This is a genomic window from Nostoc sp. FACHB-152 (assembly GCF_014697475.1).
GTDB lineage: Bacteria > Cyanobacteriota > Cyanobacteriia > Cyanobacteriales > Nostocaceae > Nostoc_B.
Genome location: NZ_JACJRV010000012.1, coordinates 1 through 57426 on the forward strand (window position 1 = coordinate 1; position 57426 = coordinate 57426).

General features: G+C 40.1%; 54 protein-coding genes, 15 tRNA genes and 1 pseudogene. 36 read left to right on the top strand and 34 right to left on the bottom strand.

Annotation, left to right across the window (positions count from 1 at the left end; all coding sequences use genetic code 11):
- Positions 1-475: 475 nt before the first annotated feature.
- The 7 genes from H6G76_RS12365 to H6G76_RS12395 form a co-directional block, all read right to left on the bottom strand.
- Positions 476-547 (bottom strand) — tRNA-Asp (locus H6G76_RS12365).
- Between the two features lie 5 nt (positions 548-552).
- Positions 553-1716 carry an SDR family NAD(P)-dependent oxidoreductase gene (locus H6G76_RS12370; protein WP_190700463.1) on the bottom strand — a complete coding sequence of 388 codons (1164 nt, stop codon included), beginning with the start codon at positions 1714-1716 and terminating at the stop codon, positions 553-555.
- Between the two features lie 321 nt (positions 1717-2037).
- Positions 2038-2412: a hypothetical protein gene (locus tag H6G76_RS12375; RefSeq protein WP_190700466.1), complete on the bottom strand. Its 375-nt coding sequence runs from the start codon at positions 2410-2412 to the stop codon at positions 2038-2040.
- Between the two features lie 377 nt (positions 2413-2789).
- Positions 2790-3266 (bottom strand): hypothetical protein, encoded by a 477-nt coding sequence (locus H6G76_RS12380; protein WP_190700468.1) that lies wholly within the window; start codon positions 3264-3266, stop codon positions 2790-2792.
- Positions 3267-3669: 403 nt separating this feature from the next.
- A complete protein-coding gene (locus H6G76_RS12385; protein WP_190700471.1) occupies positions 3670-4062 on the bottom strand; it encodes a GFA family protein in 393 nt (130 codons plus the stop codon).
- A gap of 19 nt (positions 4063-4081) precedes the next feature.
- Entirely contained in the window at positions 4082-4435 is a 354-nt protein-coding gene (locus H6G76_RS12390) for a hypothetical protein (RefSeq protein ID WP_190700473.1), read from the bottom strand.
- A complete protein-coding gene (locus H6G76_RS12395) occupies positions 4436-5920 on the bottom strand; it encodes a CIA30 family protein (RefSeq protein ID WP_190700475.1) in 1485 nt (494 codons plus the stop codon).
- Between the two features lie 161 nt (positions 5921-6081).
- On the opposite strand from H6G76_RS12395, the gene H6G76_RS12400 reads away from it, so the two are divergent.
- On the top strand, positions 6082-6582 hold the full coding sequence (locus tag H6G76_RS12400; RefSeq protein ID WP_190700477.1) for a HugZ family protein: 501 nt from the start codon (positions 6082-6084) through the stop codon (positions 6580-6582).
- A gap of 102 nt (positions 6583-6684) precedes the next feature.
- The gene (locus tag H6G76_RS12405) at positions 6685-7572 is read left to right on the top strand and encodes an alpha/beta fold hydrolase (protein ID WP_190700479.1); all 888 of its coding nucleotides are present in this window, start codon (positions 6685-6687) and stop codon (positions 7570-7572) included.
- Positions 7573-7844: 272 nt separating this feature from the next.
- Here H6G76_RS12405 and H6G76_RS12410 read toward each other — a convergent pair whose 3' ends face one another.
- The 3 genes from H6G76_RS12410 to H6G76_RS12420 all read right to left on the bottom strand — a co-directional run bounded on the left by H6G76_RS12410 (position 7845) and on the right by H6G76_RS12420 (position 10619).
- Complete coding sequence (locus tag H6G76_RS12410; RefSeq protein ID WP_190700481.1) at positions 7845-8477, bottom strand: DUF4360 domain-containing protein; 633 nt, start codon at positions 8475-8477, stop codon at positions 7845-7847.
- Between the two features lie 433 nt (positions 8478-8910).
- Complete coding sequence (locus H6G76_RS12415) at positions 8911-9573, bottom strand: DUF4360 domain-containing protein (protein WP_190700483.1); 663 nt, start codon at positions 9571-9573, stop codon at positions 8911-8913.
- Between the two features lie 653 nt (positions 9574-10226).
- A complete protein-coding gene (locus H6G76_RS12420) occupies positions 10227-10619 on the bottom strand; it encodes a hypothetical protein (RefSeq protein WP_190700485.1) in 393 nt (130 codons plus the stop codon).
- Between the two features lie 153 nt (positions 10620-10772).
- On the opposite strand from H6G76_RS12420, the gene H6G76_RS12425 reads away from it, so the two are divergent.
- Positions 10773-10928: a hypothetical protein gene (locus tag H6G76_RS12425; RefSeq protein WP_190700487.1), complete on the top strand. Its 156-nt coding sequence runs from the start codon at positions 10773-10775 to the stop codon at positions 10926-10928.
- Positions 10929-11140: 212 nt separating this feature from the next.
- Here H6G76_RS12425 and H6G76_RS12430 read toward each other — a convergent pair whose 3' ends face one another.
- The 3 genes from H6G76_RS12430 to H6G76_RS12440 form a co-directional block, all read right to left on the bottom strand.
- Positions 11141-11419, bottom strand: coding sequence for a hypothetical protein (locus H6G76_RS12430; protein ID WP_397333604.1), 279 nt, complete (start codon positions 11417-11419; stop codon positions 11141-11143).
- Between the two features lie 473 nt (positions 11420-11892).
- Positions 11893-12951, bottom strand: coding sequence for an acyltransferase (locus tag H6G76_RS12435; RefSeq protein ID WP_190700490.1), 1059 nt, complete (start codon positions 12949-12951; stop codon positions 11893-11895).
- A gap of 628 nt (positions 12952-13579) precedes the next feature.
- Positions 13580-14938 carry a TrpB-like pyridoxal phosphate-dependent enzyme gene (locus tag H6G76_RS12440; RefSeq protein ID WP_190700492.1) on the bottom strand — a complete coding sequence of 453 codons (1359 nt, stop codon included), beginning with the start codon at positions 14936-14938 and terminating at the stop codon, positions 13580-13582.
- A gap of 420 nt (positions 14939-15358) precedes the next feature.
- On the opposite strand from H6G76_RS12440, the gene H6G76_RS12445 reads away from it, so the two are divergent.
- From H6G76_RS12445 to H6G76_RS12455, 3 genes are all read left to right on the top strand, one after another.
- Positions 15359-16486: an acyltransferase family protein gene (locus H6G76_RS12445; RefSeq protein ID WP_190700495.1), complete on the top strand. Its 1128-nt coding sequence runs from the start codon at positions 15359-15361 to the stop codon at positions 16484-16486.
- A gap of 180 nt (positions 16487-16666) precedes the next feature.
- Positions 16667-17491, top strand: a complete 825-nt coding sequence (locus tag H6G76_RS12450) for an alpha/beta fold hydrolase (RefSeq protein ID WP_190700498.1) — start codon at positions 16667-16669, stop codon at positions 17489-17491.
- Between the two features lie 212 nt (positions 17492-17703).
- Positions 17704-19080 (top strand): FAD-dependent oxidoreductase, encoded by a 1377-nt coding sequence (locus H6G76_RS12455; protein WP_190700501.1) that lies wholly within the window; start codon positions 17704-17706, stop codon positions 19078-19080.
- A gap of 70 nt (positions 19081-19150) precedes the next feature.
- Here H6G76_RS12455 and H6G76_RS12460 read toward each other — a convergent pair whose 3' ends face one another.
- The 3 genes from H6G76_RS12460 to H6G76_RS12470 all read right to left on the bottom strand — a co-directional run bounded on the left by H6G76_RS12460 (position 19151) and on the right by H6G76_RS12470 (position 21696).
- Positions 19151-19732, bottom strand: a complete 582-nt coding sequence (locus H6G76_RS12460) for a Uma2 family endonuclease (protein ID WP_199337357.1) — start codon at positions 19730-19732, stop codon at positions 19151-19153.
- Between the two features lie 125 nt (positions 19733-19857).
- Positions 19858-20886: a GTPase ObgE gene (gene obgE, locus H6G76_RS12465; RefSeq protein ID WP_190700504.1), complete on the bottom strand. Its 1029-nt coding sequence runs from the start codon at positions 20884-20886 to the stop codon at positions 19858-19860.
- A 138-nt stretch (positions 20887-21024) separates the two neighbouring features.
- Positions 21025-21696, bottom strand: coding sequence for a Mo-dependent nitrogenase C-terminal domain-containing protein (locus H6G76_RS12470; RefSeq protein WP_190700507.1), 672 nt, complete (start codon positions 21694-21696; stop codon positions 21025-21027).
- 445 nt (positions 21697-22141) lie between these two features.
- On the opposite strand from H6G76_RS12470, the gene H6G76_RS12475 reads away from it, so the two are divergent.
- Complete coding sequence (locus tag H6G76_RS12475; RefSeq protein ID WP_190700510.1) at positions 22142-23236, top strand: glutamate--cysteine ligase; 1095 nt, start codon at positions 22142-22144, stop codon at positions 23234-23236.
- A 117-nt stretch (positions 23237-23353) separates the two neighbouring features.
- Here H6G76_RS12475 and H6G76_RS12480 read toward each other — a convergent pair whose 3' ends face one another.
- Complete coding sequence (locus H6G76_RS12480; RefSeq protein ID WP_190700513.1) at positions 23354-24049, bottom strand: SAM-dependent methyltransferase; 696 nt, start codon at positions 24047-24049, stop codon at positions 23354-23356.
- Positions 24050-24080: 31 nt separating this feature from the next.
- On the opposite strand from H6G76_RS12480, the gene H6G76_RS12485 reads away from it, so the two are divergent.
- Positions 24081-24230: a hypothetical protein gene (locus tag H6G76_RS12485; RefSeq protein ID WP_190700516.1), complete on the top strand. Its 150-nt coding sequence runs from the start codon at positions 24081-24083 to the stop codon at positions 24228-24230.
- On the opposite strand, the gene H6G76_RS12490 is transcribed toward H6G76_RS12485, so the two are convergent.
- From H6G76_RS12490 to H6G76_RS12500, 3 genes are all read right to left on the bottom strand, one after another.
- The gene (locus H6G76_RS12490) at positions 24220-25335 is read right to left on the bottom strand and encodes an iron-containing redox enzyme family protein (protein ID WP_190700519.1); all 1116 of its coding nucleotides are present in this window, start codon (positions 25333-25335) and stop codon (positions 24220-24222) included. The genes H6G76_RS12485 and H6G76_RS12490 overlap by 11 nt on opposite strands.
- 253 nt (positions 25336-25588) lie before the next feature.
- Complete coding sequence (locus H6G76_RS12495) at positions 25589-27427, bottom strand: penicillin-binding protein 2 (protein WP_190700522.1); 1839 nt, start codon at positions 27425-27427, stop codon at positions 25589-25591.
- Positions 27428-27568: 141 nt separating this feature from the next.
- Positions 27569-28243 (bottom strand): hypothetical protein, encoded by a 675-nt coding sequence (locus H6G76_RS12500; protein WP_190700525.1) that lies wholly within the window; start codon positions 28241-28243, stop codon positions 27569-27571.
- Between the two features lie 605 nt (positions 28244-28848).
- On the opposite strand from H6G76_RS12500, the gene H6G76_RS12505 reads away from it, so the two are divergent.
- From H6G76_RS12505 to H6G76_RS12520, 4 genes are all read left to right on the top strand, one after another.
- Positions 28849-29058: a hypothetical protein gene (locus H6G76_RS12505; RefSeq protein ID WP_190700527.1), complete on the top strand. Its 210-nt coding sequence runs from the start codon at positions 28849-28851 to the stop codon at positions 29056-29058.
- A 478-nt stretch (positions 29059-29536) separates the two neighbouring features.
- The gene (locus H6G76_RS12510) at positions 29537-29839 is read left to right on the top strand and encodes a hypothetical protein (RefSeq protein ID WP_397333605.1); all 303 of its coding nucleotides are present in this window, start codon (positions 29537-29539) and stop codon (positions 29837-29839) included.
- Between the two features lie 170 nt (positions 29840-30009).
- Positions 30010-32304 carry a 1,4-alpha-glucan branching enzyme gene (glgB, locus tag H6G76_RS12515; protein WP_190700533.1) on the top strand — a complete coding sequence of 765 codons (2295 nt, stop codon included), beginning with the start codon at positions 30010-30012 and terminating at the stop codon, positions 32302-32304.
- A 206-nt stretch (positions 32305-32510) separates the two neighbouring features.
- Positions 32511-32969, top strand: a complete 459-nt coding sequence (locus tag H6G76_RS12520; protein WP_190700536.1) for a peroxiredoxin — start codon at positions 32511-32513, stop codon at positions 32967-32969.
- A gap of 208 nt (positions 32970-33177) precedes the next feature.
- On the opposite strand, the gene hpf is transcribed toward H6G76_RS12520, so the two are convergent.
- Positions 33178-33828 (bottom strand): ribosome hibernation-promoting factor, HPF/YfiA family, encoded by a 651-nt coding sequence (gene hpf, locus H6G76_RS12525; RefSeq protein ID WP_190700539.1) that lies wholly within the window; start codon positions 33826-33828, stop codon positions 33178-33180.
- A 622-nt stretch (positions 33829-34450) separates the two neighbouring features.
- On the opposite strand from hpf, the gene lipB reads away from it, so the two are divergent.
- Together lipB and H6G76_RS36970 are read left to right on the top strand one after the other, a co-directional pair.
- Positions 34451-35113, top strand: a complete 663-nt coding sequence (lipB, locus tag H6G76_RS12530) for a lipoyl(octanoyl) transferase LipB (protein WP_190700542.1) — start codon at positions 34451-34453, stop codon at positions 35111-35113.
- Positions 35114-35262: 149 nt separating this feature from the next.
- A complete protein-coding gene (locus tag H6G76_RS36970) occupies positions 35263-35463 on the top strand; it encodes a hypothetical protein (protein WP_313934771.1) in 201 nt (66 codons plus the stop codon).
- Positions 35464-35501: 38 nt separating this feature from the next.
- On the opposite strand, the gene H6G76_RS12535 is transcribed toward H6G76_RS36970, so the two are convergent.
- Complete coding sequence (locus tag H6G76_RS12535; RefSeq protein ID WP_199337358.1) at positions 35502-36257, bottom strand: amino acid ABC transporter ATP-binding protein; 756 nt, start codon at positions 36255-36257, stop codon at positions 35502-35504.
- Between the two features lie 68 nt (positions 36258-36325).
- On the opposite strand from H6G76_RS12535, the gene H6G76_RS12540 reads away from it, so the two are divergent.
- A complete protein-coding gene (locus H6G76_RS12540) occupies positions 36326-37831 on the top strand; it encodes an ABC transporter permease subunit (protein WP_190700545.1) in 1506 nt (501 codons plus the stop codon).
- Between the two features lie 100 nt (positions 37832-37931).
- On the opposite strand, the gene H6G76_RS12545 is transcribed toward H6G76_RS12540, so the two are convergent.
- The 4 genes from H6G76_RS12545 to H6G76_RS12560 form a co-directional block, all read right to left on the bottom strand.
- The gene (locus H6G76_RS12545; protein ID WP_190700548.1) at positions 37932-40346 is read right to left on the bottom strand and encodes a tetratricopeptide repeat protein; all 2415 of its coding nucleotides are present in this window, start codon (positions 40344-40346) and stop codon (positions 37932-37934) included.
- Positions 40343-40798 (bottom strand): hypothetical protein, encoded by a 456-nt coding sequence (locus tag H6G76_RS12550; protein ID WP_190700550.1) that lies wholly within the window; start codon positions 40796-40798, stop codon positions 40343-40345. The genes H6G76_RS12545 and H6G76_RS12550 overlap by 4 nt, the downstream gene beginning before the upstream one ends.
- Before the next feature lie 163 nt (positions 40799-40961).
- Positions 40962-41198, bottom strand: coding sequence for a hypothetical protein (locus H6G76_RS12555; protein ID WP_190700553.1), 237 nt, complete (start codon positions 41196-41198; stop codon positions 40962-40964).
- A 66-nt stretch (positions 41199-41264) separates the two neighbouring features.
- A complete protein-coding gene (locus tag H6G76_RS12560) occupies positions 41265-41834 on the bottom strand; it encodes a thermonuclease family protein (RefSeq protein ID WP_190700555.1) in 570 nt (189 codons plus the stop codon).
- Positions 41835-42184: 350 nt separating this feature from the next.
- On the opposite strand from H6G76_RS12560, the gene H6G76_RS12565 reads away from it, so the two are divergent.
- On the top strand, positions 42185-43048 hold the full coding sequence (locus H6G76_RS12565; protein ID WP_190700558.1) for a hypothetical protein: 864 nt from the start codon (positions 42185-42187) through the stop codon (positions 43046-43048).
- Positions 43049-43110: 62 nt separating this feature from the next.
- Here the strand turns inward: H6G76_RS12565 and H6G76_RS12570 are convergent, their stop codons facing one another.
- Positions 43111-44565 carry a hypothetical protein gene (locus H6G76_RS12570; protein ID WP_190700560.1) on the bottom strand — a complete coding sequence of 485 codons (1455 nt, stop codon included), beginning with the start codon at positions 44563-44565 and terminating at the stop codon, positions 43111-43113.
- Positions 44566-45115: 550 nt separating this feature from the next.
- Here H6G76_RS12570 and H6G76_RS12575 point away from each other — a divergent pair.
- Together H6G76_RS12575 and H6G76_RS12580 are read left to right on the top strand one after the other, a co-directional pair.
- Positions 45116-45811 carry a triacylglycerol lipase gene (locus tag H6G76_RS12575; RefSeq protein ID WP_190700563.1) on the top strand — a complete coding sequence of 232 codons (696 nt, stop codon included), beginning with the start codon at positions 45116-45118 and terminating at the stop codon, positions 45809-45811.
- Between the two features lie 97 nt (positions 45812-45908).
- The gene (locus H6G76_RS12580) at positions 45909-46544 is read left to right on the top strand and encodes a cytochrome b N-terminal domain-containing protein (protein WP_190700567.1); all 636 of its coding nucleotides are present in this window, start codon (positions 45909-45911) and stop codon (positions 46542-46544) included.
- Here the strand turns inward: H6G76_RS12580 and H6G76_RS12585 are convergent.
- Positions 46511-48433 (bottom strand): sodium:proton antiporter, encoded by a 1923-nt coding sequence (locus tag H6G76_RS12585; protein WP_190700570.1) that lies wholly within the window; start codon positions 48431-48433, stop codon positions 46511-46513. The two genes, H6G76_RS12580 and H6G76_RS12585, sit on opposite strands and share 34 nt — an antisense overlap.
- Positions 48434-48564: 131 nt before the next feature.
- Positions 48565-48702, bottom strand: a complete 138-nt coding sequence (locus tag H6G76_RS12590; protein ID WP_190700572.1) for a hypothetical protein — start codon at positions 48700-48702, stop codon at positions 48565-48567.
- Between the two features lie 39 nt (positions 48703-48741).
- Here H6G76_RS12590 and H6G76_RS12595 point away from each other — a divergent pair.
- A tRNA-Glu gene (locus H6G76_RS12595) sits at positions 48742-48814 on the top strand.
- A 56-nt stretch (positions 48815-48870) separates the two neighbouring features.
- Positions 48871-48943: transfer RNA gene (locus H6G76_RS12600), tRNA-Glu, on the top strand.
- A gap of 106 nt (positions 48944-49049) precedes the next feature.
- On the opposite strand, the gene H6G76_RS12605 is transcribed toward H6G76_RS12600, so the two are convergent.
- The 3 genes from H6G76_RS12605 to H6G76_RS12615 all read right to left on the bottom strand — a co-directional run bounded on the left by H6G76_RS12605 (position 49050) and on the right by H6G76_RS12615 (position 52834).
- Positions 49050-49640, bottom strand: coding sequence for an SRPBCC family protein (locus H6G76_RS12605; RefSeq protein ID WP_190700575.1), 591 nt, complete (start codon positions 49638-49640; stop codon positions 49050-49052).
- Between the two features lie 8 nt (positions 49641-49648).
- A complete protein-coding gene (locus H6G76_RS12610) occupies positions 49649-51697 on the bottom strand; it encodes a GAF domain-containing protein (protein WP_397333979.1) in 2049 nt (682 codons plus the stop codon).
- An 801-nt stretch (positions 51698-52498) separates the two neighbouring features.
- Positions 52499-52834 (bottom strand): hypothetical protein, encoded by a 336-nt coding sequence (locus H6G76_RS12615; RefSeq protein ID WP_190700578.1) that lies wholly within the window; start codon positions 52832-52834, stop codon positions 52499-52501.
- A gap of 445 nt (positions 52835-53279) precedes the next feature.
- On the opposite strand from H6G76_RS12615, the gene H6G76_RS12620 reads away from it, so the two are divergent.
- Positions 53280-53786 carry an HNH endonuclease gene (locus tag H6G76_RS12620; RefSeq protein ID WP_190700794.1) on the top strand — a complete coding sequence of 169 codons (507 nt, stop codon included), beginning with the start codon at positions 53280-53282 and terminating at the stop codon, positions 53784-53786.
- A gap of 16 nt (positions 53787-53802) precedes the next feature.
- Positions 53803-54192, top strand: a complete 390-nt coding sequence (locus tag H6G76_RS12625) for an alr0857 family protein (protein ID WP_190700581.1) — start codon at positions 53803-53805, stop codon at positions 54190-54192.
- Between the two features lie 36 nt (positions 54193-54228).
- On the opposite strand, the gene H6G76_RS12630 is transcribed toward H6G76_RS12625, so the two are convergent.
- Positions 54229-55071: a polysaccharide deacetylase family protein gene (locus H6G76_RS12630; RefSeq protein ID WP_190700583.1), complete on the bottom strand. Its 843-nt coding sequence runs from the start codon at positions 55069-55071 to the stop codon at positions 54229-54231.
- A 198-nt stretch (positions 55072-55269) separates the two neighbouring features.
- On the opposite strand from H6G76_RS12630, the gene H6G76_RS12635 reads away from it, so the two are divergent.
- Positions 55270-55458, top strand: a complete 189-nt coding sequence (locus tag H6G76_RS12635) for a hypothetical protein (RefSeq protein ID WP_190700586.1) — start codon at positions 55270-55272, stop codon at positions 55456-55458.
- A gap of 118 nt (positions 55459-55576) precedes the next feature.
- Positions 55577-55680 (top strand): annotated as a pseudogene (locus tag H6G76_RS12640).
- Here the strand turns inward: H6G76_RS12640 and H6G76_RS37655 are convergent.
- Positions 55660-55791 (bottom strand): hypothetical protein, encoded by a 132-nt coding sequence (locus H6G76_RS37655; RefSeq protein ID WP_277883084.1) that lies wholly within the window; start codon positions 55789-55791, stop codon positions 55660-55662. The pseudogene H6G76_RS12640 and the gene H6G76_RS37655 overlap by 21 nt on opposite strands.
- On the opposite strand from H6G76_RS37655, the gene H6G76_RS12645 reads away from it, so the two are divergent.
- From H6G76_RS12645 to H6G76_RS12700, 12 genes are all read left to right on the top strand, one after another.
- A tRNA-Cys gene (locus H6G76_RS12645) sits at positions 55764-55836 on the top strand. The two genes, H6G76_RS37655 and H6G76_RS12645, sit on opposite strands and share 28 nt — an antisense overlap.
- Positions 55837-55845: 9 nt before the next feature.
- Positions 55846-55917 (top strand) — tRNA-Ile (locus H6G76_RS12650).
- Positions 55918-56033: 116 nt separating this feature from the next.
- A tRNA-Glu gene (locus H6G76_RS12655) sits at positions 56034-56104 on the top strand.
- A 4-nt stretch (positions 56105-56108) separates the two neighbouring features.
- Positions 56109-56218 (top strand) — tRNA-Tyr (locus H6G76_RS12660).
- Between the two features lie 95 nt (positions 56219-56313).
- Positions 56314-56417: transfer RNA gene (locus H6G76_RS12665), tRNA-Leu, on the top strand.
- Positions 56418-56429: 12 nt separating this feature from the next.
- Positions 56430-56503: transfer RNA gene (locus H6G76_RS12670), tRNA-Leu, on the top strand.
- Positions 56504-56598: 95 nt separating this feature from the next.
- Positions 56599-56674, top strand: a tRNA-Thr gene (locus tag H6G76_RS12675).
- A 103-nt stretch (positions 56675-56777) separates the two neighbouring features.
- A tRNA-Gly gene (locus tag H6G76_RS12680) sits at positions 56778-56848 on the top strand.
- Positions 56849-56853: 5 nt separating this feature from the next.
- Positions 56854-56928, top strand: a tRNA-Val gene (locus H6G76_RS12685).
- Between the two features lie 6 nt (positions 56929-56934).
- A tRNA-Arg gene (locus H6G76_RS12690) sits at positions 56935-57008 on the top strand.
- A 5-nt stretch (positions 57009-57013) separates the two neighbouring features.
- Positions 57014-57090 (top strand) — tRNA-Ala (locus H6G76_RS12695).
- 7 nt (positions 57091-57097) lie between these two features.
- Positions 57098-57198 (top strand) — tRNA-Ala (locus tag H6G76_RS12700).
- The last annotated feature ends 228 nt before the right edge of the window (positions 57199-57426 follow it).

The following is a 57426-nucleotide window of genomic DNA, read 5'->3' on the forward strand; positions in this document are numbered from 1 at the left end:
TTAAATAGAGCTTATTGCGAATAAATGCTCTTTTTCTTTTACCACAAATTGCTACACTCTTTGTAAGATAAGCATTCTAGACCATTTTGTCCCCCCGCAAGTTAAGAACCCCTCTCCAAACCTCTCCCCCACGGGTGGAGAGGCTTTGAAAATATTATTTTTTCGTCCAAAACTAGTAAGATTTTTGCCCCTCTCCGCGTCGGAGCGAAAAGTTGAGCCAGTGCGTTGGACGGGTTTCCCGGCTTAAAGCAACTGGTGTTGCGCGTCCGGGTTTCCCGGCGCAAAACTTTTCAAGACAGAGGGGTTGGGGAGAGGTTCATCGAATTCACGTTAATATAACTAAATTTGTAGTCGTACTATATATTATGTAACGATTACTGAAGTTGATACTATATTTCAAAAGGGCAACGACGGGAATTGCACCCGCATCTCCTGGTCTACTCCAAGGAATTCTACTGCTTGAACTACGTTGCTGTGGCAGCGAACCGAATCAAACGGTTGTCTCCCGCCTCGACTGACGAGCGCTTTACCATTAAGCTACACTGCCAGAAATTACCAATCTATTTCTCTATAGTCTTTAAATAATTTAGCAAAAGGTGTTTTACCTTGGTTAATTCCTAAATAAATTAGATCACAAATACGTGCAGCCGCATCCGCGACATCAAAGGGAGGAACAACGCCGCTTTCTTGCATGGATTTTGCTTGATGATAAGGCTGTTGGAAGCTAATCCATCCTGGATCTACGGCATTCATAAAAATACGATGTTTGGCATATTCTTTGGCACAGGTACGAGTCATTTGATTGAGTGCGGCCTTGGCCATATTGGTGTGGGGATGTCGCCAAGCTTTGTCAACATCATTAAATCGTCCTTCCATTGAAGAAACATTAATGATGTATTTATTAGTTGGTTTGCAGTTACTCATTAATTGTTTGAGTCTACTGTTGATGACAAATGGAGCGATCGCATTAATTATATGTACTTCTAATAATTCTAAAATACTTACTTCATCATCCTTCATCAGCCAGCTATTAAAAGGGCGCAAGTCTAGCTGTTGCCCATCATCGGTATACTTTCCTAAAGGGAAAAAAGCCGAATTATCTATGCTGTCTTCAGGAATCAAAGGAATTTGAGAAAGCAAAGCAGAACTTTCTGCAAAGGTTGCTGCTTCTGTACTAGCTAATAGTGCAGGCTTGTCATTATTAACTGTATGATTATGAGCTACTAACAGTTGTAATTCTGGTGGTAATTCTTGAAGTGATAATGATTCAAACTCAATTAAATGACGATAAAATTCAGGCGGACGACGCACCGTTTGTGCTGCATTATTGATAATAATGTCGAGCCTTGGGTAAAACTTGCAAATGTGTTGCGTAAATTGTTCAACACTTTGAAGATGGCGCAAATCAAGTCCGTAAATATGCAAACGATGTTGCCATTCTAAAAAATCTGACTCTGCTGCATACCTTTTCGCCGTGTCATGAGGAAACCGACTTGTTGCTATCACAGTTGCACCATCTCGCAACAGTCTCAAAGCTACACCATAACCAATCTTAACTCTAGCTCCGGTAACAACGGCAATCATACCTCGTAAATCGGCTGTTTGCTGACGTTTGCTAAAGTTTAGATTTCCACACTCAATGCAGATTCCAGTGTAAAAGTTATGGCTTTGCAAATAAGTTTTCTTACAGACAATGCAACGTGGTGATTTGTTCATTCGTCATTTTTTGTATTACTGTCTACTTATGGTTAATTAGTCTTCTTAATCAATCAATAAAAATTAAATTATCCCTCTGGAATCATTTTGCTAGTGATTGGTTATAAGTAAGAATATTAACTTTAAAGTTGACAGTAAGACAAAGTTGAGAGACTAATATACCCGACCTCTTTGAGAAGTCGGGTATATTTATGTTTATAGATTCTATATAGGACTCATATTTGATTTGGGAAAAAAATCAGTACATTCAGACAAGGCTTCTTTCCTACTCCCTGTCTACACAAGTCAATTTGCAAATCAAACCGGATTCCTAGATATTATTTAAGTGTTTGAAGAATCTTCTCCTGGAAAAATATCATTGATACCGATAACCCAGGGAATACCTTGGTTGACTGGCGAACTAATGCTGATTTTAGCTTGGTTGGCAAAACATTTTAATTTATCAGCTAAATAGGGAACAGTCATCATAATATTTTGATAGCTTTCGATATCATGACAAACCATGATGAACATCAAAATGCCGCTATTGATTTTGAAATACCAGTGACAACTAGATAATAAAACGCGTACTGTGCGATCGCAACCTAAAAAAAACCGTTTTTTGATTGTTTCTTCTAGTTGGCTAAGTAATAATTCACTAATTATTGTTGTTCTATGTGTAGGTAAATCATCAGGAGAAAAATATGGTTGATTCATAGAAATTTGCCCTTATTCAAAATTGTCAGCACGTTACCTGGCATAACCTGAATAATTTTTCTCTGCTTGTTTTAGCATCACATTCAGTTTGCGAATTATGTCAGATATTCAAAAAGGCTAATCAGATATCCATTCACTCCTATACACCTCTTTATACAATCGACATCGCTTATTTTTTATTTTCCACAGATTTCTTTAGTATTTTCTCTACAAAAATAAATATATTGCATTTCTTCTTAAGAAAGAGTATTTAAGAGAGAAAATAAGACAAAAGAAAGAAGACATATATAGAGCAAAATCTCCTATATATGTCTTTTACAAATGTTGAGAAATATAAAGTAATGAATCAAGTGAGAGAATTATTACCTAACTATTAGTTATTGGAAGAGAATTCCTCCCCCAAAGTTTGCCCCCTGGGAAAAAGTTACTAGTGGGCAATTTGCGACCTGACTTCCACTAAATGTGTAAAGGGTGCCATTTTCATTTATGCCATTACCATTTACTAATCGAGATCCCACGCCGAATGGGCCTGGTTGTTCTTCGCCACTTATGCCTACAGAAGGTGTAACTGGGCTTCTTGAGACAGCTTGCCACCTATACAGGTTAGTACCTTCAGAACTTCTAGAACCAAAAGTGAACTGAACTGGCGCTCCATTAATTTCTAAAGTATTGGTATTATCAAACTGAAAACAGGCTTGAGTGTTACCCCCGCCTTGCTGGGTAATTGTGACTAAATAGTTTTTTCCGGCTACTTGCGCCTTTGCTTCTGCGGCAAAAACTGCCGTTACTCCAGCAACACAAACTAAAGTAATACTACTTTGTAATAATCTATTGCGTAAATTTATAGTTTTCATCTCCCATCTCCTCTGAAAGCACTTGTGCAAACTAATACTTGAAATTGGCAAATAGCACAATTTGTAGCTTTTTGGCACTGTTATGGATGGGTTCCTAGACTAATGTAAAAACTGAGGACAGAAGCTCTAGATTAGCTGCACTAATACTTCTATAACATTACCAAATTAATCCACAAAGTAATGCTTGTTGAAAACAATGGATACTTTAATATCATGCATTCAATAACTATATTAGCTAAGTAATGTATGGTAAAGATATAAGATTTATTACAAATACTTTAAGACTAAACAGCAACCGAATTTTAAGTAAGAGGGGAAAATAGTATCCTAAAAGGTTTATATGCAAGAGAACTTATTATAAATTCTTTATTTGATGTCTCACTATATTTGTTTTTAGAGATAACTAATTAATCAATTTGTGAATATTTGCTTCCCAATTTGCACCATCAAAAGGCACAATTTCAAAGTTACCAATGACATCACCATCTAAACATCGTACATTGACATCTACACAATCAGGATGGCTGCGGGGAATATAAAAAGAATGTATTCCACAAATGCTACAAAATTTATGTTGGGCAACTCCGGTATTGAATTTATAAGTTGTTAACTTATCTTCGCCTTGGAGCAAAGTAAACTTATCTTGCGACACAATTAAATGTAAAAAGCCCTTTTTGCGGCAAATTGAGCAATTACAGTCATCAACTTTGTGTTGATCAACTATTACTTTAAAACGTACTGCACCACAATGACAGCCACCTTCGTAAGTGGCTATTTTTTGAATTTCTTTTGCCATAATATTTTAGATTTAGCAATTAGCGTCGTGCTTCTAATCTTGCAATTCGCTGCTCTAGAGTATTGACTTGTTGTTTTAATTCAACCACTAAAGTTGCTAGTCGGTCAAACATTTGATCGCGTTGTCCTTGTGATATGTTACCTCTACCAGTGGACTGTCGTGGTGTAAGTGTGGTTCTTGCAGATGAAGGCAGACGGTTGCGGCCAAGTTGAGATTCTATTTGGTTGAACTGAGACTCAAGACGATTAAAATCTGCTTCTAAGTTGTTGAGGCGAGATTCGATTTGCTGTGATGATGCAGTATTAGAAAATAAGCCGCCCCAAAGAATCAATACCAACACCACAGCTAGGGTTAGTACTTGTATCTTTTTCATTTATTTATCAGGTTGCAATTGAGAAAATAGTTGTTGCCAATTGATAACACTAGCCTGATTTTCCCCTTGCTTTACTTCAAAGGTGACGTTATAGGCTTGACTTTGTTCTAACGCTTGTACACAAAGTTCGGCTACATCCTCGCGGCTGATTTTGCCGCGAATATTATCACCTTGTTCAAAGATGAATTCTTGACCTCCTGCTTCTTCAGTTAAGGCGCAAGGCCTAATAATTGTGTAGGGAATACCACTTGCTCTTAAGCTGTCTTCACCTTTTAATTTCCAGGTTAAAATACCTCCCAACTGGTCATTTAATCTAACTGCGGGTGGTTCTTCTGCTAAATTAATACCTGGTCTTCCGGGACGCGTTACACCTGCGGAACTGACGAGAATAAATTGTGGTAAAGTTTTGCCGTCATAAGCTTTAATCCATTCCACCTGCAAACTAAAACCACCGGGTGTAAAGTTAGGATTTAATGCACCATCATATTCAAATTTGCTCAACATGAGTTGAAATGAGCTAATTCTACTAGCATCTAATAGTGGAGCATCTTTAACAGTTTTTGCTCGAAATACAGGGGTTAATTCAGTAAAGGGAATGCGGATATTTAGCCAAGTGTCTGCTACGGTGTCGAACGAATAGCTATAACCTAACCCATCCCAAGTTGCATCTGGACGCAGAAAGATTTTATAACGTTGACCATCACCTTTAACGCGTAATTCTACGCCTGTATAACCAAATAAATTAAATGGTGGGTCAAAATTTTTGGTTCTCACAGAAGCAAACCCTCCGGAGTTGGCTGTGGAAACATTGCCAGCAAACACGGCCTTATTTTCTGTGATTTGAACATTACTAGAACTGACACCACCCATCACGACATCATCTAGCGCACCCCAGACATTTTTTAATTCGGCTGAGGGGTGGGTAAAATCAAATATAAGTTTTTCATTAGCTGCGGTCAGATATTTAGCAGCTGCTTCTACTAAATTTTTGACCCCTTGATATTCAACGTTTTCGGGTGTGTCGCCAACGATTTCAGGTTGGTAAAATTTAATGCCTTGATAATATTTTTCTCTATTGGCTGTGTCTCCTTCTACTGGTTGGACTCGCACGGCTGTACAACAAATCACGGCTTGAATATTAGCCATGAGTAAAGCGTTTAAAGTTTCGGGTTTGGTAATGTCTGCAACTACTATGTCAACATCATTACCAAGAATTGACCGTGCTTTTTCAATATCTCGCACTAAACACCGCACTTGATAACCACGTTGTTTAAGTCGCCCTACAACTCTTTTACCAAGTCCACCCGTTGCACCTGCTACTAGTATTACACCCACATTTTTTCCTCCGTCAGGTCTGGCTTGCTTATCTTGGGGACGACCTTGGATGAGTTGCTTGATGCAATTAAGAAAGGGAATAACCTCAAAGTAAGACAGGGTTTCGATAAACCTGCCTAAGTCCCATTGAGAACGATTTTTGTCACTCACAATTGCGTCCTCATTACTTGTTTACTTGTTACATGATATCGGCTTTACTCTCAATTATTTGAATGTAGTTACAATTAGGCCAAATCTTTTATTGTTTTGGCGATCGCCTAAAAAAGCTAAAATACTTACTTAAATGTTGCTAATCATACAAAATATTACTTATGAGCCAACTAGAAAAAGCTCAAGCTGAATACGCAAGTTTTCCGCAAGAGTTTCAAAGTGTCATCATTAGCACTATCAGTCAGGAAGGTATACCTAATAGTAGTTATGCACCGTTTGTGATGGATGAGGCTAAAAATATTTATATTTATATCAGTGACTTGGCAACTCACACACAAAACCTTTACGCTAACCCGCGTGTAAGTGTTTTATTTATTGATGATGAAGCAAAAACTAATAACATTTTTGCCCGTCGCCGCTTAAGTTTTGATTGTACTGCTACTTTAATAGCGCGGGATACAGACACTTGGAATACAATTGTTGACCAATTTCAAGAACGCTTTGGCGAAATGATTGCAGTGTTTCGAGGTTTGACTGACTTCCGGCTTTTCAAACTTACCCCAAATGCAGGTCGTTATGTTGTGGGTTTTGGAACTATTTATAATATTAATGAGGATAACTTAAACGAACTAATTCAGGTTACTAAAGATAATGCTAAGTGAAGGAAATAGGGAGTAAAGCTTAGAAATGAAAAGCTTTCATTTTCTGGTTTTATATATACCCTAATTTATTTCACACTTCACACTTCATACTTCATACTTTTTATGCTTCAGTTTCAACCTCCTGGCTTTGGGCATAAAGTTATTCATATTTCCTTAGGTGCAATGGTTTATTATACTCAGACATCTGCACCTTGGTTAAATGCTGAGACTGAAGATTTACCTCCATTGCTATTTCTGCATAACTTTGGGGGTGGGGCTTCTGCTTATGAATGGTCGAAGGTTTACCCAGCTTTTGCGGCAAAGTATCGAATTTTAGCACCTGATTTAATTGGTTGGGGTGAGTCTGCACACCCTGTGCGCGATTATCAAATTAAAGATTATCTTAGCGCGATCGCAGAATTTATTACTCAAACTTGTCACCAGCCTGTAACAGTTGTTGCGTCTTCTCTCACGGCTGCTTTAACTATCCGTTTGGCTATTACTCAACCGCAATTATTCCAATCGTTATATTTAGTCTGTCCTTCTGGCTTTGATGACTTTGGTCAAGGTGCTGGACGCAGACTACCACTTTCTGTAATTAATACGCCTTTGGTAGATAGTTTAATCTATGCGTTGGGTGCGGAAAATGAATTGGCTGTAAGGAACTTTCTACAAAGTTTTCTGTTTGCGAAACCCGAACGCGTCTCTCAAGAGATGGTAGAAGCTTATTTAACCTCTGCACAACAGCCTAATGCTAAGTTTGCAGCCTTGGCATTTTTGCGGGGTGATTTATATTTTGATTTGAGTTTGTATATTCAACAGTTAACTATCCCCAGTGTATTGTTTTGGGGTGAAAAGGCACAATTTACTTCTATTAAATTAGGGCGGAGGTTGGCGAATTTAAATCGTGAGGCTATTCAAAAATTTTATGCGATCGCTGATACTGGGGTGCTGCCGCATTTAGAATTACCAGAAATAATTATTGGTCTGTTGCAGCAGCATTTAAATTAGTATAGTTTTGCATATCTTTAAACTGGAGTTTAGATTAACTTCTTTTTTTTAATCCCATTTTTTTGTGAAGCTGCATATATTTACCCCCCGGCTGTCGCCATCCTTCTTGGCAAGCTACCGTGTACACCGCAGCCCTTGCCAAGTGGGGACTACAGGAGGGTCTTGTTATGTGCATCTTCATACAAAATTGGTATAACCCTTTTCTAAACTCCAATTTAAAAAGATATGTTAATAAAAAATAACCAGCAATTTAAGCGCAATTAAGAGACATTCTAACAACGGGCAAGAGCAAATTTAATGCGATAGCCCCTATCGATTCTAATGCTGGTTTGCCCTCCTGCCGCTACATCTCTCGCACGAGCTATCAAATTTGTGTTAACGCCAAAAACTGAATTTACTGGCCCATTACAAGCATTAATTGCATCTGGTCTAGTAGATGCATTTTTTTGCCATGTACCTGAAAAGCCCGACTCAAACTTGAGGTTTGGATCATTAGTAATTGGCACAAGTTTGCCTTGAAATAAGATTCTAACGTTTAACTCAGCACTGCCACCGTTAGGTACACTTGCAGAACCAAAATAGTTGAGGTTGATGGGTCTGACTTTGTATCCAGCAGGCACATTCAACCCAACTCTCAGATTGCAAGATTTTGATACAACACTCGGAGATGTCGCTACAGCCTCAAATTGAGGTAAATTTACAGACAAAGTATCTCCGTTTAAAACTGCTTGGGAAGTTCCTGACGGACAGCCATTGCCAAGGAGAACTAATGAAATATCATTAAACTTAAATCCTGATGTTGAGTTAAGCGTTTGAACTGGTGTTTGGGCTGTTGCTTCAGCTAAACCTATCAGATTTAAACTCAGCAATGTCAAACTAGAAATAAGACTGCTTACAAGTTTCATATCAAATACTTTGAATCTATCAAAGTTAATTAGATTTGTGTCCAATATTTTCAAGGCAGATATCGAAAGATTTCTTCACTGTATTAGAAGAAATCTTTCGATAACTCGGTAAACTCATATCTTGCACGCCTGCGACTTAAGTCGCGCAGCGCAAGCGCGATAGGCGGACTACCCTGCGGGAAGCCGCTAGCGCGTCTACGTTTGTATAGCCGCGAATTCCATTCGCTGGGGTTAGGCGCAAGATGTGAACAAAGCTGCTTTTGAGGCAATGCAGTACTTGTCGGTTAAAGGCAATCAGGCCAGGAAAAAGAGGAAATCAAAAATTTTCGCTCTTATCTTTTAACCTTGTTCAAGATTGTTAACCGAGTAGTATTGTGTTTGAGAGCGCAGCTTTTGGGAAAAATTAAATGCATATTAACTATGCAGTAAAAAACTAACAAGCAAAATAAGCAAACTTAATCCGGTACAATACAGGGCCGAGTCCTGTATCAATTGTATCAACTCGGATTTGAGTTTCTTGATTGGCAGCTACATTTCTAGCTCTTGCTGTCAGACTTGTATTGATACCAAAAATCGAACTCACTGGTTTATTACATGCATTGATGGGTGCTAAGTCAAGCTGAACCTCTTTTGTCCAAACTTTGGAAGTACCAGCAGCAAAAGTTTCGTTTAGATTTGGAATTACAATATTCCTACCTTGAAAAAGAAGTCTAACGTTAACTTCAGCACTGCCTTTATCTGGCACATCTGCAAATCCAACATACGTGATGTTAACTGGCTGAACAGTAAATCCAGAAGGGATATTAAGGCCTATTCGCAGATTGCATGATTTTGATTCAACTAGAGGAGACAGAGCTTTAGCTTCAAATTCTTTGAATGTTATAGAAAGAGTATCTCCATTCACAATCCCCTTTGCGGTTTCGTCTGGGCAACCGTTTCCTAAAAGAGTTACTGGAACTTCTCCATCTTCAGTTTGCAGAAACGTAATTCCATCTGGTTCAGGAGTTACGTCAGTTTGAGCCTGTACTTGAGTTAAACCCGCAATATTTAAACTCAGTAGTGTCAGACTGGAAATAATAGCAGTAGAAATTTTCATACAAAAACTCCTCAAAAATGTGTATTTTTCCGGCATATTCCAATACAATTCAATTAAGGAAAGATTAAGTTACATTTAACCAAATTAATTGATTAAACCTCTGGCTTTATCCGCATAAACTAGCGGATAAATACTCTTAATTGAAACTGTATTTTTATATGCTTAAAGGGTTTGTCAACTTAGTAATAAAATTCTAAGCAAACAAATATTACCCAGCAGCTTGTTTGAAGTTTTGGGTTTCACATCTGTTCTCAATTGTGTTCAATACGCTGTGTTTGAAGTAAACAAAATCGATAACAGCACCAAATATCTAGTTATTTAATTAGCTAGTAGCGTATTTAATTTATTTGAGAAAGCTATTAAGATGTTGCTCCAAGAATAAATCCCCTCTTAGGTAGATTTCGTCTATCTAAAGAGGTAGATTTATATGATTTGTCCTCACAAAGATAAAAGCTAAAATATATTTTGAAAACAAATAATAAAATTTAATAATATTAATTTTAATAAATATATTTGTAGATATTGTTAATAATAAAAGATGAAGATAACCTTAATAATATTTTTATTCTAGCAAATATTTTTAGCCTGCAAGACAAATAAATCGCTCTTGTTATTAAAAAATTATAAACAAAAGCGATCGCAAATAAATAAAACTATATACTTTGAGTCTTATTAGATATTTCTTCTGCGGTTCCTTTTAAACGGGTGGCTAAACTTTTGCGGACACGTTCACTTTTGCGAACACCACCAGCCATTTCATATTCAATACTGTCTTTACCATACTTAAAAGCGACCCCAATTAGCATTTTTTCTAAAAGGTCGCTTAATTTTTTTTCTAACTCTTGCATCTCTATTTTAGAAGAGTCAATCACAGTTAGAGCCGTATTATAAGCTTCAATTTTAGTACGATATTGCTCTATTAATTGAGCCATATTTTGTAAATTGCGATTTTCGCCAAAATCCATAGTTGGATCAATTGCTTTGAGTCCAGAAGTCCGTAACTCAGCTTTTTCTAAAGCGCGAGATGTACGTTTTTTACGAGACATAGTGATGCTCCTCATCGATGCTTTTAAAGCTAGTTTGTCTTAATTAAATTGCTTTTTGCGTCAGTATTTTTAACAAAATATTGTAATTTTTAGATTTTAAGTTGTCAGTAATATTTCTTGTATGATGACTTCTAGAACACCAATTTAGTAATCTTGAAAGAACCTCTTCTACAAGGCTACGGTTTACACACAAGTCAAAAAAAACTCTTTGAGTATGGTAGGTGCGTTATGGACGATAGTTCTAACGCACCGCAAATCTGGGGCGGTGCGTTACGCTGGCGCGATAACACACCCTACAAAATTTTTTAAAGACAAAACTTAGTGTTGTAACAACATCAACTTGTGATCTAACGACAGAACTTAGTGTTGTAACAACATCAACTTGTGATCTAACAACAGAACTTAGTGTTGTAACAACATCAACTTGTGATCTAACAACAGAACTTAGTGTTGTAACAACATTAACTTGTGATCTAACAACAATTAAAGAGACGTTGCAATGCAACGTCTCTACATCTGGGTTAATGCATCATAATTTGGCGGCTTAAAATACTCATGACTTCGCCGGGATTAGTGGTTGGTAGCAGTGGACTCCAATCACCAACACTGGCGTAGCCAATTACTTGCAAGTAGTTAATTGTACTGGTGACAGCTTTAGGAGAACCAATCAATAGATGTTTAATCGGTTCGCGGTGGGGAAAGGACGGTTGAGAAAATTGATTAGGGATGGGTGAATTGAAATCTGCGCCCAAGAACTGCGCTAATTTTGATTGGGCGGAATTTTGTAATTGTGCCATCATTGTATTTATACTCCGATTCTGGGGTTTAAATAAAGGCGATCGCTTTCTTCTTCGCGGGATTGGGCGATCGCTTTTATCGATTTTGGGGTTTAGATAAAGGCGATCGTTTTCCTCTTTGGGGAAGGGTGCGATCGCTTTTATCATGTTTAAATATTAAAGTATAATTTTATACTTGTCAATCATGAATGCAAATATTTTTATTGTTAATTCTCAATTTTTAACAGCAACAAATAATCTTGTATAAAAAACTTAGAACCCCGATTCTTTAAGAAGTCGGGGTTCTATTTGTTTACGAATAATTTAGATCTGCTATAGAGCAGGAGGTGTAATACCTAGGTCATAATTTTGATTTTATTTAATGGAATAAAACAGGTGAGTTTCTTGTCAAGCCGAGAAAATATTCTTTCCATATTGTAATTGAAAATTAGTAAGTGATTATTAGTTTATTACAAAGTATTTGAATTAAAATACATTTATTCTCCTATGATTATCCTCATAAATACTATTTTTTTTATAAGTAAAATTGTTAAATATGAACAGATAAATGTAATAATCGCTGTTAATGGAATACTATAAATAGGATTTCCATAAGAAGCACTTAGAAAAAAGCCAAAATTACCATTTTCTAATAAATTTAGAAATACTGGATGAACTAAATACATACCTAAACTAGCTGAACTGAGTGACCTAATTATAGATAATAATATTTCATTTTTAGCAAAAGCAGACATGGAAGTATAATATTTAATTAACACAAAGGTTGAACAGGAAAAAATAATAATATTTGGCGATAAATATTTATAAAAATAGTCAAAAAAATCACCATAATAAACAGTGAATAAATGCGTACCAACTATAGTAATACATATGGAACATAGTGCTAAAATTGTAGCTACAATGGCATATCTTTTTGTAATTGTTTTTTTACCTAAAATTAAACCTATAACCAGGTATCCAGAGTAGCCCGAAATCGATGAAACATCTATCCAATTAGTTATATTTAATCTTTGTGCTATGGGAGGAACTGAAACAGCCAAGAACCATAATCCTATGTAATAGGAGAGCAATTTATTATCAGCATATTTTACAATTAGTTTTAATAAAGGCAAATATAAATAGATACCTATTAATGCATATAAAAACCATAGATGAGGAGCAGCAGGACTTACTAAGAGACTGATAAGTGAAGAGAAGGAAATTGCCTTAATATCCCCTTGATAATAAAATCTCCACAAAATATAAAAAATTGACCAAGCAACAAGTGGAATTAAAATTCGCTTAAACCTTTTATTAAAGAAACTTTTAAATGTTTCTTGCTTTTCGAGTAAAAGATAACCTGAAAGCATGAAGAATAAAGGAACACACATCCTTACTGCTGAATCATAAATGTTTCCTATTATCCAGTATGAATCAGGTATTTTTTTAAATTGGTAAAGCAATGGTGCGGCTGAATGTAGAAATATAACACAAAAATTTGCTATAACCCTTACATAATCAACCCATATTAACCGATTTTGAAATTTTGAATCCATTTTGCTCCATTTTGAGTTGTGTAACTTAGAACTATTCTTGAATTACATTACAGACTGATGCAAAAGCAATTGCACTAAAAAGATTTTTGTTTTTGATTTATTGAAAGCCATTACTTTGAAGAGGTTTTACTCCATCAGTGCCTTTTGTATCTAATAATGCTATATTGCTTATTTGTGCAAAAGCAATACTTATAGCAATAACATGAGATGTACCTGTGATTGCTGTTGAATTATTTGCGAAATTTACACTAACACTGCTATTTTTACTACAGCATATCAACAGCAAAGAGTAGATAAATAGTAAAACAGTTTGATAAGTAATACTTTCAGCACGCCTAAAAGCGATCGTATTTTTCCTAGATGCATGACTGACATCTGTTCAAACTTGGAGTAAGGATGTATACACCCTTACTCCTCTATACCAATACACCTTTGTCCAAACCCTTGATTTTCCGTATCACTGCGTAAGCCCCAATTTATGTTGGATTCAACCTTTTGTCATCCAATGCTACGGAATGTGTTTCATAAGAGCAACCTCACTGGCGGTGCTACTACCCGTTATGAATGAAACAAACAAGTAAAATCCCTTCCTTATTGGCTGTTGCCTATTGCCTGTGTTTCTTGAAAGTTAGTCAACAACAGGTAATCCTGCCAGTGCCATTGCCACTTCTTCAGCACTATATTCAGTATCAACCAACTTTCCTGCTTGGTAATCAATGTAAGCTTGCATATCAAAGTGTCCATGACCGCAAAGATTAAACAAGATAGTCTTGCTTTCACCTGCTTCTTTGCAACGCAACGCTTCATCAATTGCAGCTTTCACGGCATGGTTCGCTTCTGGTGCTGGTAAAATTCCTTCGGCTCTTGCAAAAGTTAAACCCGCCGCAAAGCAACCAAGTTGATATTCTGCACGGGTTTCTACTAATCCTAAATTGACAATATGACTAACTAAAGGAGCCATACCGTGATAGCGCAAACCGCCAGCGTGAATGCCTTCTGGCACAAAACCGCTACCTAAAGTGTGCATTTTAGTTAATGGTGTTAGCTGTGCAGTATCACCAAAATCATAAGCATATTTGCCGCGAGTTAACGAAGGACAAGCAGCAGGTTCCACAGCGATGATTTGGATATCTTTTTCTCCTCGCAGTTTCGCACCAAGAAATGGAAAGGCAATTCCCGCAAAGTTACTACCGCCACCTGTACACCCAATGACAATATCCGGGTAATCTCCTGCCATTTCTAATTGCGTTAATGCTTCTTGCCCAATTACAGTTTGATGTAATAGTACGTGATTGAGAACACTGCCTAACGCATATTTAGTGTTTTCATCCCCTGCTGCTACTTCTACTGCTTCACTGATAGCAATACCTAAACTACCTGTACTGTTAGGATGTTCTGCTAAAATTTTACGTCCCGCTTGAGTTTCATTGCTAGGGCTGGCTACTACCCTAGCACCGTAACTCTCCATTAATGCTCGGCGGTAAGGCTTTTGTTGATAGCTAACATTCACCATGTAAACCAACACTTCCAAACCAAACAGCGCACCAGCAAAGGCTAAAGATGAACCCCACTGTCCGGCTCCAGTTTCGGTAGTTAATTTTTTGACCCCAGCTTGTTTGTTATAGTATGCCTGAGCAACCGCAGTATTAGGTTTGTGACTTCCCGAAGGACTAACACCTTCATATTTGTAATAAATTTTGGCTGGCGTATCCAAAGCTTTTTCTAGACGACGCGCCCGATAAAGTGGAGTCGGTCGCCATTGACAATATATAGAGCGTACTGCATCAGGTATCTCAATCCACCTTTCTTGAGTAACTTCTTGTTCAATCAAAGCTAAGGGAAACAGAGGTAATAAATCATCTGGTGTAATTGGCTTACCTGTACCTGGATGTAAAACTGGCGGTAATGCTTGCGATATATCAGCCTGGATGTTGTACCAAGCTGTCGGCATTTGGTCTTCAGTCAGAATATATTTAATTGTTTCCATATCTAAGATTTAATACAGCAAAGTTAGAACTTTTTTTATTTTCTAAGAAAATGGCTATTTGAGAAGAGAGAAAAACAATCTGATTAATTGTTTTTGAGCTAAAAATAAATCATTGAATTTTTGAAATTTCTTAATTTGTAATAAAAACATTTAGTTATACCAATTTGAAAAAAGAATGCGACACATAAATAAGACCCCTCCCCAACCCTCCCCTTGGCAAGGGGAGGGTGCCGTCAGGCGGGTGGGGTATCTGTCGCAAACATTATTTGAATTGGTATTATTTAGAAAGCGATCGCTTCTCATTAACAACCTGCGATAAAGACAGTCGGGGATCTCAAAATATTTCACCTTGTATCAAAAACTATAAATTTTGCACCAGGCGGAGTAGTTTATATTTTCATCGCACACAAAATTCCGCTTATGCGTCTGACCTCACTAGATGTTTTTCGTGGCATCACCATAGCTGCTATGATTCTTGTCAACATGGCAGGAGTTGCCGATGATGTTTATCCTCCCTTGGCTCATGCTGACTGGCATGGTTGCACACCAACAGATTTAGTCTTTCCTTTCTTTTTATTTATTGTTGGTGTGGCAATGACATTTTCTTTGTCAAAATACACCGCAGATAATAAACCAACTTCTACTGTATACTTGCGAATACTTCGCCGTGCAGCTATTTTATTTGCTTTAGGTTTATTATTAAACGGCTTTTGGAATAAAGGTGTCTGGACTTTTGACTTAAGCAGCATCCGCATCATGGGAGTGTTGCAACGCATCAGCTTAACTTACCTGTTAGCTTCCCTGGCAGTTCTCAACCTCCCACGCAAAGGACAATGGATATTAGCCGCAGTCTTACTCATCGGTTACTGGCTAACCATGATGTATGTTCCAGTTCCCGAATATGGTGCGGGTGTGTTGACACGCGACGGTAACTTTGGTGCATACATAGACCGCCTAATTATCCCTAAAGCACATCTGTACGCCGGCGATGGTTTCAAAAACTTAGGCGACCCAGAAGGACTTTTCAGCACAATTCCAGCCGTTGTTAGCGTTCTCGCTGGTTACTTCACAGGGCAATGGATACGTAAACAGCCAGTGCAAACACGTACAAGTGTAGGGTTAGCTTTATTTGGTATTGGTTGCTTAATTCTGGGTTGGGCTTGGGGTTGGGTATTCCCGATTAACAAAAAACTATGGACAAGTTCTTACGTTGTTTTTACCAGTGGTTGGGCGTTACTTTTATTAGCCGCTTGTTACGAACTTATCGAAGTGCGATTAATTAAACGCTGGAGTAAACCTTTTGAGATTATGGGCTTAAATGCGATCGCTCTGTTCGTTGCATCTGTGTTACTAATTAAAATCTTAGTCAAAACTACCATTGGCACAGGCGAAACTGCCCCCAGCACCTTTAACTGGATTTATCAAAATATATTTGCATCTTGGGCAGGAACTTTCAACGGTTCATTATTATTTGCCCTGATTACTGTATTCTTATGGTGGGGTGTTGCCGTACTCATGTATCGCCAACGCTGGTTTCTCAAAGTTTAAACTCCGCACGTCTGCGTGAGGTTCTCATACCATTTCACAAAAATTTGATGCCAACAAAGCATCAAGAAGAAAATCCCAACTTGTAATAGAAGCGTGGGATCTAAGTTATGCGGACGCAGTTATCTTCACGTCAAAAGCAGATACAGATTCTTAAAAGCTCACAATTTACATAGGAGCTATATGGGTACAATCACAACTAAGGATGGGACGCAAATCTATTACAAGGACTGGGGTACAGGACAGCCTGTTGTCTTCAGTCACGGCTGGCCACTGAGCGCAGATGCTTGGGAATCGCAGATGTTTTTTCTCGCCTCCCACGGTTATCGTTGCATCGCGCACGACCGTCGCGGTCATGGACGGTCAAGCCAACCGTGGCACGGTAATGACATGGATACTTACGCCGACGATTTAGCGGAGTTATTCGAGGCACTGGATCTTAATGATGCGGTGATGATTGGACACTCCACTGGTGGCGGTGAAGTGGCGCGCTTTATTGGAAGGCACGGCACCAAACGCGTTTCTAAAGCTGTGTTGATGGGTGCAGTACCGCCACTCATGCTGAAGACAGAAGCGAATCCAGGTGGACTGCCCATTGAAGTTTTTGACGGTTTTCGAGCCGCGTTTTTAGCTGACCGATCGCAATTCTTTCTAGATGTACCCAGTGGGCCATTCTTTGGTTTCAATCGCCCCGGTGCCAAAGTTTCCCAAGGGTTAATCAATTCTTGGTGGATGCAGGGAATGATGGCTGGCCATAAAAACGCCTATGACTGCATTAAGGCGTTTTCAGAAACAGATTTCACCGAAGATTTGAAAAAGTTTGATGTGCCAACATTAATCATTCATGGTGATGACGATCAGATAGTGCCGATTGGTGCTTCTGCGCTTTTGTCTGCAAAGCTTGTCAAGAATTCGATTTTGAAAATCTATCCTGGGGGAGCGCACGCTCTGGGTGACACGAGCAAGGAACAGGTCAACGCCGACCTGCTGGAATTTATCAAATCCTAATCCGGCTGCAATACTATTCGGTTAAGCATTTTTAAGTTGTAATCTGGTTTTGGGAAAAGGTTAAAGGATAAGGGTTAAAGGTTTTCTTCTACTTTTTCCCCTTCCCCTTTCCCCTTTAACCGAAAGGTATTGGATATGGATGCGTAGATGTGAGACATCAAGTAATTGTCAGACCTGTTTGAAAGCCAACTATCCCAAGGAGTTTAGCACTCATGGAAACCGCAGATGTGATTGTCATCGGCAGTGGTCAAGGAGGCATCCCACTAGCGGCTGATTTTGCCAATGAGGGACGTAAAGTTGTCTTATTTGAGCGAGATGCTTTAGGTGGCAGTTGCATTAACTATGGCTGTACTCCTTCCAAAGCGTTCTTAGCCGCAGCTCATGCCGCAGGGCGATCGCGCCAAGCCCAAAAATTAGGCATCCACACAGAGGTTACAGTGGATTTTCCGGCTGTCATGGAGCGAGTTCGGGGAATCCGCAGCAGCTTTAATCAGGGAGTTCGCCAGCGATTGGAAACTGCTGGTGTCAAAGTCATTTGTGCTGAAGCTGCTTTTGTCGGTGAACGGACAGTCAAAGGTGGAGATGTTACCTTTCAGGCTCCTCTGGTAATCATTAACACAGGTACGTCATCGCTGATTCCTGATATTCCCGGACTTGCGGGAACTCCCTACTTAACTAACCGTAACTTCTTTGACTTAAATACCTTACCACCCCGTTTATTAGTGATTGGAGCCGGTTATATTGGCTTAGAATTGGGACAAGGACTAGCGCGGTTAGGCAGTCAGACCCACTTAATTGTGCGGGGCGATCGCGTCCTGGGACAGGAAGAGTCTGATGTCAGTGAAGTCTTAGCAGAAGCATTAAAGCAAGATGGGATTCAGCTCCACTTTGAAGTCAATGTGAATCACGTCGCCCACGAGAATAATCTGTTTAATTTAACCCTAAGCAATGGCGAACAACTCCAAGGGGAAGCGTTGCTGGTGGTAATTGGACGTAAACCGAATACCAGTGCATTAAATGCAGCTGCGAGCGGAATTGAGCTAGACGATCGCGGGTTTGTCAAAATTGATGACCAGTTTCATACCACCTGTGCTGGAGTATATGCAATTGGCGATGCTGCCAAACAGCCTGCCTTTACTCATGTGTCGTGGGAAGACTATCGCCGCTTAAAAGCAATTTTGTGTGGAGAACACAGAACAAAGAGCGATCGCGTCCTTGGCTATGCAGTTTACACAGAACCCCAAGTGGGGCGAGTGGGGATGACCTTAGAACAGGCTCAAAAACAAGGCATCAACGCCCGTGCTGTCACATTACCCATGAGTCAAATTGCACGTGCGATCGAGTGGGGGCATGACCTCGGATTTTATCGTATGGTGATTGACAGCGACACAGACAAAATCTTAGGAGCAACCCTAGTAGGGTACGAAACTGCTGAACTAGTCCATGTATTTTTAGATTTGATAGAAGCAGGCGCAACTTGGCAGTTATTAGAGCGATCGGTTCACATCCATCCTACATACGGTGAAGCTTTACCCAGTCTGGCACGGTTGCTGCTGGGAGAAAATATGCCAGGGTGTCCAAATATGTGAAGATGCTTTATTAATCATGCCAAAATGATGACGACAGATGCGGGCGATCGCCAGAAAGCGAGGGGTAAAATTACTCCTCTACATTAAAATCCACCTTATCGTAAATATCCCCAAGCAAAACCTGACAAGGAATAGAAGCAAAACTTAACAGCACATCCGCATCGTCATACTCAGAAAATATCCACTTATTATTTTCTGTTTTGAAATACTGCTCAACGTGCATTTTATACTGGTCAATCAAAATATATTCTTGAAAGCTGGGAATTGTCCGATAAGCAGCAAACTTTTCATCGCGGTCATAACTTTTAGTGGATTTTGATAATACCTCAGCAATAAATACTGGATTAACTAAAGTGTCTCGTCTTCCTTCTTGAAATTCTAAAGGAGTTCTCACCACCATTACATCAGGATAAGTAAGAATTCGGCTGTTAGGTATCCATAGACGCTGGTCTGTAACAAAGGCTCGATAAGGCTGACGTTTGAGAAGAAAGTTGATTGTACCACCTAAATTAAGCGCAATTTGACTGTGATCTGGTGTTCCGCCTGCCATTTGAATAATTTGCCCATCAATATATTCATGTTTTTCTTCTGAATTAACCTCTAATTCTAGATATTCTTCAAGCGAATAATAGCGTTGTTCTTGTAGCTGCATAATTCAAAATAATGAGTAATTAACCGCAGATAAACGAGGCAGTGTGTTGGGCGGCTTTGCCGACTTATAGCAACTGCCGTGCGATAATTTATCTGAGTATATCTGTTGTTTTGATTTAAGTTAAATTAAATCAACACTTGCTCTGCTTCTACATTATTCATTTGGTCAAGAATGCCCCAAAGTGCTTGTAACATTGGCTCTAATCCAGTACGAGTCACCGCAGAAATTACAAAAACAGGAGCATAAGAAAGATGATTCAATTGAGTAGCCAACGCATCTAAATCAACCGTTTCTCTATCAACTGCGTCAATTTTATTCAATGCTAAAATTTGCGGACGCTCTGCTAAACCTCGTCCATAAGCTTCCAATTCTTGTTGAATTGTATTGTAATCTCGGATGACATCATCACTAGTGGCATCAATCAAATGTAACAATACCCTTGTGCGTTCAATGTGACGTAAGAAATCATGTCCCAACCCTGCACCTTCAGCTGCACCTTCAATTAATCCGGGAATGTCAGCAAAAACTGTACCATCACCACTAGGTTTCCGCACTACACCTAAATTTGGCACAAGAGTAGTAAAAGGATAATCGGCAATTTTTGGTCGTGCTGCTGATAAAGAAGAAATCAAAGTAGATTTACCTGCATTTGGCAACCCAATAATTCCAACTTCTGCTAATAACTTCAACTCCAAACGGAGCATTTTGCTTTCCCCTTCTAAACCAGGGAGGGCGTATTCTGGGGCGCGGTTACGGTTGCTTAAAAAATATTGATTTCCTAATCCACCTTTACCACCTTTAGCAATTACTAGGGTTTGTTCGGGTTCAATTAAATCACCGATAATTTCCTCAGTTTCCACATCATAAATCGCTGTACCGCAGGGAACTTCAATAATTAAATCTTTGCCAGATGCACCAGTACAGTTATTCGGGCCACCTCGACCACCGTTTTCTGCCTTAAAAAGATGGTTATATTTAAAATCCAATAGGGTTTGGAGATTTTCTACAGCCTTAAAAATTACAGAACCACCCCGTCCGCCATTTCCACCAGAGGGGCCGCCAGCAGGTACATATTTCTCTCTACGGAAGGCGACAATACCATCGCCGCCTTTACCTGCTTCAACTTGAATTTCTACTTGGTCAATGAATTTCATATTTTTTAGAGTGCTGAGTTGTGAGTTTTAAATTATAAGTTTTTTAATCAATGATTTATCTTTATTCTCACTTTTTAACTCAGCAACGCCACTTGCTTCAACGGAGGGAACCTCCGCAACGCAGTGGCTCCTCAGCACTTAAATATATGGCGTAACATCCTCACCGCAGTCATCTGCCAAATAGGAGAGGGCGCGGAAACGTAAACCGACTAGTTGCTCATAAAGTGGATTAATCTTACATAAAGGTGGTATATGGACAATCTTGCGGCCAAATAAAGTGACATCACGTTCAAAGGGACATTGAGAAGGAATCATTTTACATAAGAACCGAGCAACTCTGGGGTCTTGGATATCTAGTCCATCTAACCAGTCGCGCAGGGGGTGAAGTGGATCGTGTGGTATACCTACAGGTACGGCTGGGGGTATTACCGCCCAATCTTTGTGTTCTAGGGTATGGCGCAGGGCTTCGATAATATCCTTTGGCTGTTCTAAAACTACACAAAATTTGTGCAGCAGTTCATCTTCACTAGCAGAATATGTACCATCAGCGATCGCTACCATTACAGCAGTACGTAAAAAATTCTCGGCTGCTGGTGTACCTTTACCCAAAGCTGCGGCTAATTCCTCTGGTGTAATTACCTCTAAAGACTGCCATTTTAGACTAGGTGCTAATTCTTCTTTAGTGAGACTGGCAATTAATTGCTGTTCATGGTCATCAAAGTCACCATCTGCCCAGGCAATTGTTAGCAGTCCACGTAACCAAGCGGCAATTTGTTCGCTACTGTATGGGGATGTAGCAACACTTGTCATACTTACGCCTCAAACTTTTCTCGGTCAATACTAGGCTACCGTGAAGGTAGCTAATTGCACAGTTAGCTAACAGGCTTTTAAGATTTGCTATTTTTTTGACTACAGGCTTGAAGCGTTAGCTTCCTGATTACACACCTAAAAATCTTGAGAATATTTCTACTTAAATTTGGCTCGATAGCATGAACCTATGTAATGGAGATATTTACAAATTTACGGCTTTTGAGTTTTGCAATATCACACTCAAACCATTGAATATGATACATTGGCTACTGCAAATTAATCTCAAATAAGTTGAAATTTATCAAGAACTATCCTCAATATGTAAGCCTAAGCCAACCTCTATCACCATCAGCAAGGGTTGTTTATCGATATCTTTGCAAAACTGATAGTTAGTTGGAAATTCAACAGATGCAGAAATCGAAAATTAGCAATTAAGGTATCAGCAATGTTTTATTTTGGCATTGAGCATGAAGTTGCGTTCTTAAACCAAGAAGGAAAGTTTGCAGATTTTGACCATACCAAGTTTGCAGACTTCAATCAAATTGTAGAAAAATTACCTACCTACCCCAGCGACTATCCTCAACTGCGTGTAGGTGATGCTGGTATTAAAAAAAAGAGATGGTATATCGAAGGTTTTGAAAGATTTGCTGATTCTGATCAACCAATTGATTGTTTAGCTAAAGGTATTGAAATTAGAACCACAATACATTCTAGTATTCAAGGTGCAGTGAATGAATTATCAGAAAGTTTCAATTTACTGCGGGAAGTAGCAGCGAGTTATGGTTACTCAGCAGTTTTAGCTAGTTTTAACCCTTATAAAACTGTTTTTGAACCTCAACCTCCACTAAACGAGTTTGAAATCAAACAACTACAAGCTTATCCCGACGAACAAACCGCTAATATTTATATGGTTAGCTACGGGCCAGATTTAAATATTTCTGTGGCAGATATGGCGACAGAAGATTTAATTGATATAGGCAAAAAGTTAACTTATTACAGCCCTTATATTGTGCCTTTTACTTTTAGTTCTCCTTTTTATAATGGAAGTTTATGGGAAGGGCTTTCAGTCAGAACGTTTATCAGAACAGGAAAACGTTCAGCAACACTAGTTTTTGTTGAAAAGCAAGAACAATTAATTCATAGTGTGCCATCATTAACCAAAGTTGCCCGTATTCCAGCCGAAGTTGGACGTATCGAGTTTAAAGCTTTTGATAGTTGCGATGACTTTAATATTTATACTGCGTTACTAGCATTATTAAAAGGTTTGGTATTAGACAAAACTTTACAGGGTAGAGCCACTATACCCGATGCAAGTTTACATCAGATTTCTGCCAAAGAAGGTTTTGATCATAAAGATATTTTTGCTAACGCCCATAAAGTTTTACAAGCTTCGGAAATAGCCCTTACTAATGACCCAGATGTTAATTTGCTTACACCATTAAAATTAATGCTGACGAAGCGCAGAAGCAAATCACATGAATTAATAGAAATATTTCAACGGGTAGGTTCTATAGAAGAGGTGTTACGACAAACTTATTGACTCGACAAAATTAATGTAGGGTGTGTTACGCCCCAGGCTAACGCACCCTAAGACTACCAAAAGAACTTTATAGTGAATAAACGAGTCAACACATTAATCAAATACAAGTCTTAGATTTTATAAACTTGTCATGACTTGAGCTAATTCATTAGATAAATTAGTTGCCGATATCTGTGATTTTGTAAACAAAACTCCAGCCAAAAAGTAATACTCTCCAGAGTAAAAAGCCATTTTATGTTTTTTTAATTCTTCTATGTGCTTTTTAACTTTTGGTTCAGAGCTATAGTAACCAAACTGCAAGGGTAAAACGACAAATTTATTCACGCTATAGCCGTTGTCTTCTGCTGTTTTGATGGTACTAATTGGGTTAGAATAGCTAGAAACTAAAACTAACACATTTTCGTAATCTAAAGATAAAAGCTCGTTGGTAATTGATGCTCCATCTATGCCACCAAATAATAAAGGCATATAAATATCATCATCTGGGGCAGGAAGATATGGCGGGTTAGCTACTAGATAATTAGCTTGAGGTTTATCAGAGTTAAATAAACAGGAATTATGAATAATATATTTATCAGTCAAATTATACTCATCTATTGTTAAACTTGCAGCTTTCCAGGCAGAAGTATTTAATTCATATCCTTGAATTAATCCTTCAAATTGATTTCTTAGCAATGAGTTGATTACCGGGCTACCATCGCCAGAACCAAATTCAACAATAGATTCAGGATTTTGACAATCTCTGAGGACAAAATTCTCTAAACAGTTGGAATAGAAATTAGATTCTTCTGGGCAAAAAAATACGTCTTTCATGTTAATGTTCTTCATCCTTAAGGTATAATTTATGAAAGAAAAACTAGTATTGAGCTACATCAAAACAAGCAAAACTTGCTTTAGTGAGCAACTAGTCACTAAAGAAGAATTGGCAGCTAATAATCAATTAAAAATGCAACAAAAGAATTTGCTATTTTTAATTTTTAGATTTAGGGAATAGATAGAGTAGCTTGTTCAGTTGTCTTTATTGATTGCACAACAGCTTGAGCCGCGCGATCGCTCATTAATTTCTCTTGGTCATATCCTAGTAATAATTCCCACGCATCATCGGCATACTGTTGGGCTAGAGGTAAAGCTACACTGTCTAACATCCATTGACCGTGACGTTCGTCTTCTCTAATATGCAGTTCCCAATAACCCATCGCTGCATCTGACAGTTGTAGTCGTTGCGCTGCTGCCAGATAATTTTTATATGCTGCTGGGCCTGCTACTTCAAAATAAGTTAATGCGCCGCTATAACGCAGAAAATAACGTTTGCGTTCCGTTGTTAAAAAGTTCTGATTAGCGCAAGCTAAAACTTCCCAAGGTACTAAATCAAAATAACCTTCTGGTTCGGTGTTCATACCAAACTCGGCTAACATTTGGGCAAAGAATGTTGAGTGCTTCCGGGATAACCGCCCATTGCCGTATTCTTCTAATAGTACACGCACCAAAGTACACTGTACTTCATTCGCCGCACCGCCTAAAATCCGCGACAGGCGACTACCTTCAACTAAGCCATCAAATGAACCAATAGCTAATAAATGACGATAGCCTACCTCACTCATCTGCTCTCGAATGTAGCGACTTTCGGGTGATAATGGCGGTTCTAAATCGGCGGCGGCGCGTTCAATTAGTGCTTGTTTAACATTTAATTTTTGTAGTGCTGGGACATCAATTTGAGCTAATTCCCAAGCTTGCCAAGCAGCTTCAATTTGATTACGACAGCAACTTAAATAAAGCGATCGCTCATTATCATAATTACGCAAATCATCGTACCAAAATAGCTTCAGCCGATTAATCCAATATAATATTCGCTGAAGAAACAGGTGAGCGCGATCGTCACCATTGCTATTTTCATAGGCAGCTTTAATAGCTGTAGAGATTGCTTGTTCAACCTCTCTGGCTTTCGCTGCTTCCTGATTCAGTTGATTATCTAAATCATTTATTGCCAGTAGTTCTAAAAATAGCTGTTCAGCACGGTCGTATTGAATATTTTTCTCCTTAGCTTGTGGAATATCTACCACAGCCTCAAAGTTAGGTAATGTAACTATATTGCTTTGCATGGAATATTAGATAGCTTTGCCAAAGAGTGAAAATATTTTCATCTCTAATATCTAAATTTCCATATTTAAGCTTTCTTTACTTCTTTCTAGAGTTATAAAGATATATTAACTCTAGAGACGCAGAAATTGATTCAGTCTAAAAATTTTTCTACTTCTTGCATTATCTTTTTCTATTTCTCAATCTTTAATTTAGAGAAAAAGCTTTTGTTCTTTCACATTACCTCAATGTAAAAATCAAGTTTTTGACAGCTTACTACTGTGGTGTTTCTCCGACAGAATTCATATCTTGATGTGGCGGAATCTGTTCTAAAGGAATTAATGTTTCCATTACCGATTTAACAATTGGTGCAGCAACCGTAGAACCATAAGCGTTTTCACCTTTCGGCTCATCGACTATCGCCAAAATGACATAACGCGGAGCTTCCACTGGTAAAACTGCTACGAAACTTGTAATTCTAGCACCAGGGATATAACCACCATTGGGGCTAGCTTTTTGGGCTGTGCCTGTTTTACCCCCAATGCGATAACCTTTAATTTTTGAAGGTTTACCAGTACCTTCAGAAACGACAGTTTCCATCATTTCCACAACTGCTTGGGTGGTTTTAGGGGAGAAAATCTGACGTGGCGCAGGGAGCGTCGGTGAATAATGGATTTTGCCTTGGCTATCAACTAGCCCCTGAACTACATGAGGTGTAACTAATTTTCCCCCATTAGCCAAAGCTCCGTGCAGTTGTACTAGTTGTAATGGTGTGAGCGAAAAACCTTGGCCAAAAGATGCTGTGGCGGGTTCAATTGGCGAAGAAATAAACTGTTGTTGACCTTTAAGGGAACCACTGACTCCGAAAGGCAAATCTGTTTCTAGGGGTTGCCCTAAACCCAGACGTTCTAGCCAAGTGTAATAAATCGATGGTCGCATTCTTTGGATGATTTGTACCATCCCGATGTTGCTGGAATTTTGCAGAATTTGAGCAATATTAATCCGCCCGTAACCATTGTGTTGGGCATTTCTAATTACACGGTCAGCGACTTTAATATAACCAGGGTCATTAAATGTATCATCTGGTTTAATGACACTATTTTCTAATGCGATCGCCACATTCAATGGCTTAAAAGTTGAGCCTGGTTCATAAAGATCTGCCACTGTCCAGTTTTTGAACAAGTCAATTTTCGCTTTGCCGTATTCATTAGGGTCATAGGTAGGCTGAGATACAAGCGTTAGTAAAGAACCATCTAACGCATCCATGACAATTACCGCTCCACGTTTGGCGCGAAATTTCTGCATCTGTTCTTTAAGAGCGGTGCGCGCCGCCCTTTGCAGACGAGTATCAATAGTTAGTTGCAGTTGCAAATCATCAGAATGCAGAAAACCATCAGAGGCAGTATCTGGCATGAAAGTCCCGTTACCAGAACGCATCAACCGTACTTTCTGTACAGAACGTTCTAGCAACTTTTCTTGGCTGTATTCTACTCCCGCCTGACCACGACGGTCTAAATCGACGTAACCCACAAGATCGGATGTTAAATCTCCCTGTGGGTATAAGCGAGAGTATTTAGGAGTTAATTCTAAACCGTTTAAACGCAAAGCAGTCACGCGATCAGCGATTTCTTCTGGCAGGTTTGGAACCAGGATAATTCCACTTTTGCGGCTTTGAAATATCTTAACTAAATCAGCTGCATCTTTATCTATAACTGGCCCTAACTTTTGGGCTATTTCTTCATTAGACTTGTCAAATAACTTGGGATGGGCATAAACAGTATATACAGGCCGGTCAACAGCCAAAACAATGTTATTGCGATCGATTACTAAGCGACGAGGCACAAAAGGACGCAAACTCACCATTTGTTGATTACGCGCCCTCTGGGTTAATTTTTCTCCTTGAAGAATTTGTAAATTATATAAATTCACAGCTAGACCTAACCCAGATGCTATTAATATGCCCCATACAATCAACAGTCTGACTTTACTGCTTTTTATGGGTTCTTGTTTATTAGGGTTAAGCTTGCCCATCAATTCTTGTTTGGACACTTTCTGCCGCTTTGTCACTGCTGGGCGGGAGTTTTTGAATTTTAATCTACTTGATGACTTCTGCATCGGCTGAGTCCTTTGTTATTTGTCATTAGTCAAAAGTCAATAGTCATTAGTCAAAAGTCAATAGTCATTGGTCAAAGGTCATTTGTTATTCTCCCTTGTCTCCCTCTGCCCCCCTGCTCCTCTGCATTCATCACGAAGTCTCTAATATCCTAATGGCAAGGAGGTTGGCTGTAGCTTTGGAGATTTTGGTTTTGTTTCAGTCGGTGTCGGGTTAGGAGTATTAGATGCTGAAGGTAAAAAAATTGTCCGGTCTGGTGTAGGTGATACCAATCCCGTAGTCGCCTTTTCTGCTTCCTCAGCCATTTTGTTTTTCAGCATGGCGTTGGTTGTTGTTAATTGTCGCTCATTGCGTTGCAGGTTTTGCAGACGACGGAAATCTTGACTCCACATTTCTTGAGAATAGACTGTCCAACCATAAATTACGAGAGCTATTGCAACTAACAAAAACGTCACAATAGAGGAATAACGATGAATAGTGTATAAGCGCAGCAACCAAGTGGGGAAAGCTTCAGCCGTAGGCACAACAGGTAATTTTAAAGAGTCAGACTGAGAATTTGGCTGCACTGTTTTTGGTTGGTTTTTGCTGGGGGACACTTTTGGTTGTCCTACTTTTTGTAACCCATTGTTGGCAGAAACCGATGAAATTTTTGCAGAACGTCGTTGGCGTTGAGGCGAAACGACTGGATGTAGCTCTGATGATTTGTTGTGCTGGGCTGAACCTCGACGTGCAGAGCGTCGCCTCTCTACAGTAGGGCGAGAATTTTGCCAGAACCAAATGCCAGATGCAGACACAGCTGATTTACGAACGGCAGCCATAAATTTTCTTAAATAGGAAATACTGTATTTTAGTCTGTTTGTTTATTTTTGCTCAGGTGGAAATTGCTTTTTACGCAAGCACATGAGCATAGTTTGCACTTTATACCATGTGAGATGTTGTTTGCGGTAGCTAGACCAATTTTGACATCCCTTGGATATCAATACGGTTGGATAAGCATTTTGAACTTAGAATTGGTTTGGGGAAAAGGTTAAAGGGTAAAGGTTAAAGGTTTTTTCTTCCCCTTTCCCCCAACGCCAAACCCCTTTAACCAAACCGTATTGCCTTGGGTATTGCAATAATCGTAATCAGATTTTAGCTATTGAATAAATTGACATTTTATGTATTTCATCTCAGTATGGCAATACGCAGTAAAAACCAGCACTCATGTGCGATCGCCTGATAATATTTGAGATAATAGCTTGGTAAGAAAAGTTAAATAACCTCACTCATCGCTCTGTAGCACAATCATTAACCCACACATAATCATTCTTAAGTATTGTTTTTAAATATGTCATAGCTAGGTGTTTAAAAAACTAGCAGCAAATAGGTTATCGTATTCAAGAGGCATAAAATTTTGATTGCCACAATTGGTGAAAGAGGAGTTATGAAAACAAAAATCTTCGGTTTAGCTTTAATGTTAAGTTTGGCGGCAGTTTTGGGAGCCTGTGACGGTGGCAGTACCCCAAATAATGGTACAACAACAACAACACCCGCAGAGCCAACAGATACTGGAGCTACCCCTACTACAACAGCACCCGCCGCTACTACAACAAAACCTGCAACAACAACACCTACACCCACTACATCACCCTAGTTCTTAGTCTGAGATCAAGACTAATACAGGTAATCAGTAGTGCGATCGCTACAATTGCTTGAGTTAATCAATGCTTAAGGAAAGTATTAGTATTCCTAAACATTAGATGCTAAACTCAAGCACAACTTTAGATATCTGTTCAAATTCAACAACCATGCTCGGACACTGGTAATAGCGGTTTAAACCGTAACCCAGTGTCCATTTAAATTTTTAGCTGATGTTGCTACTTTAAAATCAGACAGCCTCTTAATCTCTGCACTTATTGTTAGCCCAGCAGTTTCTACCCTTGCATGAAATACTTCATACTCATTATTTTTCTTGCCTAACCTATCTCTCCTACTTCGTCACTGATGAGTCGAAATTAAAAGAGAAGAAATCAAAATTAAATGCCAAGATTTAATTAGAATTTCTTTTATTTGCGTGCTGACTTTTGAGGTGAGATAGGGAAATGGGGAGAGTAAAAGCTACCAGGCGAAAAATGTTTGCTGGTTTAGGTATTAGTATAAGTCTTGGTGTGTGGTTAAGTAGTCATTGGGGAGCAGCAGTTATCGCATTACCACCACCAGAAGATACTCCAGAAGAAATATTACGCACCGAAATAATTATAGATGCGCGATCGCCCATTGATGGCAAACCTGTAAGTGCTGCCGAGTACATAGAAATACAAGCCCAGCTACAAAAAGTCCCTCCACCGAAATTAGATCCTAGAATACGGGAACAGTTCTTTCTACTGCGTATCCGTAAAGCCCTGCTTCAATTCTTCCCATTTTTAGATTTTTAGTTATTTGTCATCTGTCATTGGTAGCGTGTTACTGCCTTTTATCCTTACCCTGCCCATACCTATCTGATGTACTATAACGGTGGCGACAAAATGCAAATAAATGTAAAGAATATATATAGATATAAAAAAACTCTGTTTACTTATTCACTTTATTCAACGTAGGTAGCTTCATGTCCATAGCCACTATTGCTCAGGAACAGGTTGACCGCATCGTTTGGAATCAACATCAAGATCCGTTTGAAATACTTGGTTCGCATCTCATAGAACAAAATGGTAAAAATATTTGGGCTGTGCGCGCCTACTTACCAAATGCCACCCAAGCATCGGTAATCGTTCCCCAAGAACGCAAAGAATACCCAATGCAAGCCGTACATCATCCGCACTTTTTTGAATGTACGATTGAAACCCCAGAACTGGCAAACTACCAGTTACGAATCAAAGAAGGAGACCATGAGCGAGTCACCTATGACCCTTATGCTTTCCGTTCTCCTCGCCTGACGGAGTTTGACTTGCATTTGTTTGCCGAAGGCAATCATCATAGAATTTACGAAAAGTTAGGAGCGCACCCTACAGAAATCAACGGTGTCAAAGGTGTTTATTTTGCTGTTTGGGCGCCCAACGCACGTAACGTTTCCCTACTAGGAGATTTCAACCTTTGGGACGGACGCAAACATCAAATGCGTAAAGGCCCCACAGGCGTTTGGGAATTATTCATTCCCGAAATAGGGGTAGGCGAACATTACAAATACGAAATCAAAAATTTTGAAGGACACATTTACGAAAAATCTGATCCTTTCGGTTTTCAACAAGAACCGCGTCCAAAAACAGCATCTATCGTTACTAATTTAGATTCCTATGAGTGGCATGACGAAGACTGGATGGCAAAGCGTCGTCATACCGACCCACTAACTCAACCTGTCTCTGTTTACGAAGTACACGTAGGTTCTTGGTTACACGCTTCTAGTGCTGAACCGCCCAAATTACCAAATGGTGAAACAGAGCCTGTAGTTGTTGTTTCTGAACTTAAACCAGGTGCGCGGTTTTTAACTTATCGGGAATTGGCAGACAGACTAATTCCCTATGTTAAAGACTTAGGTTACACCCATGTAGAACTATTACCCATTGCCGAACATCCTTTTGATGGGTCTTGGGGTTATCAAGTCACTGGCTACTATGCACCTACTTCACGTTTTGGTAGTACAGAAGATTTCATGTATTTTGTTGACCAATGTCATCAAAACGGCATTGGGGTAATTGTCGATTGGGTTCCTGGTCACTTCCCCAAAGATGGGCATGGTTTAGCGTTCTTTGACGGCACTCACTTGTACGAACACGCAGACCCCCGCAAAGGTGAACATAAAGAGTGGGGGACTCTGGTTTTCAACTACAACCGCAACGAAGTGAGGAATTTCTTAGCCGCCAATGCCCTGTTCTGGTTTGATAAATATCACATAGATGGCATTCGTGTAGATGCTGTGGCTTCTATGCTGTATCTCGACTATTGCCGTAAAGAAGGTGAATGGGTAACTAACCAGTACGGTGGTAGAGAAAACTTAGAAGCTGCGGATTTCTTACGTCAGGTAAATTATCTAATTTTTAGTTATTTTCCAGGTACTCTTTCCATTGCAGAAGAATCGACATCTTGGCCGATGGTTTCTTGGCCAACCTATACAGGCGGTTTAGGCTTTAACTTGAAATGGAATATGGGCTGGATGCACGATATGCTGGATTACTTCAGCATGGATCCTTGGTTCCGCCAATTCCATCAAAATAACATTACCTTTAGTATGTGGTATAACCACAGCGAGAACTTCATGCTGGCGTTGTCCCACGATGAAGTTGTACATGGTAAGAGCAACATCATCGGTAAAATGCCCGGTGATACATGGCAGAAGATGGCCAATGTGCGTTGTTTGTTTACTTATATGTTTGCTCACCCAGGCAAAAAAACCATGTTTATGAGCATGGAAATTGGCCAATGGAGTGAGTGGAATGTTTGGGGTGATTTAGATTGGCAATTGCTACAGTTTGAGCCACATCAACAATTAAAACAATTCTTTAAGGAACTCAACCACATTTACCGTTCTGAACCATCTTTATACACCCAAGATTTTGCACGGGAAGGATTTGACTGGATTGATTGTAGCGACAACCGCCATAGTGTTGTTTCCTTCATCCGCCGTGACAAGGATTCTGATGATTTTATGGTAGTGATTTGCAACTTTACACCCCAACCTCATTCTCACTACCGCATCGGTGTTCCAGAAAAAGGATTTTACACCGAGATATTTAATAGTGATGCCCGTCAGTATGGCGGCAGTAACATGGGCAATTTAGGCGGTAAATGGACAGATGATTGGTCAATGCACAATCGTTCTTATTCGTTGGATTTATGTTTGCCACCTTTAGGTGTGTTGATGTTTAAATTGGATAAAGAGAAAACAGCAGCAGCATTAAACTCTTAATAGAAAGGGTGGGTATAGTCCCACCCTTTTTTTATTTGCCGTGATTGAAAAGTAAAATTTTTAGACAACGATCGCACCAGTATTTTAGCTCTCAGCGATCGCTTATCCCACACGCAAACATTACCAATAAATGTGACTACTCACTTATGCACAAACATAACGAATAATAAGTTATGTACATTTATTAAGTAATTATTGGTCGTCTTATGCCTATTAAAGTTGGAGATACTGCCCCTGATTTCTCTTTGCCTGCTCAAAATGGTTCAACAGTTAGCCTGAGAGATTTTCGTGGTCAAAAAGCTGTTGTGTTGTACTTTTATCCCAAGGATGACACACCTGGATGCACAGCAGAATCTTGCGCTTTTCGCGATCAGTACGAAGTATTTAAAAATGCTGGCGCAGAAGTAATTGGTGTCAGTGGTGACTCTAATGAGTCTCATCAGCGATTTGCCGCCAAGTACAATTTACCATTCACTCTGTTGAGTGATAAAGGTGATCAAGTACGTAAGCAATATGGCGCAACCGCCGCTTTTGGTTTATTTCCTGGGCGCGTGACTTATGTCATCGATAAACAAGGAGTTGTGCAATATGTGTTTGATTCTATGTTCAACTTTCAAGGACACGTGGAGGAAGCGTTAAAATCTTTGCAAGCCCTAAACAAATAACCGCTAACTAACGCAGATAATTATCAACAATCAATGACAATTATCGTTGTTAATCAACGGTTACTAGCTATGCTGACGCAAGCTGCTGATGGGGGAGATTTACTAATTAACTAAGGGGAAAGGAGAAAGAGAAAAGGTAAAAAGCAAGTGGAATTATGGGCAAGGAGTTCATTTTTTTCCCTTTAGCCTTTAACCTTTTCCCGTCTTTTTATTTAGCTGAATGTGATTTCTCCTGCATAACTATATTGTTGTGGGCTACCTTACCGTTTTTGCCGTTGGTGTGACCGTTGTTATTGCGGGGTTGAATTACGCCGTAACCACCGTGGTTGCGTTCGTAAATCACGTTAATTTCTCCGGTTTCTGCATTGCGGAACATATAAAAATCATGCCCTACTAGTTGCAGTTGTTCCAAAGCTTCTGTCAGAGTCATCGGTGGCATGGAAAAATATTTTGTCCGAACGACTTCACCAGGTAATTCGGGAGTGCGATCGCCAATTAAATCTGGTACTACTGGTTCTGGTACTACTACTTCATTAGTAGGTTGAGCCTGAGTTTTCTTATCTTGCCGCCTTTCTTTATATTTGCGTAATTGACGGGCAATTTTATCTGCAACTAAATCAATGCTGGCATATAAGTTTTCGCTGCTTTCCTCGGCACGGATGACACTACCATTTGCAAAGATGGTGACTTCTGCGGCTTGTCTAGGATTAATTCGGGGATTGCGAGCTACGCTTAGGTGGACATCCACTTCATTTGTAATGTTCTGAAAATGACTAACCGCTTTTTCTATCTTCTGATGCACGTAATCCCTAATTGCGTCGGTGATTTCAATATTTTTGCCGTGGATGACAAGCTTCATGTAAACTCTCCCGCTATATATTATTGATGTGTGATGTGAGTTTGCTTTGTGTGAAAGGAAGTTGCGGTAAGGTCTATCACTGCCGCCAAAACAAATTTTGTTTTATCATTTACTGCTGAGTTTGCTCTAACTTTACTGCTTGTAATATTCACGCGTTCCCTTAATTAATATCCTCAGTGGATGTCTGCGCTGGTTTCCTTTTGTTGCAAAACAATTGGATTGCTCCGCCGAATGATTAGCTGCGTCACTTTGAGCAACTTTTAACTTAACTATCTTGTACATTCAAGCAACTTATATGTTGTCTCATATGTTTGCTTGTTATTAGTTGATAATACAACTTGTTGTACTTGTTTCATTTAGTTAAAGGTGCAAACAATATTATTAGAGTCATCAGCCAGTTAAATCTTTCTTCTTGTTTTGGCGTGATGCTTATTGCAGAGAATTCCTCCTAAGACCCTTGAGGTTAGTTATATATTCAAACTAGCACTTTGTATTTTCTATAGCTGGTTCCCTTGATGTTCCTTTAAAATCCTTTGCATAGCTTGACAATTGTTGATTACATCTGTCCAAGTTGAAATATATTTCCCTATTTATCCAGTTGATTTTTGGCACAATCCATAGTATGCAACAATCTGTTAAACGCTGTTTGCTATATAACCAAAGACTGATGCCTTACATAGAGGCTCATGCATGGCAGCGATCGCTTCTGTCCAAACGGATTCAAAACCCCAGCCTTGATGATGCGTTAATCTTGCTAGAGCATCCCCCTGTTTACACATTAGGGCAAGGAGCGACACCAGAATTTCTCAAATTTGACTTAAGTAACAATAATTTTGATGTGCATAGAGTTGAACGCGGTGGCGAAGTAACTTACCATTGCCCTGGTCAACTAGTAGGCTATCCAATTTTAAATCTGCAACGTTATTGTAAAGACTTACATTGGTATTTGCGTCAACTGGAAGAAGTGATCATTCAGGTGTTAGCAGTTTATGGATTAACAGGCGATCGCCTGACGGGTTTTACTGGTGTATGGTTGGAAGGTCGCAAAGTTGCGGCGATTGGAATTAAAGTTAGCCGTTGGATTACCATGCACGGTTTTGCTTTAAACGTTTGTCCTGACATGACAGGCTTTCAACATATTGTCCCTTGTGGTATCGCCGATAAACCCGTAGCTAGTTTAGCCGAATGGATTCCCGGTATCACCTGTGACGAAGTGCGTCCTCATGTTGTTAAAGCTTTTGCGAAAGTATTTGATGTTGATGTGGTTGAATCTATCTGTGAATGACAATTGGATAGTTTTTCACATTTAATTGCCATTCAAATACTAATTTCATTTTTTAAATCTACTTTGGTTTTATATTTACCCAAGTTAGAATATGTTAGTTACTTAATCAAACGACAAATTTGATACAACACTCAACTCCAATTTTGCGCGTGGAATCTCTAATCAATTCAAATATATCCGCCCCTGCAATAAGTTCCCTAAGACAACGCGACTGGAAAGTTTTGATAGAACTGTTTGAAAGGGAAGATAGCGACGAAATTGAAGCTGACATCAAAAGCAACTTACACTTGATGATACCCGAACCATGTTGGGAAGATGACCCCTTTGAGTTCTTACGTGAGTATCTTTAGTGCTGAGTCATTGGTCATTTGTTATTTGTCTACACACTTCATACTTTACTGAGGCGGCTAAGAAAATTACGCAAGCGATCGCATTGCGGATTGGTGATCACTTCGTAAGCGGGGCCTTGTTCAGCGACAACACCTTGATCTAAAAAAATAACTCGATTGGCGACTTCTCGCGCGAATTGCATTTCGTGAGTGACGACTACCATTGTCATTCCCTCGGCGGCTAATTGTTGCATAACTTGTAATACTTCACCAACAAGTTCGGGATCTAAAGCACTGGTAGGCTCATCAAATAGCATAATCTGCGGATTCATACATAAGCTACGGGCGATCGCAACTCTTTGCTTTTGTCCTCCAGATAGTTGTTCGGGATAAGCTGAGGCTTTATCAAATAAACCCACTTTTTCTAAATATAAACCTGCTAACTGCGCGCTTTCTTTCGCTGTTTTCCCTAAAACTTTACGTGGCGCAAGGGTAAGATTTTCTAACACGCTGAGATGGGGAAACAAGTTGAATTGTTGAAAAACCATTCCCACTTGGGTTCGCAGTTGTCTTAGTTGTTGATTGTTGAAATTAAATTGAGATAATTCAATTCCATTAACTGTTAACTTGCCATGATCAATAGTTTCTAAACGGTTGAAACACCGCAGTAAAGTACTTTTACCACAGCCGGAAGTCCCAATCACCGCTACAACTTCCCCGGAATCGATTTCGCCTGTGATACCTCTAAGAACTTTTAGAGAACCAAAATTTTTTTCGATATTTTCAAAAATAATGATAGGTTGAGAATTTTTCATTGCTTGTGTCAACTGCTTTAGAGTTGATTGTATGCTTTTGAACTAACCGCAGAGGGGAAACAAATGAAATGGTTAGATTAAATTTTAGACATTGGTGGCGTGGGTTGTTGCTAGTTGGTTTGTGTTGTGCGTTAATAGCTGGCTGTAGTGTGAATAATAGCACTAGTAAAACTCTGCGGGTCGCCACTGAACCAGCCTTTCCGCCGTTTGAGTTTAAAGGACAAAACGGTGAATTGCAAGGTTTTTCTTATGATTTGATGAATGCGATCGCTCGTGCGGCTGGCTTTAAAGTAAACTTTCAAAGCATCCCTTTTGATGGCATTATTCCAGCAGTGCAAGCCAAAACCCTAGATGCAGCGATTAGTTCGATCACAATTACCGAGGAACGCGCCAAAACAGTTTCTTTTTCCCGTCCTTATTTTAAAGCAGGGTTGGCGATCGCTATTCAAGAAAACAATCAAGACATTACTAGTTTAGATAGTCTCAAAAATAAAAGGCTTGCTGTGCAAATTGGTACTACTGGCGCAGAAAAAGCTAAAAGTATTCCTGGAGTGCAAATTCGCAGTTTTGATTCTGCACCTTTAGCACTGCAAGAATTAAGTAACGGTAATGTAGATGCAGTAATTAACGATGCACCTGTAACTTTATACGCCATTAATACAGGCAATCTTCGGGGAATTAAAGTTATTCAACAATTAGTAACAGAAGAATATTACGGCATTGCAACTGCCAAAAACTCACCCAATTTAACTCTCATTAATGATGGTTTAGATAGGATATTACGAAATGGAGAGTATTCGCAAATTTATAAAAAATGGTTTAAATCCGATCCGCCAACATTACCTACTAAATCTCCTTTTGAAAATCAGGCTAATAATAACGCAGCTAATATATTCATTTCATTGGGGATAATTTGGCGTGCTTTTCCTACCCTTTTACAAGGTGCGTTAGTAACATTACAACTAACGATTTTATCCGTAGTTTTAGGTTTAGTTGGTGGTTCTTTAATGGGCATTATCCGCCTTTCTCGGATTAAACCTGTACGTTGGTTAGCACGGGCGTATGTAGATTTCTTTCGGGGTACGCCTTTGATAGTCCAAATGTTTATGATTTACTTTGGCATACCAGCGATCGCACAACAACTAGGCTTCACCTTTAATTTTAATCCTTTCGTGGCTGGGGCGTTGGCATTAAGTTTAAATAGTGCTGCATATATTGCAGAAATTGTTCGCGCTGGGATTCAATCAATTGAACCAGGACAAACCGAAGCAGCACAGTCAATCGGTTTAAGTTCGGTAGAAACCATGCGCTACATAATTTTTCCGCAAGCTTTTCGCCGGATGATTCCACCTTTAGGCAATGAGTTTATCAGTTTATTAAAAGACACCAGCTTAGTTGCAATCATCGGTTTTGAAGAACTATTCCGCAAAGGACAGCTAATAGTAGCAGGTAACTATCGCTCCTTTGAAATTTACTTCGCCGTAGCCTTAGTTTACTTATGTTTAACACTTCTTTCTTCTCAAGCATTTAGCAAATTAGAAGTATGGATGAATCCTGTAAAGCGTAAATTGTAATTAGAGCATTGATAAAACACCTTAACTACTATAGAAAAACTCCGCGTACCTCCGCGCTTCCCTCAGCGTTCCTTTGCGTTTCAAATCCCTCCCAATTTCACTAAGAATTAGCACCACGAAGACGTTCAAGATTTTCCCTACATATAACTGTATGAGGATGATTAACACCTAATTGTTGCTCATAAATTGCCAAAGCTTGGAGATACAAAGGTTCTGCTTCGGCGTACCTTCCTTGGGATTTGTAGAGATAAGCCAAGTTGTTGAGGCTAGAGGCAACGTCGGGATGTTCTTCTCCCAGCAGGCGTTTTCTCATTGCCAAAGCTTGGAGATACAAGGGTTCAGCTTCGGTGTACCTTCCTTGGGAGTAGTAGAGTGCAGCCAAGTTGTTGAGGCTAGAGGCAACGTCAGGATGTTCTTCTCCCAGCTGGCTTTTATACAGTGCTAAAGCTTGAAGATACAAAGGTTTGGCTTCAGCGTACCTTCCTTGGAAATCGTAGAGTAGTGCTAAGTTGTTGAGGCTAATGGCAACGTCGGGATGTTCTTCTCCCAGCAGGTGTTTTCTCATTGCCAAAGCTTGGAGATACAAGGGTTCGGCTTCAGCGTACCTTCCTTGGGAGTAGTAGAGTACAGCCAAGTTGTCGAGGCTAGCAGCAACGTCGGGATGTTCTTCTCCCAGCAGGCTTTTATACAGTGCTAAAGCTTGAAGATACAAAGGTTCGGCTTCGCTGTACCTTCCCTGGAATTTGTAGAGATAAGCCAAGTTGTTGAGGCTAGCGGCAACGTTGGGATGTTTTTCTCCCAGCAGGCGTTTTCTCATTGCCAAAGCTTGGAGATACAAGGGTTCGGCTTCAGCGTACCTTCCTTGGGAGCCATAGAGTGCAGCCAAGTTGTTGAGGCTAGTGGCAACGTTGGGATGTTCTTCTCCCAGCAGGCGTTTTCTCATTGCCAAAGCTTGGAGATACAAGAGTTCGGCTTCAGCATACCTTCCTTGGGAATCGTAGAGTGCAGCCAAGTTGTTGAGGCTAGTGGCAACGTCGGGATGTTCTTCTCCTAAACGGTTTTTTACTGTCGATAAACACTGCATATGCCAAGGTTCTGCTAATACATACAAACCCTGTGCATTATAAAATCTACCTAAACCAACAAACACCCAAATTAAATCTTCATCTCTCAGCGCATCTATGAAATTTTCGGCAACTTCTTGGAGATGGGGAATAGCATCTTGCACTGAAGCGATAAATTCCAAAGTCATAGTTTGAGGAATTTCTTTTGCCTTTGCTACCATTGCTGCTGCAAAAGCTTGTTTGAGCTTGTTATTTGTGTTTATTTGAAAAAATTTCTGATGTAGCAACTTATTTAGAAATTTCTTAAAAAAGCCTATTACTCCTTTAGGTTGCTCTATCTTTAATGTTGTATTTAGTTTTCCTTTGAGAAACTGCCGAATTAAAGGATGAATTTGATAACAAGCATCTTTATCTTCTAATCTTTGAATGAGATGACGCTTGTAAAGTTGCTTTCTGGCTTCGCTCAGATCTGCCTCTGCCCAATTTAGCAACTCACTGGTAGATTCTACCAATTGCCAAGGTATGACATTAGGAGCAAATAAACTCAACAAAGCACCCACAAGCTGAGTTTTTTCATCTAGTTCTTGCCAGCTTAATTCAAAGGCGGCTTTTACTCCTAGCTGTCCCTGTTCCAGTGCTTTATCTTCTAAATGTTGCGTCTTCAAGCGTTTTAACATTTCTGCTAAAGATAAATCTGGATCTTCAGCTAAATACTTTCCTACTAGTTCCAACCCTAAAGGCAAATATCCCAGCCATTTACACAATTCTTTAGCCGTTGTTTCTTCCCGTTGTATCCGTCGTTGTCTTACAAAAGCAGTTAGCAGTTCTAACGCTTTGATATGCGGGAGTACATCTAAGGAAATTTCCTGCACAAAATTGGGGTTGAGGTTGCGTAACCGGGTGGTGATGAGTACCCGAAAACGGTTCGCTGTCGGCTGTATTTCTTGCAGATGCTCTAAATTAGTGACATCATCTAATACTACCAACACCAAACCTTCGGATGGTTGCCAATGCTGCCAACACCACCGCGCTTGTTCTTGAGGGTTCAGCAGTTTTCCACCTAATTTTTCAGGTATTTCTTGCCCAATGTACAAGCCATAAAATTGCACAATGCTGGTTGCTAAATCCGATTCTCTCCCATTCAGCCAACAGATACCGCCAGGATAATCAGCTTCATGTTTTAACGCGTACTGGGTTGCTAATTCCGTTTTACCGACACCACCCATCCCAGCCACCGCCGAAATTGCCACTTTCCCCGACTGCTGCAATTCGTGATGTATCTTGGCAAGTTCATTTTCTCGCCCAACAAACTTGATTGCGCCTTTGCGAATTAAATTATTGGGGATATTTGGTGGAGAATTTCGCTGTGATGACCCAATATTAATTGTTGGATTGTGAATGTTAGTCTCGCCACCCTTGATGTTTATCCCTTGCCAATTCTCGCTGGTCATTTGCTGCCAAAGTTTAATGTGGGATTACTGATAGTATTCTCTCCACCTTTAATATTTATACCTTGCCAATTCTCTACCGTTGTCGGACTTTGCGCTTTAATAGCTGCGGTTAACTCTGCAATAGCCTTTTTCAACTCAGGGTTATCTTGTGCAGCAGTGTTGACTTGATTTCCTAAAGCTTCTACAGCCTCCTTAATTTCCGGGTCTGCCTCTGCTGCTTTTTTTACATCTTCTACTAATACAGCTTCACCAATATCTTCTCGTTCTCCTGGTGGTAAAGCTGCTTGTGCGGCTGCGGTTTCTAAAGCTGCTGCTGTTGCGGGTGATTTAGCTTTAATAACTTCCTTAGCTTTGTCATAAATTGCATCTAAAGCTTTTTCCGTTGACCAATCAACGAATTTATTACCTATTAAAGCTAGAAGCGCGATCGCACCGACAGTAATTGGTTCCATATAATTTGGTACGATATTAGACAATTAGAAGTAATTATAGTTATTTTTCTCAGTAAGCTTAGGTAGACAAAGGTAAAAGCTTAGTTGTGCAACAGTTTTTTGCCGCCAATCACGATATCTCTCATTCTCAGCCGGAATCTAGAAATAGTTTTTTAACAATATATTATGCGTTTGAGGTTTTGAACTTCATTAATGAGTCTTTTAGCTCCTTTAATGAAGCTTGGAACTCCATTAATGAGCCTTGGAACTCCTTTAAAGAAGCTTTTAGCTTCTTTAATGAGTCTTTAATACTCATGAATGAGCCTTGGAACTCCACTAATGAGGCTTTTAGCTCCTTTAATAAGCCTTGGAACTCCACTAATGAGGCTTTTAGCTCCTTTAATAAGCCTTGGAACTCCATTAATGAGGCTTTTAGCTCCTTTAATGAGCCTTTGATACTTGTGAATGAGTCTTGATGCTTAAACTATCAATTTTTTCTATTAAAACTGCGATACTCCCAAGGATTGGTAAACTGAGTATCACCCCAAATCCCGACTTTTTGCTGCTGTGCTTGTGCTTCGGCTTGCTGCACTATTTCTTTACTAGGACATTTATTTAAATAAGGACGATATACCTTAGCTAAACCTTCGCGCAATAAAACTTCCTGTACCAAAGTCCCATCTTTTAAGCGAACTTCCGCCACCTTTCTGCCATAGCGATCGCTATCTGTAATATTCAAGGTGACGTGATCGCCTGATTTCTGTACTAGTTGTTGCAAGCGTTCCTGTGCTTTTGCACCCCAACTAAATTGATTGCGATCACTACTGCGTCTACTCTCCCTTTCTCTTTTAGAATGGGGTACTTCCGGCGCATCCATACAAGCAAAGCGCACATTAAATTTATTTCCTTTCGCATCCTTAACAGCTAACGTATCACCGTCGCTAACTCTCTCAACTAAATCGCCTGAAGGAGGAAACAAGCGATCGCAACTCCCCAAACCCAAAACCAAAATACTTATACTCAGCCAAATCCCCAATTGTCTCATCAACTTCTGCATCCAAACTCACCTAACTCTGATGCATGATATTAGCAATAGTTGATTTTGGCAGCAACTCTCAATCTTAAGTAACTAATACCAATTCCCTGTAAACTTGCACTAAATATTTACACCTGTATTCCTTAGCGTTCTACCCTTCGGGAAGCCACTTCGTGTCTATGCGTTCTTTGCGGTTCGTTTCAAAAAATTAATTGTATCAGTAGAAAAGCTTGCATATCATTATATTTTTCTTCATTAAATAACATTACAAAATTGAAATATGGTATCCAATCAAACAAACATGAATATAAAATCGGACTCAATCTTTATATATACAAAATCCTTTGCTATCAACCAGCAATAAATTTGTTATGAAAAGAAATCAGAAATACCTATTATTTGCTTTTACTAGTGTTTCTTTATCTCTTGGATATTCCAGCTTATTCGCCACAGAAATTCATTTACGAAACGAATCATTAGCGCAATCAGAACCAACACAAAACGTCAATGAATACTTAGAAAAAAATAAACATGAAAGTTATAAATTTTTAAAACAACGATTAGATGCAGCGATTGAAGATGCCAAAAATCCGCAACCAAATGAAGTAGTTAATAAGCTTTGGGAATTAACACCCAATAACCCAAAAATCAAGACAAGAGAAAGAAACGGTAAAACTGAATTTTTAATGGTGAGTTGGAAATATGTCAAAAACCCCAACGCAGATTGGAAATCAGGAACAAAAACAATAGATTATCAAACTTGGTTAACTGTATTTCCTGAAGTTAAAGACTTCTGTAATAAATGCAAAGGTATAGGTATTAATATTCCTGGCAATATTATGCTATCGCTGAGGTTACAGCAGTACTTAGGATTAATTTTAAATCGTAACTCTAATAAAACTCATTTTGTAGAAATGTGGGTTAAAGCCGAAGATTTAAGCAGACCATGTATTAACCCAGAAATAAATAACTCTAGTTGCCAAGTTTTACCTGTACCTGTGCCGAAAACTAACTCTGTTTTGTATGAGATTTACAAAAATTCCTACTCAAATGACAAAAAAGAATATTATCCTTGGACAGGGTTAGGTTACACCTATGATTGGGGAAATCCTCAAAAGCCGCACGTAGGTGCTAGCGAGTTTCTCATCAACCCCACCCCAGCCAAGCCAATAGAAGTAGAGGTTGTCTCAGTCACGCCAACGCTGGAATATTGTCATAATCAAAACTTAAAATAAAAGAGACGTAAAATTTTACGTCTCTAAATAAGATGATGTAGCGATCGCTATTCAATCAAGTTTTATTTTGTTGAATTAGAATTTTCTCTTCTTTCCCTAACTTGTCGCAGCGTTTGGATTAGCGTTTGATTAGGTTTCTTAGAAGAAGATAGTTGATTTCTCTCAGTCTCTGTAGATGATGGTTTAACAGTAACTGACGGTGTTGGTTTAATATTATTAGCTGCCGGTGTAAACAATGGCAATGGTTTAGCAGTAGCCAATGGAGTAGGCGTTGGCTGACTACTATTGTTTACGGGTTTAGAAAATTGTGGAGTCGGTTCTAATGATGGTGTGATTCCTGGAGTCACCCCAGCAGTCTTGGTGCTATCTTGAAAACGCAGGCTAAATGGATAGCGGCTAATTTGTTGATTACCCTTCCAAGATTTACCCTTTAAATATTGTATTGATTTCAACTTCAGTGCAGGGGAAAGCATTTTATCTTGGAATTTGAGATCCAACACTTTACCTTCTGGATCAACTACTAAAAAGCCTAAAACTGTACCTTCGACACCTGCTTTACTCACAGGAACCGTATCACGGATGACGGCTTTTTCTTCCGAATTGGGATATTGCTGCTGAAGTGCTTTTCTCAGTTCTGCGTAAGAATCAAGTTGAGCAATTTGCGTTTGGTCTGATGCTTTTATCGGCAAATTGGGTGTATTGATTGGTTGGAACTTGCGAATATTAGTTGTTGATGTTGTAATATTTCCAGTCTGAGAATTTGCAGCAATATTACTTGCAGAAGTCAGGTTTTGATTACCCGACATATTATTATTAAACTGCGTAGGTTGTGAAGTAATACTGTTATTTGCAGTTGTAATATTTGAGCTAGCAGCAGTATTTGGAATTGGACTATTCGCCAAATCTGAAGGTATCTTCGCAGAGGGTAGTTCTGGTAATTGTTGTACTGGTAGTGGTTGCCGTGTTTCTGGTATTACTTGCTTGTTATCAAAATTAGAAGGAACGACTGAAGTGAATCTTTGGCTATTAGCTTTCAAATCAGAGTTGTCAAATCGAAAATTTTGTTTAGGAAGCTGTAACGACTGCCTTGTAGGTAATGAGGAGATGCGATAGTTATTAGAAGTTGTCGGTACAGGTGGCAATACTGGTTGTGTATAATACCCGCTTGGGGTTGGAGGCAATGGAGGTGCTACCAGACCAGGATTGTACAAGCTAGATGAAGGTACTTGCGGTTGTAAAGCTAGTTGCTGTTGGTTAGGAAATTTCGGCAGTTGTGGTTGTACGCCTACTTGAGGTGCGCCTGGAGTTTGCGGTAAGCGATTTTGATCAACTTGGCTTAATTCCAAAACGCCAACTGATCTTGATGCACTTTCATCTTTCGGTTTACTAGAATCTACTGGCATCAAAGGAACAATTAATGCTATAGCACCATGAATACCAACTGAGGCTATAGCTGCTATTCCAGTAGGCTGGCTTAAAATTTCTGGTATATTTTTTAGTATGGAGACGTAAGACATAGCTGTTATCGTTCACTCGGCTCAGTTGCTGTTAATTAGAAAACCAGTTTTATCTAGATCGCAAAAGTTGCGTACCACTAAAGATAATAACTTCTTACACTAAAACTCAACACGGCAATCTCACACTCTTATTGCAGTTTTTAATCTTTGATAATGACGCAATTTTATCTTTTCAAGTTGCACTTGCTAATCAGGCTTAAGGATTGTTACTAGTTGATTAAGGGTTATTTCTCAGATATTTATACGAAACAAACTGACAGTAACAATAACTATCAGTACTAGCGATCGCATCGGTCTGAAGATATAATCATCTTTTTTTTTCAGACTAATTTATGAGCTTAATTGCTTTTTAGTCAATCGAGCTTGTGTTGTAGATGCTTAGTTTGCTTGTACATAAATCGCATATAAGTGACATCTTACCACATAAGCAAGTTTAAAACTGTGACTAAATTTGCTGTTTTTTCAATACATTGTGACAACCAAGACACTTATAATTCATGATGTTTTGATTGCAACATCTCATTCCAAAACCTTCTCAAATTGATTAAAAATGCCTTTACCTACAGTTATTGTCCCTGGATATTTAGAAAGCGCGATCGCCTATCTTCCCCTAGAAAAATCCCTACAACAATTGGGATTTCCTACAGCCACAGTCCCACTACGACGACGCGACTGGTTTCCTACCGTAGGCGGCAAATCTGTAGCCCCCATTTTACGACTGTTAGACCAAACCGTGAAAAAAATCTTGCAGGAATCTCAAGGCACCCAAATCAACCTAATAGGACATTCAGCCGGTGGTTGGATTTCCCGGATTTATTTAGGCGAAAAGCCCTACTCAGCACGTGGCGAACTTAACCCATCTGTTTGGAATGCTCACCCACAGGTTGCAACTCTAATTACTCTAGGTACACCCCACATTAGCCAAGAACGCTGGACGCGCTGGAATCTTGACTTCGTGACTAATAACTATCCAGGGGCATTTTATCAAAATGTACATTACGTATGTATCGCTGGCAAAACCATCTTTGGGCAACGGCGGCCTGGTAGTTGGTTTGCATACAGCAGTTATCAGTTAACCTGTGGACAAGGTAACACCTGGGGAGATGGCATTACTCCTATTACCGCCGCCCATCTGGAAGGGGCAGAAAATCTAGTTATTGAAGGAGTGAGACACTCGCCCAGAAGCCCCGGAATTTGGTATGGCTCCCCAGAACCGCTAAAAGTTTGGGTAAAGTATTTAATTTGAAAATTTTATATTTATTTGAGAAATGTAAAAATATTTATATTAAGTTAGTTAAAATTAATAAAAATACATACTTAATAAAGAACAGGAGGGGTGAACCATGCAAACCACCCAGTTCGATAGAATTTTGCGGCGACTCGCAACGATAATATCAGTCGTAATTCTGAGCCTGTGCTTGATTTATACAACCACTGGCATTTTACTGTCTTTTTACTACGAACCAACAGCAGGTGGTGCTTACAATTCCTTGAGAATGATTAACACGGAAGTGCCGTATGGTTGGTTATTTTACCGAACCCATGAGATTGCAGGCAATGCCGTAATTGCGATCGCCCTTGTACAGGTTGTAGTGATGTTTTTAGGGCGACAATTTAGTAAGAGTTGGCTAGTTGCCTGGGTTAGTGGTATTTTCCTCACCCTCAGCACCATCGGCCTAGATTGGACAGCCATGATTCTCGACTGGACACAACTAGGATACTGGCGTTTCAGCATTGAACTGGGAACCATTGAAGCCATTCCCTTTATCGGTGGGCAATTGCGAAATATCCTCACTGGTGGAGGAGCGATTAGCAGCTTAACAGTTGAACATCTTTATGCCATCCACAGTTATTTGATTGCGGCTGCTACCTTAATTTTGGCTGTAGTGCATTTATTAGCCCTATTGTGGCAAGAACAAGAAATGTACACAGCAGATAAATTGGATCAATTTCCCGAAGCTTCACTAGTAGAGAGTTGAGCCAAAGTCGGTACAGGTATTTCTTCCACCTCCGCTAACTTTTCTACAACCAAGGGGGTGGATTGACTTGCACCAGACAAACGTTTTAAAAGATTTGGTCTGGGATCGTGCAATAAATAGATAATGCGATCGCCTACTTCCCACTCATGATTTGCTGGCATCACTTGTAACCGTTCTTCTCGTTCTAAAAGAAGCGGTATCAATACCCCAGTCCGAATCTTTTCTTGGATGCGCTCTTGCTGAATATCAAAATCTGCTGCTTCTAACGTAGTTGTCCCCAACTTCACGCGTCCTTCGTTCAGGTATTCATTCCAAGTTTTAATTGTTAAGTCGCTAATAAAAGCTTGGTTAACTGTCTTTTGATTTCCAGAATTACTCGCCTGCGGATCACGCGGATACACTGCTAACACACGCGGAGGCTTAAATTCCTCAGCAGCGCGTTGCGCCAAAACAAAATTGACTTCTCCATTACTCGTCATCGCCAAAAAAGTTCCCATAGAAGCCAGTCCTGCTTCTTCCAAAACACCAGTGTCGAGCGCACTGCTAGCTATAACGCGGATATTTTGCTCGGCTGCTTTTTCGCAACGTACTGCATCTGTGTCAATCATCACAACAGATTCTTCTCGTTCTTGAAAGAAGCGTGCAATCAACAAACTCAAAGGATTACAGCCAACAATTACTATTCCAGTTGCATCCTTAGAGGTAATTTGCAACAACTGAGCAATTCCCCCAGCTGTTAAACCCTGACAAACCACTGTCATGATGATGGTGAGAAACACCAAAGCTTTAATCGCATCACCACCATTCATCCCACGTTGCGTGAGGGAAATGGCAAATAATGAAGCCACAGAAGCCGAAACAATACCTCTAGGAGCCACCCAGCTTAAAAATAATTTCTGCCGCCAGTTGAGGTTACTGTTCCAAGTACAAGCCAAAATGTTAATTGGCCGAACCACAAACATCAGTACTAAAACAGTTAATACACTACCCCAACCTAAAGCAAAGACACTGGCAATCGATAAATCAGCCGCCAGTAAAATGAAGAGTACTGAGACGCTGAGAATCGTTAACTGACCTTTAAAGCTACGCAATAAACGTTCTTCTGGTACAGAAGAATTGGCAAAAACTGCACCAGCGACAACAGTAGTCATCACTCCTGATTCAGTGCGAATTGTCTGCGCTAGAGAAAACAGACCCCAAAGTATTGCCAAAACAACCAAATTTTTTAACTCAAACGACAGCAAACTAGCACGTTTGAAAACCCAACTCATCAAGTAACCGCCAACTGCACCAATTGCTGCACCCACGCCCAAACGCATCATCAAACCTGCGATCGCATTCACAGGATCAGCATCGTTATTAACAATCGTATCCAGAACAACAAAGGCGAGAATAGCTCCTACTGGGTCAATTAAAACCCCTTCCCCTTCTAAAAGCGTTGCTACTTGTCGATCTACATTGATTTGCTTGAGAAGCGGCCCAACCACTGTTGGCCCTGTCACCACCACTATAGAAGCGTAGAGAAAAGCTATATTCCAAGGGAATTCACCCAACCAATGAGCCGCCATACTCCCCCCTAGTAACGTGATCAGCGTTCCTAGGGTAACGAGCAATTGCAGACTCACAGAAACTCTACCCAACTCTCGCAAATCTAAATTCAGTCCACCTTCAAACAGAATGATGGCAGTCGCTAGAGCAACAATTACTTCCAATCCCGTACCTAAGGTATGTGGGTGCAATAACCCCAAACCATCAGAACCGAGGAGAATGCCCAAGAATAATAACAAGACGATGCTCGGTACGCGCAAATATGCGGCCATTACTTGGGCGCTAATACCTGCTACGACGGCGATCACCATCTGTAAGGTGATTTCAAGAGATGCTTCCATGTTTTAGATTTTGAGCGATAAATTTCAAAATCTTGTGTAAAGAAGTGTAAAGTTTACTTTTCCAGAGTACAACATTACACCCTTTTCCATTGAATTGCGATTTTCTTCCATACTTGGTTTTGTGGAATACTCTATTGTCCACTAGTTCCAAAAAAAGTGGTACTTTCTCTATCATTATTCTCCCCTGCTCCCCTGCTCCCCTGCTCCCCTGCCTCTTCCTGCTCTTTCTGCAATAAAAATTCTTTTTTTGCAAAACCTGTTGACATCATTCTGAAAATTGGTTAACTTATAAAAGGTTTGATTGCGATGCCCCCATCGTCTAGAGGCCTAGGACACCTCCCTTTCACGGAGGCGACGGGGATTCGAATTCCCCTGGGGGTACTTTTACAAGGCATCATCAAACTAAACCAAAGGTTATATCCTAACCGCAGTCTTATGCCCCCATCGTCTAGAGGCCTAGGACACCTCCCTTTCACGGAGGCGACGGGGATTCGAATTCCCCTGGGGGTACTTTAAATAAATCATGTATGTCTTGCATGTCGCAAGTAATATATACCTATTAGCATCAAGCTTTCCCGTTAAGAGTTGATTTATGAGGAAAGCTTGATAAACTTATCTAGGCGAACTCTTCTACACGCTGATAAATCGCCAGTAGATTTAACTGTAAATCCTTGCTCAGGCGGCGTTCGATAATTGTGATTGGCATAGTCAGTTTCGGCCAAACTTGGATTGTGTAGCAAAGATTAGTTCCTGTAATTCCATTTAGGGAGCAAGGTTCTAGGCTCCAACTTCCAGAAAAGCCTTTAAAATCTCCCTCAACCATGCGGAAGGTAATTTCTTTAGGAAAATATTCTTCCAAGTCCAAGACTACACGCGCACAAAAATTGAAGTTGAGTAACTTTTGAGAACCTACTTGCTCAAGTCGAATCCCACCATTAGGATGTTCCAGCAAACGACTCTTGGCAAGATTAGGGATGAAATCAACTAAAGCTTCATAATCGGTCAAAATTTTCCATATCCGCTCTATGGGATGAGGGATTTGGACTTTAGCAGTAATTTGTCGTTGCCGCTCTGCTATTTTCTCGATTTGGACAGCCACAGGGGGCAAATTAGCTGTATCAACAGCCGCCAAATTGTTTTCTAGGCTCGTGTCATCACTAGCGGCGTTAAAATCAATGTTCGCTGTGGAATTGTGTTGTTCAGTCACGGTGAGAATTATAGTTCGCTTTTGTCCGAAAATTGGGGCAGGGTGAGAGTAAAACAAACTTGGCTGAGTTGAGAATCTGGAATTGGCGTACTTTCAACAGCGATCGCCCCATTCAAATGCTGCACCAGAGACTTAGCCAAAGCAAGTCCTAAGCCTGTTCCAGGAGTCCATCGTCCACCTTTGCCACGACGGAACCTATCAAATATATAGGTGGCTTCTTCTTCCGAGATTCCCCGACCTGTATTAGTCACTTTAATGATAACTTGATCGACAAGTTGCTCAACTCGGTGACAGGCTTGCACATGAATAATACTTTCATGCTCTGAGTATGTACAGGCATTTGTTAACAATTCTTGCAGAATCCGGTTAAAACTTTCTAATTCAGTTTGGACTGCCAAAGAATCTTTGGGTAGATCCAAATCTATAGTTAACGCTTTAGCTGCAAGTTTTGGCTCAAGATTAGCTGCTAAAGCTTGAATTCTATTATTTAAATCTATAGTTTCAAATTGCGGACGTTCTTGCTGAGACTCTAATTTCTGGAGTGTCAACAAATCATTAATTAAGTTAATTTCTTTAGTACACTCTTGCTCTAAGATATCCATGTATCTTGCTTGTCTGTCTGCTGAGATTCCTGGCAAACGCAAATTTTTGATCGACATTTGCATATTTGTCAGTGGATACCGTAGGCGATCGCTCATGTTGCTCAAAAATTCATCTTTGAGATGATTGAGTTCTCGCAGTTGCTCAACGTACTGCCGTGTTTTTTCGTGCAATTTTGCTTGCAGTTCCAGGCTACTTTGGAGTTTTGCTGTGCGTTCATCAACCAAAGTCTGTACTTGCCGCAACGTCTGTGATTGAATAATGGCATTGCTTATTTGAGCGCACACCATTTCCACTAAATTTAATTCTGCCGATTGCCAATTACGGGCTGTTGCTTGCTGTAGAACAATAAACCCTAAAATTCTGCCTTGATTTTCTAACGGTACTACTAATACCGCAGGCAAAGCATCGATAGCAAACAGTGGCGCGACAGTCAAAGTCTCCTGAACATCCGTATAGTCATCAATAATTACGGGTTTTCCTGAGTCTGTGAACACACGTTGACACAAACCACATTCAGAAATTAAGAACGACTGAGTTTCAGATTCCGATTTACCGTTGTGATAATCTTGGGTGTTGCGATTCCACTCAACAGTTACGTTAGCCTTAGCTTTGGGAATCTGTTTTTTAGCTTGGGTTCTAAATAAAGGATCTGTATATTTGAGTAATATTAATAAGCCTCGGTCTGCCTGTAAAGATTCAGCAGTTGAGGAAATAGCTAACTTGAGCATTTGATTTAACTCTAAGTTGCTACGACTTAATATAGTTAACTGCTTGATTAAACTTTGATATTGATCAGTCTTTTGGAGATGCTGCTGTTGCGACGCGATTAACTGTGCTTGTGCTACTTGAGAGAATGCGATCGCACAAGATGACTCGACTAACTTTAATAGTTGTTTTTCTGCATCACTCCAATCATAGGGTTGGAATTGAATTAGACTAATCACACCATTATTTTGACCTGCAAATCGAGTCGGGATTGCCAAAACGGCTCTTATTGGTAATGGTAGGTTTTGACCTCCAACTATCAAACTATTGCGAATCGTAGAAATGTCATCAATAGTGAATGGTTCAGCCGCACAATGTAATACCGGCAGATCCATCAATAAATGTTCGTTTGACAACATTTCACTGGAGTTTGGCATCGCTAGATACTCATCAGCACACCAATGTACAGCTGTTGCTTCAGCAGAAACTTCGCTGGTAACTGTAACTAAACAACAATCAACTTTGAAGGCCGAGCCTAGCAATCGAGCAATTTCTTGCAGTATCAAAGTTGTTGCTGAACTGTTGGCTATGATGTGGTTGATTTTTTGTACCAAATTAAAATTTGGTTCTTTCTGATGCTGCATCAGCTTGAGTGGGTATGATTGTAGTCGCTCTAGGTCATCCGGGTAATGTTGCGGCAATGATAAATGCTTTTTCATCCCTGGCACGCTTTTGGATAATGACCCCATATTATAAACACCCAATTTCTTGGCATATGATTCACCGTTAGTTATGTCACTGCACTCTCATGAGTTATAAATCTTTTATTAAAGACTTTCTCTAACCTGTTATAGCCCTTTTCTCTTTCAGATGAACAAGTTACTGGTATATTAGACTAATTTATACATTGGTATGAAAATATCTAAAATCTACTAAAGTTCTTCCTACAGATAATTTTGGGATTTTTTACAGATCTAATATGACTAACTTGAGAACACGATAGCTTGTCTGTAACTATACATAAACCGTAATTTCTCTAGAATTAAGATAATAACTTAAAGATAAATACCGCATTAATACGGTTTGGATATTAGTTTTAGTAATATTTATTGCTGATCAATTTACTTAAGGTTAAGTAAACTTCTTTGGGCTGTCCAAAAGTTAAACTCCATTATGACAGAGCTTCAGAAAAAACTCTGATACTTCTTAGGGTAGTTTCGTAAAGGCTTTATGAAGGAGCATTTCCAACTTATTCATAAATTCGTCAGTTTTTCAGGCAAGGTAGAAGCCAGAGCATAAAATAAATAAAAATTTTTTAATAGAAATAAAAAATTTTTAATTTTTATTAAACAAATTTACTCACACTAAATAATGAAATCAGTCTAGTTACCATGAGTAATCATGAGAAAGTACGCAGTAATAGCAAAAATCAAAGGGTGTAAGGTGTGAGTCAGCAAAATTTATATAACCCACACTCTTACACCCTATCTCAACAATTAACCTTTGTGCGTTAGCCCTGATAACTAAGCTGCCTTGATTAGAATTAAAAACTATCCAGCCAAACTCTCGACACTGAGCGGAACCATATCGCCATTCCTCGTTAATCCTAATAACATTGGTTGTTGAGGCTGAATCAATTGTCCTGTCAGTACACAACGTTCTTCCTGTTGAGCGGTGGCGGCTATACTAGCTCGAATATCGGCTCGTGAAAATCGCGGTTTCCACTCACCGGATTTTTGTTGAACATAATTCCACAGAATATCGCGGATGAGAGCTTGATACCCCTGATTGCCGGCTATATCTTTGAGTTTATCTTTAAGTTCTCGCTCTAACCGAATGCTGGTAACTTCCATATCGGTGGTTGGGGTGCGGGTAATGGTATGCATGACTTTTTCTCCTTAAAGGTATGGACAGGATAGTAATACAAGTGTAGTATGTTTAAAGGAATGTTCAATAGGTGAAATTTTCTGTGAAATCCCTCTATCCCATCTCTATCTCTACTTCCTTGCGTCATACCAACTGCCGATCCAGTTGGGAATCGACGGCTATGGGAGTGGAGTATTTATTTATGGGTGATGCTAGCCGAATTCATGGCCTAGCCAAAGAGGATAAATATGATTTTGATTTTAGAAATCTCGGCATAGGCGTGCTGAATGCACAACCACAACTGAACCAAAGAAGCGGGAGGTACAGACAAAAAAATACTGTACCGATATAAGACCAGAAAAGTTTTGGTTTATTACCAACCCCCGCTTCACCCAAATAAGAAGCGGGGGTTTTTTGATAAGGAGTGAAGCTGTGACGATATCTTCTAGGCGCGGCGCGAACGCAATGCAAGTGTTAGAGCAATCCGTAGTCGTATTTTCGCAAAATTACTTGCCACTATGTTGTGTAAATATCAAACGAGCGATTGTGTTGTTAGTAACAAATAAAGCAGAACCACTTGATTTTGCGGCGGATGGCGGATGGCGAGTTCATTCACCCAGTCTAGTAATTGAGGTACCAAAACACATTCGTTTGAAAATTGGCTCTAGTGAGCGGACATGGAAAGTACCACCAGTGAATCGGCGGGAAGTTTTGCGACGAGACCATCACACTTGTCAGTATTGCGGTAGCGGCAAACGCCTGACATTAGATCACGTCATCCCAAGATCAAAAGGTGGTTTACACACTTGGGATAACGTAGTCACAGCTTGTGAAAGATGTAACTCCCGAAAAGGCGATCGCTCTTTATCTGAAGTTGGAATGCAGCTACGGAAATTACCCAAAGCACCAATTCACCCGGCGATCGCTTTTGCTGAACAGTTCTGGACAAATGTGCAAGCAAACCTGGAATAACAGGAGAGCATAAGGAATGCTGAAATTAACTTACACCGAAAGGAGCTTTTGTTTAGAGTGTATTCCTCAGTCACTAGAGGAGTGGATATCACAGCGCGTAATTTTCGCCATGCGAGTTGGACAAAATTTTTGTATCGAACCAAGTTCTGCTTCCTTTTTGCTACCTGTTGATCTGCCAGGGGTAGAAGCACTTAAGGCTGAGGTGAAACGAGATGATCGGGAAATCATCGCCTTGTGTGTCTGCGATAGCGAATATGTGGAAGTGACACTGCGGGGTTCTTGGCTAACTAATGGTGCTGAGGATGCTATAGGTGTGTTCATCACTACAATGAGCGATCGCACTGAATTCTTTCTGCACAAACTTTGGCAAGAAGCTCAAGCTTGCGCCTCTGTGATGAGTGAATAAAAAAGTGTGAAGTATAAAATTTCATCTTTTATACTTCTACTCTCCGCTTTTTTCTAACAGTTCAGGAATTGTCACAAATCTGTAGCCTTGCTGTTTCAGCCCGGTGATAATTTGTGGCAATGCTTGTACTGTTCTGTGGCGATCGCCACCGCCATCGTGCATCAACACAATAGCTCCTGGTTTCGCGCCTTTCAACACATTATTCACAAATGCTTGTGGTTTGGCATGAGGATCAGTGTCGGCTGAAGTCAAAGACCACATGACTACAGAATATTTCTGGCTTTTCGCATAAGCAGCTAATCCGTTGTTTAAAAAGCCGCCAGGAGGTCGAAACAAAGTTGTTTTGACTCCTGTTGTTTTGTAAATCAGATTAGATGTGCGGTCAATTTCGCTCTTAGCGGTGGCTTCATCCATGCGTTTATACCAGTGATGCCAAGTGTGGTTCCCGATAACGTGTCCTTCAGCTACAACTCGTTTGGCAAGTTCAGGATTTGCTTGTACAGCACTTCCCACCCAAAAGAATGTTGCCTTAATATTATTTGCTTTGAAGATATCTAGCATTTGTAAGGTTGTTTTTGGCCAAGGTCCATCATCAATAGTTAAGGCAATAACTTTCTCTTTATTGTTGGGTTCTACTTTATATAAGGTTTTTCCTTGAAATCTAGCTGGGATACTAACGCTCGACTGTTCTATTTGAGTTGATAACGGTAGTTGAGCATCAATTTGAGCTTGTACCCAATTATCTAGAACTTTTGCCGTCAAGAGTGTGCTGATTGACTGGTGAACGGTTAATTGTGGAATCGTACTACAGGCTGTTACAAAAAGGGCGATCGCCACAAAACCAAATATTCTGCCTCGCTTAAGGTTTTTATCTGTCACATCAGGTTCCTAAATATTCAGCCCATCATAAGCTTGTAGTTTTACTTCGTACAGAGGTTAATAAGTTACAAGCCTAGCAATATATACCTTTTCAGCAATTTTTTAAAAATTTTTCCTCAACCCCTTGACACCTTTTGTAGTATTTATGTAGCATAAATGTAGTGAGGCGAAAGACAAAGCTTCTTAAAGGTAAAAGTCATGTTCTACATCCAAATACAGAACACTTACTGGAACAGACAACCAGTAAACAAAGGCTCTCCTACTTCTAAACAATTTGAGGCAGAGGCTATTAACGCCAAAAGGTCTAAATTGGCTAAGGCAAAAACCGCCGAATACATCAGTAATACACAACAGGTTTATTACTTAGAGCGTCGGTTATTTGGTTAACAGTTTTTCTCAATCAAAGTAATTTTTCTGAACCTTGAAAACTGAATAAGGAATGGGCAAGTTCACCAAAAATCGTCTGTGCCTATGAGCCTAATCAATAGGCACAGATACCAAATATGGGAGTATAGCTCAAATGGTTAAAGCGATCTTCACTCCAGCGATAGGTTACGAGTACCCTGCGGGAAGCCACCCAAAGGGTGTCTACAATTCTCGTTGCTCCCGTGTAGCCTTGTGGACGACTAGATAAGTCGCTGTGCATCTCAAGCATAGAGAAGCGGGTGCAATTCCCGTCAAGGCTCCCAAACGGCTGAGTAGCCAAGTGGTTGAAGGCATTGGTCTGCAAAACCGACATCGTGAGTTCGATTCTCACCTCAGCCTTTGGTTCATTGCAGCGTAGCTTAACGGTAAAGCCCTCGGCTCATAACCGAGTATATGCGGGTTCAATTCCCGCCGCTGCTAATGCAGGGATGGTGTAACGACAACACCTCGTGACTCCAAATCCGATGTTCTAGGTACCCTTCGGGAAGATGCCCGTTAGGGCATCTACAAATCCTAGTCCCTGCGTTCTACTCTTGCCCCCGTGGACGAATGGTTAAGTCACTGCTCTTTCAAAGCGGAGATGCGAGTTCAATTCTCGTCGGGGGAATTATGGGTCGATGGCCGAGTCTGGTTAAAGGCGACAGTCTGTAAAACTGTTCTATTTTGTTCGCAGGTACCCTACGGGAAGCCGCTATCGCGTCTACAAATCCTGCTCGACCCACTGTGGAGAGGTGGCTGAGTGGCTCAAAGCGTCCTCCTGCTAAGAGGAAACGGTTTAACGACCGTCGCAGGTTCAAATCCTGTCAGGGGTACTAAGCTCCCGTGGCGGAACGGAAGACGCACTAGACCGAGGATCTAGTTTTTTGCAGGTACCTTTTGGGAAGCCGCTACCGCGTCTACAAATCCTGTCGAGAGTACCAAAATCAGAGTATGCCCTTGTAGCCCAACCGGAAGAGGTGCTTCGCTTAGAACGAAGAGGTTGCAGGTTCGACTCCTGTCAGGGGCATTGGTGAAATGCGGGGATGAAGCAAGAGCGGCTTAGAGGTCTCATAAGCCTCATATCGGCAGGTGCAACTCCTGCCCCCGTCACCAAAATTTAGTGCTGGTGTAGCTCAATTGGTAGAGCAACTGACTTGTAATCAGTAGTTTGCAGGTTTAACTCCTGTCACCAGTTCCAGAATGCGATCGTGGTGTAACGGCAGCATGAGAGTCTTCCAAACTCACGGTACGAGTACCCTGCGGGAAGCAAGCTACGAGTCTCGTTGATCGCTCTGAAACTTGCGGGTGTGATGTAACGGTAGCATCTGAGTGCGCCACATTCAGCGTGTGGGTTCAAATCCCTCCACTCGCTTGCGTAGTCCTGTAGTTCAAAGGTAGAGCAATTGCCTTACAAGCAATAAGTTGCAGGTTCAACTCCTGCCAGGACTACCAATTAATGGGAGTGTAGCTCAATTGAAGAGAGCATCGAGCTTCTAACTCGAAGGATGTGGGTTTGAGTCCTACCACTCTCGCCTATGGGTCTGTAGCTTAATTGGGAAAGCACCTGGCTCGCAACTAGGAAGATGTCGGTTCAATTCCGACCAGTATCCACCAAGATTATGGGGTCATAGCTCAAATGGCTAGAGTGCCTGCCTTGCAAGCAGGAGATTATGGGTAACCTTCGGGAAGCCGCTACCGCGTCTACAATTCCCATTGATTCCACTGATGGTGTCTGAAGCCAAAGCGATCACGGCACTGGTTTGTGAAACCAGTCATAGCGGGTTTAAGTCCCGTCAGGCACCCCTAAATGGAAGTTGTCCGGCATAGACGAGGAAACCGCCTTGAAAGCGACTGCGGCTAACACTGTCAAGAGTTCGATTCTCTTAGCTTCCGTTAAATTACCACCTGAAGCCGAAAAGTGAGGCGCTGTGCTGATAACACAGAAACAGG

Coding starts and splice junctions, on each gene's coding strand:
- H6G76_RS12370 (WP_190700463.1), bottom strand. CDS start 1,716: ATGAACAAATCACCACGTTGCATTGTCTGTAAGAAAACTTATTTGCAA.
- H6G76_RS12375 (WP_190700466.1), bottom strand. CDS start 2,412: ATGAATCAACCATATTTTTCTCCTGATGATTTACCTACACATAGAACA.
- H6G76_RS12380 (WP_190700468.1), bottom strand. CDS start 3,266: ATGAAAACTATAAATTTACGCAATAGATTATTACAAAGTAGTATTACT.
- H6G76_RS12385 (WP_190700471.1), bottom strand. CDS start 4,062: ATGGCAAAAGAAATTCAAAAAATAGCCACTTACGAAGGTGGCTGTCAT.
- H6G76_RS12390 (WP_190700473.1), bottom strand. CDS start 4,435: ATGAAAAAGATACAAGTACTAACCCTAGCTGTGGTGTTGGTATTGATT.
- H6G76_RS12400 (WP_190700477.1), top strand. CDS start 6,082: ATGAGCCAACTAGAAAAAGCTCAAGCTGAATACGCAAGTTTTCCGCAA.
- H6G76_RS12405 (WP_190700479.1), top strand. CDS start 6,685: ATGCTTCAGTTTCAACCTCCTGGCTTTGGGCATAAAGTTATTCATATT.
- H6G76_RS12410 (WP_190700481.1), bottom strand. CDS start 8,477: ATGAAACTTGTAAGCAGTCTTATTTCTAGTTTGACATTGCTGAGTTTA.
- H6G76_RS12415 (WP_190700483.1), bottom strand. CDS start 9,573: ATGAAAATTTCTACTGCTATTATTTCCAGTCTGACACTACTGAGTTTA.
- H6G76_RS12420 (WP_190700485.1), bottom strand. CDS start 10,619: ATGTCTCGTAAAAAACGTACATCTCGCGCTTTAGAAAAAGCTGAGTTA.
- H6G76_RS12430 (WP_397333604.1), bottom strand. CDS start 11,419: ATGATGGCACAATTACAAAATTCCGCCCAATCAAAATTAGCGCAGTTC.
- H6G76_RS12435 (WP_190700490.1), bottom strand. CDS start 12,951: ATGGATTCAAAATTTCAAAATCGGTTAATATGGGTTGATTATGTAAGG.
- H6G76_RS12440 (WP_190700492.1), bottom strand. CDS start 14,938: ATGGAAACAATTAAATATATTCTGACTGAAGACCAAATGCCGACAGCT.
- H6G76_RS12445 (WP_190700495.1), top strand. CDS start 15,359: ATGCGTCTGACCTCACTAGATGTTTTTCGTGGCATCACCATAGCTGCT.
- H6G76_RS12450 (WP_190700498.1), top strand. CDS start 16,667: ATGGGTACAATCACAACTAAGGATGGGACGCAAATCTATTACAAGGAC.
- H6G76_RS12455 (WP_190700501.1), top strand. CDS start 17,704: ATGGAAACCGCAGATGTGATTGTCATCGGCAGTGGTCAAGGAGGCATC.
- H6G76_RS12460 (WP_199337357.1), bottom strand. CDS start 19,732: ATGCAGCTACAAGAACAACGCTATTATTCGCTTGAAGAATATCTAGAA.
- obgE (WP_190700504.1), bottom strand. CDS start 20,886: ATGAAATTCATTGACCAAGTAGAAATTCAAGTTGAAGCAGGTAAAGGC.
- H6G76_RS12470 (WP_190700507.1), bottom strand. CDS start 21,696: ATGACAAGTGTTGCTACATCCCCATACAGTAGCGAACAAATTGCCGCT.
- H6G76_RS12475 (WP_190700510.1), top strand. CDS start 22,142: ATGTTTTATTTTGGCATTGAGCATGAAGTTGCGTTCTTAAACCAAGAA.
- H6G76_RS12480 (WP_190700513.1), bottom strand. CDS start 24,049: ATGAAAGACGTATTTTTTTGCCCAGAAGAATCTAATTTCTATTCCAAC.
- H6G76_RS12485 (WP_190700516.1), top strand. CDS start 24,081: ATGAAAGAAAAACTAGTATTGAGCTACATCAAAACAAGCAAAACTTGC.
- H6G76_RS12490 (WP_190700519.1), bottom strand. CDS start 25,335: ATGCAAAGCAATATAGTTACATTACCTAACTTTGAGGCTGTGGTAGAT.
- H6G76_RS12495 (WP_190700522.1), bottom strand. CDS start 27,427: ATGCAGAAGTCATCAAGTAGATTAAAATTCAAAAACTCCCGCCCAGCA.
- H6G76_RS12500 (WP_190700525.1), bottom strand. CDS start 28,243: ATGGCTGCCGTTCGTAAATCAGCTGTGTCTGCATCTGGCATTTGGTTC.
- H6G76_RS12505 (WP_190700527.1), top strand. CDS start 28,849: ATGAAAACAAAAATCTTCGGTTTAGCTTTAATGTTAAGTTTGGCGGCA.
- H6G76_RS12510 (WP_397333605.1), top strand. CDS start 29,537: ATGTTTGCTGGTTTAGGTATTAGTATAAGTCTTGGTGTGTGGTTAAGT.
- glgB (WP_190700533.1), top strand. CDS start 30,010: ATGTCCATAGCCACTATTGCTCAGGAACAGGTTGACCGCATCGTTTGG.
- H6G76_RS12520 (WP_190700536.1), top strand. CDS start 32,511: ATGCCTATTAAAGTTGGAGATACTGCCCCTGATTTCTCTTTGCCTGCT.
- hpf (WP_190700539.1), bottom strand. CDS start 33,828: ATGAAGCTTGTCATCCACGGCAAAAATATTGAAATCACCGACGCAATT.
- lipB (WP_190700542.1), top strand. CDS start 34,451: ATGCAACAATCTGTTAAACGCTGTTTGCTATATAACCAAAGACTGATG.
- H6G76_RS12535 (WP_199337358.1), bottom strand. CDS start 36,257: ATGAAAAATTCTCAACCTATCATTATTTTTGAAAATATCGAAAAAAAT.
- H6G76_RS12540 (WP_190700545.1), top strand. CDS start 36,326: ATGGTTAGATTAAATTTTAGACATTGGTGGCGTGGGTTGTTGCTAGTT.
- H6G76_RS12545 (WP_190700548.1), bottom strand. CDS start 40,346: ATGACCAGCGAGAATTGGCAAGGGATAAACATCAAGGGTGGCGAGACT.
- H6G76_RS12550 (WP_190700550.1), bottom strand. CDS start 40,798: ATGGAACCAATTACTGTCGGTGCGATCGCGCTTCTAGCTTTAATAGGT.
- H6G76_RS12555 (WP_190700553.1), bottom strand. CDS start 41,198: ATGGAGTTCCAAGGCTTATTAAAGGAGCTAAAAGCCTCATTAGTGGAG.
- H6G76_RS12560 (WP_190700555.1), bottom strand. CDS start 41,834: ATGCAGAAGTTGATGAGACAATTGGGGATTTGGCTGAGTATAAGTATT.
- H6G76_RS12565 (WP_190700558.1), top strand. CDS start 42,185: ATGAAAAGAAATCAGAAATACCTATTATTTGCTTTTACTAGTGTTTCT.
- H6G76_RS12570 (WP_190700560.1), bottom strand. CDS start 44,565: ATGTCTTACGTCTCCATACTAAAAAATATACCAGAAATTTTAAGCCAG.
- H6G76_RS12575 (WP_190700563.1), top strand. CDS start 45,116: ATGCCTTTACCTACAGTTATTGTCCCTGGATATTTAGAAAGCGCGATC.
- H6G76_RS12580 (WP_190700567.1), top strand. CDS start 45,909: ATGCAAACCACCCAGTTCGATAGAATTTTGCGGCGACTCGCAACGATA.
- H6G76_RS12585 (WP_190700570.1), bottom strand. CDS start 48,433: ATGGAAGCATCTCTTGAAATCACCTTACAGATGGTGATCGCCGTCGTA.
- H6G76_RS12590 (WP_190700572.1), bottom strand. CDS start 48,702: ATGATGTCAACAGGTTTTGCAAAAAAAGAATTTTTATTGCAGAAAGAG.
- H6G76_RS12610 (WP_397333979.1), bottom strand. CDS start 51,697: ATGGGGTCATTATCCAAAAGCGTGCCAGGGATGAAAAAGCATTTATCA.
- H6G76_RS12615 (WP_190700578.1), bottom strand. CDS start 52,834: ATGCATACCATTACCCGCACCCCAACCACCGATATGGAAGTTACCAGC.
- H6G76_RS12620 (WP_190700794.1), top strand. CDS start 53,280: ATGCAAGTGTTAGAGCAATCCGTAGTCGTATTTTCGCAAAATTACTTG.
- H6G76_RS12625 (WP_190700581.1), top strand. CDS start 53,803: ATGCTGAAATTAACTTACACCGAAAGGAGCTTTTGTTTAGAGTGTATT.
- H6G76_RS12635 (WP_190700586.1), top strand. CDS start 55,270: ATGTTCTACATCCAAATACAGAACACTTACTGGAACAGACAACCAGTA.
- H6G76_RS37655 (WP_277883084.1), bottom strand. CDS start 55,791: ATGCCTTCAACCACTTGGCTACTCAGCCGTTTGGGAGCCTTGACGGGA.